General features: G+C 51.2%; 40 protein-coding genes. 14 read left to right on the top strand and 26 right to left on the bottom strand.

Annotated elements, in window-relative coordinates; all coding sequences use genetic code 11:
* Window positions 1-660: 660 nt before the first annotated feature.
* The 13 genes from folE to acnA form a co-directional block, all read right to left on the bottom strand.
* Window positions 661-1,221, bottom strand: coding sequence for a GTP cyclohydrolase I FolE (gene folE, locus ACTG33_RS03300; protein WP_439133758.1), 561 nt, complete (start codon window positions 1,219-1,221; stop codon window positions 661-663).
* A gap of 92 nt (window positions 1,222-1,313) precedes the next feature.
* Entirely contained in the window at window positions 1,314-2,198 is an 885-nt protein-coding gene (locus ACTG33_RS03295; RefSeq protein ID WP_439133757.1) for an enoyl-CoA hydratase/isomerase family protein, read from the bottom strand.
* Entirely contained in the window at window positions 2,199-3,704 is a 1,506-nt protein-coding gene (locus ACTG33_RS03290; RefSeq protein WP_439133756.1) for an amidohydrolase, read from the bottom strand.
* Window positions 3,701-5,095 (bottom strand): CoA transferase, encoded by a 1,395-nt coding sequence (locus ACTG33_RS03285; RefSeq protein WP_439133755.1) that lies wholly within the window; start codon window positions 5,093-5,095, stop codon window positions 3,701-3,703. Before ACTG33_RS03285 ends, ACTG33_RS03290 begins: the two co-directional genes overlap by 4 nt.
* 96 nt (window positions 5,096-5,191) lie before the next feature.
* On the bottom strand, window positions 5,192-5,512 hold the full coding sequence (locus tag ACTG33_RS03280; protein ID WP_439133754.1) for a 2Fe-2S iron-sulfur cluster-binding protein: 321 nt from the start codon (window positions 5,510-5,512) through the stop codon (window positions 5,192-5,194).
* A gap of 230 nt (window positions 5,513-5,742) precedes the next feature.
* Complete coding sequence (locus tag ACTG33_RS03275; protein WP_439133753.1) at window positions 5,743-6,423, bottom strand: SDR family NAD(P)-dependent oxidoreductase; 681 nt, start codon at window positions 6,421-6,423, stop codon at window positions 5,743-5,745.
* Window positions 6,424-6,436: 13 nt separating this feature from the next.
* Entirely contained in the window at window positions 6,437-7,837 is a 1,401-nt protein-coding gene (locus tag ACTG33_RS03270; protein ID WP_439133752.1) for an aromatic ring-hydroxylating oxygenase subunit alpha, read from the bottom strand.
* A gap of 189 nt (window positions 7,838-8,026) precedes the next feature.
* Window positions 8,027-8,257 (bottom strand): biotin/lipoyl-containing protein, encoded by a 231-nt coding sequence (locus ACTG33_RS03265; protein WP_439133751.1) that lies wholly within the window; start codon window positions 8,255-8,257, stop codon window positions 8,027-8,029.
* A 15-nt stretch (window positions 8,258-8,272) separates the two neighbouring features.
* Entirely contained in the window at window positions 8,273-10,294 is a 2,022-nt protein-coding gene (locus ACTG33_RS03260) for an alpha-ketoacid dehydrogenase subunit alpha/beta (protein ID WP_439133750.1), read from the bottom strand.
* A gap of 398 nt (window positions 10,295-10,692) precedes the next feature.
* Window positions 10,693-12,261: an AMP-binding protein gene (locus ACTG33_RS03255; RefSeq protein ID WP_439133749.1), complete on the bottom strand. Its 1,569-nt coding sequence runs from the start codon at window positions 12,259-12,261 to the stop codon at window positions 10,693-10,695.
* A 69-nt stretch (window positions 12,262-12,330) separates the two neighbouring features.
* On the bottom strand, window positions 12,331-13,335 hold the full coding sequence (locus ACTG33_RS03250; RefSeq protein ID WP_439133748.1) for a zinc-dependent alcohol dehydrogenase family protein: 1,005 nt from the start codon (window positions 13,333-13,335) through the stop codon (window positions 12,331-12,333).
* A 55-nt stretch (window positions 13,336-13,390) separates the two neighbouring features.
* Window positions 13,391-14,197, bottom strand: coding sequence for an alpha/beta fold hydrolase (locus tag ACTG33_RS03245; RefSeq protein ID WP_439133747.1), 807 nt, complete (start codon window positions 14,195-14,197; stop codon window positions 13,391-13,393).
* Between the two features lie 126 nt (window positions 14,198-14,323).
* A complete protein-coding gene (gene acnA, locus ACTG33_RS03240; RefSeq protein WP_439133746.1) occupies window positions 14,324-17,059 on the bottom strand; it encodes an aconitate hydratase AcnA in 2,736 nt (911 codons plus the stop codon).
* A 263-nt stretch (window positions 17,060-17,322) separates the two neighbouring features.
* Here acnA and ACTG33_RS03235 point away from each other — a divergent pair, with 263 nt between their 5' ends.
* The 3 genes from ACTG33_RS03235 to ACTG33_RS03225 are packed head-to-tail and all read left to right on the top strand — an operon-like array spanning window position 17,323 to window position 20,938.
* A complete protein-coding gene (locus tag ACTG33_RS03235; RefSeq protein WP_439133745.1) occupies window positions 17,323-18,660 on the top strand; it encodes a hypothetical protein in 1,338 nt (445 codons plus the stop codon).
* Complete coding sequence (locus ACTG33_RS03230) at window positions 18,657-20,066, top strand: acyl-CoA reductase (protein WP_439133744.1); 1,410 nt, start codon at window positions 18,657-18,659, stop codon at window positions 20,064-20,066. Before ACTG33_RS03235 ends, ACTG33_RS03230 begins: the two co-directional genes overlap by 4 nt.
* Complete coding sequence (locus ACTG33_RS03225) at window positions 20,066-20,938, top strand: SDR family NAD(P)-dependent oxidoreductase (protein ID WP_439133743.1); 873 nt, start codon at window positions 20,066-20,068, stop codon at window positions 20,936-20,938. Before ACTG33_RS03230 ends, ACTG33_RS03225 begins: the two co-directional genes overlap by 1 nt.
* A gap of 186 nt (window positions 20,939-21,124) precedes the next feature.
* On the opposite strand, the gene ACTG33_RS03220 is transcribed toward ACTG33_RS03225, so the two are convergent.
* Window positions 21,125-22,372, bottom strand: coding sequence for an MFS transporter (locus ACTG33_RS03220; RefSeq protein ID WP_439133742.1), 1,248 nt, complete (start codon window positions 22,370-22,372; stop codon window positions 21,125-21,127).
* A gap of 319 nt (window positions 22,373-22,691) precedes the next feature.
* Here ACTG33_RS03220 and ACTG33_RS03215 point away from each other — a divergent pair, with 319 nt between their 5' ends.
* Window positions 22,692-23,408, top strand: a complete 717-nt coding sequence (locus tag ACTG33_RS03215; protein ID WP_439133741.1) for a TetR/AcrR family transcriptional regulator — start codon at window positions 22,692-22,694, stop codon at window positions 23,406-23,408.
* A gap of 103 nt (window positions 23,409-23,511) precedes the next feature.
* On the opposite strand, the gene ACTG33_RS03210 is transcribed toward ACTG33_RS03215, so the two are convergent.
* A complete protein-coding gene (locus tag ACTG33_RS03210; protein WP_439133740.1) occupies window positions 23,512-23,730 on the bottom strand; it encodes a hypothetical protein in 219 nt (72 codons plus the stop codon).
* Window positions 23,731-24,076: 346 nt separating this feature from the next.
* Here ACTG33_RS03210 and ACTG33_RS03205 point away from each other — a divergent pair, with 346 nt between their 5' ends.
* Window positions 24,077-24,889: a TauD/TfdA dioxygenase family protein gene (locus ACTG33_RS03205; RefSeq protein ID WP_439133739.1), complete on the top strand. Its 813-nt coding sequence runs from the start codon at window positions 24,077-24,079 to the stop codon at window positions 24,887-24,889.
* Window positions 24,890-24,986: 97 nt separating this feature from the next.
* Here the strand turns inward: ACTG33_RS03205 and ACTG33_RS03200 are convergent, their stop codons facing one another.
* The 7 genes from ACTG33_RS03200 to ACTG33_RS03170 all read right to left on the bottom strand — a co-directional run bounded on the left by ACTG33_RS03200 (window position 24,987) and on the right by ACTG33_RS03170 (window position 33,443).
* Entirely contained in the window at window positions 24,987-26,036 is a 1,050-nt protein-coding gene (locus ACTG33_RS03200; RefSeq protein WP_439133738.1) for an NAD(P)H-dependent amine dehydrogenase family protein, read from the bottom strand.
* 59 nt (window positions 26,037-26,095) lie between these two features.
* Window positions 26,096-27,481: an MFS transporter gene (locus tag ACTG33_RS03195; protein ID WP_439133737.1), complete on the bottom strand. Its 1,386-nt coding sequence runs from the start codon at window positions 27,479-27,481 to the stop codon at window positions 26,096-26,098.
* 103 nt (window positions 27,482-27,584) lie between these two features.
* Entirely contained in the window at window positions 27,585-28,568 is a 984-nt protein-coding gene (gene acuI, locus ACTG33_RS03190) for an acrylyl-CoA reductase (NADPH) (RefSeq protein ID WP_439133736.1), read from the bottom strand.
* Window positions 28,569-28,812: 244 nt separating this feature from the next.
* Window positions 28,813-29,280, bottom strand: a complete 468-nt coding sequence (locus ACTG33_RS03185; protein ID WP_439133735.1) for a PaaI family thioesterase — start codon at window positions 29,278-29,280, stop codon at window positions 28,813-28,815.
* Window positions 29,281-30,090 carry an enoyl-CoA hydratase/isomerase family protein gene (locus ACTG33_RS03180; protein ID WP_439133734.1) on the bottom strand — a complete coding sequence of 270 codons (810 nt, stop codon included), beginning with the start codon at window positions 30,088-30,090 and terminating at the stop codon, window positions 29,281-29,283.
* A gap of 16 nt (window positions 30,091-30,106) precedes the next feature.
* Window positions 30,107-32,317 carry an acyl-CoA dehydrogenase gene (locus tag ACTG33_RS03175; RefSeq protein WP_439133733.1) on the bottom strand — a complete coding sequence of 737 codons (2,211 nt, stop codon included), beginning with the start codon at window positions 32,315-32,317 and terminating at the stop codon, window positions 30,107-30,109.
* Window positions 32,318-32,702: 385 nt separating this feature from the next.
* Window positions 32,703-33,443: a TetR/AcrR family transcriptional regulator gene (locus tag ACTG33_RS03170; protein WP_439133732.1), complete on the bottom strand. Its 741-nt coding sequence runs from the start codon at window positions 33,441-33,443 to the stop codon at window positions 32,703-32,705.
* A 246-nt stretch (window positions 33,444-33,689) separates the two neighbouring features.
* On the opposite strand from ACTG33_RS03170, the gene ACTG33_RS03165 reads away from it, so the two are divergent.
* A complete protein-coding gene (locus ACTG33_RS03165) occupies window positions 33,690-34,199 on the top strand; it encodes a 6-pyruvoyl trahydropterin synthase family protein (protein WP_439133731.1) in 510 nt (169 codons plus the stop codon).
* An 86-nt stretch (window positions 34,200-34,285) separates the two neighbouring features.
* Entirely contained in the window at window positions 34,286-35,062 is a 777-nt protein-coding gene (locus tag ACTG33_RS03160) for a queuosine precursor transporter (protein ID WP_439133730.1), read from the top strand.
* Between the two features lie 120 nt (window positions 35,063-35,182).
* Here the strand turns inward: ACTG33_RS03160 and ACTG33_RS03155 are convergent, their stop codons facing one another.
* On the bottom strand, window positions 35,183-35,887 hold the full coding sequence (locus ACTG33_RS03155) for an SDR family NAD(P)-dependent oxidoreductase (RefSeq protein WP_439133729.1): 705 nt from the start codon (window positions 35,885-35,887) through the stop codon (window positions 35,183-35,185).
* 106 nt (window positions 35,888-35,993) lie between these two features.
* Complete coding sequence (locus ACTG33_RS03150; protein WP_439133728.1) at window positions 35,994-36,971, bottom strand: ParB/RepB/Spo0J family partition protein; 978 nt, start codon at window positions 36,969-36,971, stop codon at window positions 35,994-35,996.
* Window positions 36,972-37,364: 393 nt separating this feature from the next.
* On the opposite strand from ACTG33_RS03150, the gene ACTG33_RS03145 reads away from it, so the two are divergent.
* From ACTG33_RS03145 to ACTG33_RS03115, 7 genes are all read left to right on the top strand, one after another.
* A complete protein-coding gene (locus tag ACTG33_RS03145; protein ID WP_439133727.1) occupies window positions 37,365-38,273 on the top strand; it encodes a ParA family protein in 909 nt (302 codons plus the stop codon).
* Between the two features lie 152 nt (window positions 38,274-38,425).
* Window positions 38,426-39,448: a ParB/RepB/Spo0J family partition protein gene (locus tag ACTG33_RS03140; protein WP_439133726.1), complete on the top strand. Its 1,023-nt coding sequence runs from the start codon at window positions 38,426-38,428 to the stop codon at window positions 39,446-39,448.
* 2 nt (window positions 39,449-39,450) lie between these two features.
* Window positions 39,451-39,849, top strand: coding sequence for a hypothetical protein (locus ACTG33_RS03135; protein ID WP_439133725.1), 399 nt, complete (start codon window positions 39,451-39,453; stop codon window positions 39,847-39,849).
* Window positions 39,850-39,891: 42 nt separating this feature from the next.
* The gene (locus ACTG33_RS03130; protein WP_439133724.1) at window positions 39,892-40,842 is read left to right on the top strand and encodes a replication initiator protein A; all 951 of its coding nucleotides are present in this window, start codon (window positions 39,892-39,894) and stop codon (window positions 40,840-40,842) included.
* Between the two features lie 1,013 nt (window positions 40,843-41,855).
* A complete protein-coding gene (locus tag ACTG33_RS03125) occupies window positions 41,856-42,992 on the top strand; it encodes an acyl-CoA dehydrogenase family protein (RefSeq protein ID WP_439133723.1) in 1,137 nt (378 codons plus the stop codon).
* A complete protein-coding gene (locus ACTG33_RS03120; RefSeq protein ID WP_439133722.1) occupies window positions 42,992-43,909 on the top strand; it encodes an acyl-CoA dehydrogenase family protein in 918 nt (305 codons plus the stop codon). The genes ACTG33_RS03125 and ACTG33_RS03120 overlap by 1 nt, the downstream gene beginning before the upstream one ends.
* Window positions 43,910-44,153: 244 nt before the next feature.
* Window positions 44,154-44,816 (top strand): carbonic anhydrase, encoded by a 663-nt coding sequence (locus tag ACTG33_RS03115; protein WP_439133721.1) that lies wholly within the window; start codon window positions 44,154-44,156, stop codon window positions 44,814-44,816.
* Between the two features lie 167 nt (window positions 44,817-44,983).
* Here ACTG33_RS03115 and ACTG33_RS03110 read toward each other — a convergent pair whose 3' ends face one another.
* On the bottom strand, window positions 44,984-45,211 hold the full coding sequence (locus ACTG33_RS03110; protein ID WP_439133720.1) for a phage integrase N-terminal SAM-like domain-containing protein: 228 nt from the start codon (window positions 45,209-45,211) through the stop codon (window positions 44,984-44,986).
* Between the two features lie 174 nt (window positions 45,212-45,385).
* On the bottom strand, window positions 45,386-45,768 hold a 383-nt coding region (locus ACTG33_RS03105), incomplete at its 5' end, for a hypothetical protein (protein WP_439133719.1).

Raw genomic sequence — 45,768 nt, 5'->3', positions numbered from 1 at the left:
TAATAATACCACCATAAGCATCATTGGCAGTCATAACACCTCCCGAATTACATACCGCCCCTTTATGTACCATATGTTTAAAAGAAGTATATTTAGCTAAAACCCAACCATTATGCCCAGAGTGAGAGATGGACAGGCACTCATATTAACCCCTTATTCAAAACTTTAGCATGGCATTTTTGACCAGTTTTTTTGGGGGGTAAGTTTACCGCCTATCTAAGTTTGAAAACCAATCGACCTCACATAGTCTCATTATTACCACCTTGATATACCAACATCGGATCCGTGATGACTCAACCGCGAAGATAACTGATTTCACCGTCAGATACCGCCCTCTAACCCTGTGTAAAACACGCGTTTCTCTCTGGCACCGTCTCCGTTGTAGGTCAGAGATACGAGCATCGCCGACAGTGGGTAGGAAATTGTATACGAGTATTTAGTTAGATATGTGCCATCGATATTTGCGCCTATGCCGTGTAGCCTCTGGAGCTAAGGCTATTGCCATCGGAGCAGCTATCTCCAAGAGAACTTGATATAGGAAGGGGATGCTGCCAAAAATCAATTTGGCTATGATATTTCGAAAAACTATCGCAGGTCTAATTCAGAACATCACCTGTAGCAGCTTCGAACGAGCCACAAACAGGTGAAGGCAAAACAAATTTAAGACTTAATCGCCAACAAAGACAAAAACTCATTTCGAGTAGCCAGATTTTCTCTAAACGCACCGAGCATGGCTGAGGTTTGCATCATGGAGTTTTGTTTTTCCACACCGCGCATCATCATGCACAAGTGTTTGGCTTCAATGATAACGGCTACGCCTTCGGCATCGGTTAATTCCTGAATGGCGTTGGCAATTTGAGTGGTGAGGTTTTCCTGAATTTGAAGGCGGCGGGCAAAGACGTCCACAATCCGGGCAATTTTGGATAGGCCAATCACCTTGCCTGAGGGCAAGTATGCAACGTGACATTTGCCAATAAACGGCAGCAAGTGATGCTCGCACATGGAGTAGAGTTCGACATCGCGGACAACGACCATTTCGCTGTTGTCGGATGGAAACAGAGCTCCGTTGACCACTTCTTCCGGGGTTTTCTGATAACCGTTAGTCAGAAACTCAAACGCTTTGGCTGCACGTTTCGGGGTATCAAGCAGACCGGGACGATCGGGCTCGTCAACTTTGGCAATAATTTTTAAAAAGGCACTCTCTAATTCATTAGCAGACATGCGCAGGGCTTCCTCTGTCACTTGTTGTAAACACTTCTCAATTATACATCAGTGTTGAATAATAGTGAACAACGTGGGTTAACACCCCAATTCTAGTCGAGAATATCGTCGACAAGGCCCCATTCCAGTGCTTTTTGTGCAGTGATTCTGCGGCCACTTAACACAAGCCATGCCGTTCTTTGTCGGCCTATTCGATTCGCAATACTGACGGTGCCCCCGGCTCCCGGAATCAGCCCAAGACTCAGTTCCGGTAGCTGAAAGTAGGTTTTTCGATGCGCCACCACCCGTGAGGCGAATGCAGGAAGCTCTATGCCGGATCCGATACAGGCACCATGCACATGGCATGTAATTCGATCTCTGAGTTTTTGCATCATTCGCGCCGGACTTCTGATCGAACGGACCCAATGAGCCGTCGCAGGATCAGGAGCAGAACCAAATTCAGCCAGCTCACCACCGGTACTAAAACAGGGCCCCTGACCACGAATCGTCAAGCGTGTAATGCTTTGATCCAATTCCAGAAGCTCTAACATTTCTACCCAGGCATCTCGCATTTCTACGGTGATGGAATTGCGTAACTCCGAGCGATTCAAGAGCGCTTCGATCTCAGAGCCTTTTCTTTCCAATAAAATAACAGGACCACTCTGTTCAGCCAGAGTTATTGATTCATGCGTTTTTAACCAGGAGGAGAATTCATTACCTGCTTGAAGAGTGGAGTAAGCGAGGGATTCGACATCCAACCCAAGCTCTGGAGGTAGTTGTTCTGTGCTACGAAGCACCTGCACCAGTGTCATGGCTGTGAGAGGGGCCGTTTGAATTCTTTTCGCTAACACCTCCGCGGCTTTCCGGTCATCAACAATCACATCAGCATTGGCCATTGCATCGTTTTCACCATAAACAATCACAGGGCAAGACTGTTGTCGTAACCACTCAGACTCTTTGGGCACGTCTGCCGCTGGCAGAATCATAAATTGCTGCATTTACGCATTACCTTGTGATGCCGTAGAAACTACGTCTGGCGAGGCTTGAAAAATAATTTTCCCATCACTGATCGTCAAGATAACCGGATTATCTGGCACCGCTTCACTGAACTGCGCTTTGGTGACATTGAGCAGACAAACATCCGCCGGCGAACCCACTTCCAGTGTTTGAAACCCATTACCCGGTTGGCTAGCCGTCCCTCCGAATAACGCCAGCGCCTGTAACGGTGAGAGTCTTTCTTCAGCGCCCATCACTTTGCCATTACCTGTCGTTCTGGAAACTGCCGCTTGCATGGAAGCCCAGGGATTAATGGATCCATAGGGCGCATCGCTGCCTGCCGCCAAACGCACACCCTGATTCAAAAAACCCTGACCACGATAGAGCCAGGGTAAATCGTCCGGATCGACATCTTTGAGGTACTGATCACCACGTTCGGCGATAAAGTGAGGCTGAGTCACCGCGATAATGCCCAACTTCGCCATTCGTTCGGCGATATCATCATCCGCTATGGAAGCGTGTTCAATACGGTCTCCGGTCAGAACTCCCGCCTGAGTGAATGCTTCCAACAGGAAAATCATTTCTACTCGTGTCACACAATGCACCGCCACCGCTCTGCCCAGTTGATGAGATGCACGGATGCGTTGGGTAAACACGTCGAGATCCGGAAGGTCGGCTTCGCGGAGATACAACTTCAGCGGGCCGATACTCATCCGCGTCGAATCAGACTCTTCAATGAGATTCATCGCTTCACTGCCCATGACCAGGGTGCGTTGCATTAACACGCCGCGGTCACTGGCCGCACACAATGCCGCCCAGACGTTCGCGTCATTATTCACGCCGGTATCGGTCAGGCCGGTAATACCAAAAGCTGCGAGGTCTTTCGAGAGTGTTTCTAATGAAGGCCATGCACGCGGCAGGTGTTCACTTAACCAGGTATCCAGATCGAAAAAACGCCCGGTTAAACGGCCTTCGCTATCGGCCTCGCTACCACCCTGCCCTTCACGCTCGACGCCCTTGGGCAGGTTATCTTCCGATTCGAGTCGCAACTGATTCAGTGCACAGGAGTTAAGTACCCACATCATGCCACTGCGGTGTTGAATACGGATTGGTCTGTCAGGACAGGCCTTATCCAGCCAATCCCGATTCAACCGATCACACACGCTGTCGTGAAAACCAACCCCACGCAACCAACCGGATCCGGGGGCTGCTTGTAGTGCTTGCCTGAGCTCTGTTTCATTCGTTACGGTTGGCGGTCCACACTGGACTGACGCACGGGCAGATGCAGTGGCAAACAGATGAAGATGATGATCTTGTAATCCCGGTAACAATAAACAGCCATCTGCGTTGATAATCAGATCGTCTGCCTGAGGCGTTAGACGAGAGGATTTTTCCACAATCCGGCCATCGGCCAAGCGTAAATCCCAAATGCCGCCCTCTAACAATTCTGCACGGCGAATCAACAGTCCACGTTCATGAGATGTATCGTCTATACGCTGGTTGTTCATGAAAACTCTTTCATTATACGAGCGGTGTCCCGTCCAAGCTCTGCCGCTAAAGACTGAGGTGTCCTTGCTACGGGCCTGGCGACGGAGTTGTCGGGCGACTCATTAATACCCACAACGACATTCCCGATACAATGAGACACCACATCGACTAACGAAATATCCAACAACTGCCCTCCTCCACTCCGCCAGCTTGATAAGGCTAACAGTGCAGCGTGTAATCCTGTGAGTGGATCCGCAATCGCATCACCACAAAACACCGGTTGGTGCTTTTCTGCTGGTTGCCCCGCCTGCTGCATTAAATAGCCCAGACCCGCAGCCATACCGGCATCGTCACCGTAAGCGATCCAGTCTCGCATCGGGGATCCTCGTCCGTAACCGGTGATACTCAACCATGTCATGCCGGGGCGGGCGGCTATACATTCCTTTGCCATAATACCCATTTGCTCGAGCCCTCTTGGTCGAGCGGCTTCCAACACAATGTCCGCATGTGACATCAAAGTACGCAGAGCAGCTTGCCCTTCTGAACAACTCAAGTCCAGTGCGACGCTTTCCTTATCACTGTTCATCAAATGATAGAAATCCGCTGGCCCCTGACGGGCACCGTCAGGCCTTTTGGTGCTTTCTACTTTAATGACTCGTGCGCCAGCCATAGCCAACAGACTTCCGCATAAAGGCCCAGCCCACAGAGAGGTCAGGTCAATGACCAAAGGTGAACGCAGCGTGGTACGAACTGGATAATTGGCGTCACTAGAGGTGTTGGTATGCGTTGAGGGGTTAACACTTTCGGAACGAAACCAATGATCAGTGGCTTCAGGCTTGGCAACGGGTGCGGCAGCCAATCCCATCATCCGGGCGCGCTCGACCAGATGATCGGTAGAATTAGACGCAATGGCAGCTTTCAACGCTTGGTCATCTTCAGCCGGTTGTTCCAACCAGGCATGCAGAAGATCGTGGTCATCTTCGCGCGCGAGATTTAACGCCAGATACCCGTCGAGAGTTTTAAACAGGTGGCAGGCACCACCCGCCGACGTCGTCCCTTGACGGGACAAACCAGCAATAGCAGCCCGCTCACCCAGTAAACGATGCGCGTCAAAGTCGGGATCAAACTGATGGGGAAATAATGAAGCCAGCGCCAACCAGGCACCTTGGGCAGACGCCGCTAAAGGTGCCGGACAGGCACGCGGCTCGTCATCGGCAAGCCCGGTAAGCCACATGGCGCCTGAATCAGCCCAAAGACGACTCGCGGAACGGGTGTCTTCAACCGCCAGCGCAACAGAATTCAGGCCCAGTGAATCCAGTAGAATCCTCGCGTAGGCTGCGGGGGTTACGGCTTTCGATTCACTCTTACCGCAGGATTGATCCCCTGCTGAGCTGACTCCCACGAATGACATCAGACCGCCTCCATTTATTAAGTAAGTACTCACACCATAAAGTTGTGAGTACTGATGACCTATGGAGCCACTGGGTTACGGGTCACTTAAAGTAAGTTAGTACTGACTTTCAGGAAGGCGAAGTACGATACCGTCCAGTTTGTCTTCCATAATGATCTGACAGCTTAAACGGCTGTTGGGCTGAGGTTCAATCAAGCCGTCCAGCAAATCTTCTTCCAATTCACTGGGTGCAGCCACCTTGTCTTGCCATTCTGGATCAACAAAGACGTGACAGGTTGCACACGCACAATCGCCACCGCAATCACCAAGGATTCCAGATACCATATTATCCAATGCAGCTTGCATTAGATTGGCGCCATTTTCTACTTCAACTTCTGATGAGATATCGGTGTGGTCGATATAAATTACTTTTGGCATCGCTGCTGTAAACTCCGGCTAAATCACTTATTTATGTATTGTAGGTTAACGGACGCACGGGGGCACCGAACCCTATTAGACAACGCTGTTGAATATGGTATCTCGTAACCGGAATCTTGTAAACAACGAAGGGAAGGGAGCGAAGCTACAGAAAAGAGCAGAAAGCAGGAAGAGAGGAACTCACAAATAAACCGAACAGAAGCAGGCCGGGTTCACCGGCCTGCACTGAATCAAACGCGACCTGTCACAGGAATCAAAGCACCTGTTACGGCTTCAGCCTGACTGCTCAACAGGAACAGGATCACATCGGCCAACGCCTCAGGTGATACCCAGGCAGAAACGTCTGCATCTGGCATGGCGTCACGGTTTGGCTGAGTATCAATGATGCTCGGCAAGACCGCATTCACCGTGATATTCCGGGCTTTCACTTCTTCGGCCAGCGCTTCAGTAAAGCGGGCAACTCCGGATTTGGATGCCGCATAGGCACTCAGGCCCATATCCGCTTTGACCGCGCCCGCAGCACCAATGCTAACGATACGGCCGCCGCCTGCAGGGATGTGCGCCAACGCCGCTTTGCTGGCATTAACCGCTGTGCGAACGTTCATTTGATACAGGCGATCCCAGGTTTCAATAGTGCCGTCATCAACAGTTTCCCAAGCGAAACCGCCGGCCACATTCACCAGACCATCAATGCGCCCGTACTGCTTGGCGATGTCGGCAAACGCCGCGTTGGTTGCTTCGGCATCGCCCAGATCAAGTGCCGGAGATGCGTTGACACCTTCAGCAGGCTGACCATCAACCACGTCCACACAAACAACCGTAGCACCTGCGGCCACTGCGGCAGATGACACTGCACGCCCCAGGGTACCCAGAGCGCCAGTTACGATAATTACTTTATCTTTTAAGCTCATAAACTTTTTTACCTTACACAGAGTCGGCGTCTGGTGCGCCGAGATATTTATCCAGCCATTGATGCATATTGAGGATCATAGCTTCGTGGTTTTTCGCCAACCACACTTGCTTCAAACCTTTTGAATGCAACCCTTTCTGGATGCGATCTACATTACTGAAATCCTGCCGCGGTATCAGCAACAGCTGATCCGGATCCGTGGCATCCGTTACGATCATCGGCTCAGCACGCGGAACATCAACGTCAGGCCCATAGGTCGTAGTGGAGAAAATTTCAAAAATACACTTATTGGGATCATCGCCATTGGGGCGAATACGATAGATCATCACATTGCCCAGGTTCGGCAGAAGCAACAAGTTGGGGAAGACAAACACTTCACCGCCCCACATGCCCGCATTTTCAGCCGTCGGTGCTGGCATCGGACGCTGCTCTTCAGCCGCCTGTGCATAAATTGCCTTGATGAACTCAGCACCATAGTTGGAGCCCTTCGGTACAGGTTTACCACGCAACGTTTTGGCAATATCCACATCACGCTGCAACACCATGGCATCCATTTCTTCCACCAGATGCTGCATGTGCTCGATCATGTAATCGAGGCGCTCTTCACCGGCGTTTTCATCGGAGGTGCTCATGGGTTTTTCACCGGCGTAGAAACGCCCGTGCCCCTGATCCATGGCTTCAGTCAACACATGCTCGTGCTGTAGTGGCTTACCCGGTACGTGTACATCATCGTAGATCACCGTCTTGCCGACAGGATCCAACTGAGGGTGTGTACAGGGAACATGGTAGGTTTCAAAAAAGGCTTCCTGAGCGACTTTCCAGTTACAATCGCCTTCAATACGACGCCACCAGTAATGACGCATATCACCAACGGCCAGACCATCCAGATATTGTTTAACTGGGGCAATGTATTCGTCAAAAGGCTGAGGGTTTTCCGAGAAGCTAATGAAGACAAAACCGGCGTAGACTTCGCAATTCACTTCTTTCAATGGCACATCTTCAGAGGTCAGCTGGCCATTTTTAAATTCTTGCGGCTCCATGATGAAGAAGTTTTTGCCATGCAAATCCCACTTCCAACCATGAAACGGACACATGATACGCTCACCTTCAAAATGGCCACAACCATCTGAAAGCGCTGTGCCGCGGTGTGGGCAGGCATTGTGGTATGCCTTAACGGTGTTTTCATCAACACGGACAACGGTAGCCGATAATCGGCCTATATCATAAGTGGTGTAATCACCGGGCTCGGGGATTTCATCCAGTCTGGCAGCAGACTGCCAGGTCTCTCCCCACAGCTTTTCATATTCAAGCTTGGCAAATTCGGGATCAGTATAACGACCAGTTCGTACGCCGTGTTTCAGGGTACGCCAACTATCAGGCCAGGCAGTACTGGCTATCGTGTTTTCGGTGGGCATATCTATACCTCTCCAAAATCCTCAAACAACCAACGGTGTTGGCACTGTTTAATATTTTTATAGTTTTAGCTATCAGGCGGCAGGGGATTATAGACTCGCCACAACAACGAAAGCTTTAATAATCATCAGGCAAAAACATTACTGGCCCCAGTGGGGCCAGTAATGTTTCAGAGCAGAGGAATCAAAGAATTAAACAATTTCCCCAATCTCGGTACCCACATCGTAGGTTTCACCGGCAGCTTTCTTCTGCACCAATTTGCCTGCCGCAGGAGCTTCAATTTCCTGCACAGATTTATCAGTTTCCAGAGAATAGATAGGCTGACCTTCTTCAACAGAAGCGCCATCTTCTACCAGCCATTCAGCCAGAGTTCCTTCAGTGGTGGACATCTGAAGCTTTGGTATAGTCAATGGAGTCGACATTAATATCCCCTTACCTTATTTAAGCATTTCGCGAACCCGCGCCATGATGCTGTTTACGTTAGGCACCTGTGCAGTTTCAATGGTTTTAGAATATGCGATGGGGGCATAAGCCGCACCAAAGCGTGAAGCAGGTGCTTTCAGTTTAGTGAACAGCTCCTCGTTAATGGTACTGGCAATTTCAGAGCCCAGACCACAAAACTCAACAGCTGCGTGTACAACCAGAGCACGACCGGTTTTCTCAACAGATGTCAGAATACGGTCATAATCCAGCGGCAACAGAGTACGCAGATCCAGCACTTCGACATTGATGCCTTCCTCTGCCAGCTTTTCAGCCGCTTGCAGACACATCATGACCTGCCAGCCGTAAGTCACCAGCGTAATATCCGTACCTTCACGCTTAACTTTAGCCACACCCAGAGGAATGCGGTAGTCACCGACAGGCACTTCTTCTTTCATTGAATAAGTCAGCATCATCGATTCCATCTGAACACATGGATCTTCGTCGAAGATACAGCTCATCAACAAGCCTTTGGCTTCTGCAGGCGAGCTTGGGTAAACAATTTTCAAACCAGGCTGATGCAACAAGGCAGCTTCAGTAGACTGAGAGTGCTGTGCACCAAAGCCACCAATACCACCGCCAGTGACCATGCGAATGGTTAGAGGTACATTGGTTTTGGCGCCGGACATATAACGCTGTTTGGCCGCATGGTTAGTGATCTGATCCATACAAACGCCAACAAAGTCGGCAAACATGATCTCAGCAACCGGACGCATACCCACCAGTGCAGAACCTGTAGCACAACCAATAATCGCTTGCTCAGCAATCGGAGTAGGACGAATACGCTCCCCCCACTTGGTTTGCATGCCTTTGAAACACTTAAAGACGCCACCTGGATCATCACCAATGTCTTCACCCAGACAGTAAACGCCTTCGTCCTGCTGCATGGACAAGTCCAGTGCATCCTGAACGGCTTCGAACATGGCCATGGTCTTGGTTTCGCCAGTGAACTCAGGCTCAGCATCGCGCTTGGTGCGCTGACCACGACGTGGCACAGTATCTGGATCACCGTAGACATCCAGCAACATTTCGTCTTCGCCGGTCACTTCGCTGGCCACGGCCCATTCAATGGCCTCAGCCACTTCTTGTGCTGCCGCTTTATCCATCTCTTCCAGCTCAGCCTCGGTGCAGATGCCTTCGTCCAGCAAACGCTGACGTGTGGCAGGTACAGGCCATTCAGCTTTAGCGGCTTCCAGCTCTTCACCTTTCAGCAGGTGGCTCCAGCCAACACCGGCGTGAGGACCCAGACGGTTGGTCATGGCTTCAACGAATACAGGACCTTTGCCACTGCGAACGCTGTCGATAATTTCTTTCATGCCATTGTGGAACTCAACCGCATCATTACCGTTCAGTTTTACACCACGGAAACCCAGAGCTTCAGCGCGGGCAGTGAAACCTTCACTGGCGGTGTAATCAGGAATAGCGGTGTACTCACCGATCAGGTTGTTCTGACACATAAAGATAACAGGCAGATCCCAAACACCGGCCATGTTCATGGCTTCGTGAACGGCACCAATACTGGTCGCGCCGTCACCAAAGTTCACGATGGTGACTTTGTCAGTACCGCGCAATTTTTCAGCCAGAGCCAGACCGTTGGCGATTGGCGCACCGGCACCCACAATAGCAGTGGTCAGCATGGAACCTGAATCGGGATCAGAAATATGGGGCGAACCACCCTTACCCTTGTTCACACCACCTTCACGGCCCAGAGCTTCTGCAAACAGGCCTTTCAGAGGCACACCTTTGGCAACCTGATCGTGGATACCACGGTAAATGGTGACCATGTGATCTTCGTTAGTGATCAGAGGAGCGATAGAAGCAGGAATAGCCTCCTGTCCGGTCATTGGCCAGTAAGTAAACATAAACTTACCACTGGACAGACCTGCCTGGATGCCTTTATCCACTTCGCGGATACGGGACATCTGGCGGTAAATTTCCTTGAGCGTACCTGGATCTATAGACTTGATGTCGGTTGACATTGATTTATTCCTCTCGATTCAAACTTTTCAACAGCATTCGTTATTGTTAACGCATCCCCCGAATACAGCTTTATGCAGCTCTACCAGGCTGGATGATCAAAGAATCATCTACAGCGATCCTCGACCGGACTGAGGAATGAATTCTGTTTGTTTTTACGTGAAAGTTATTATACAACACCGGTGTACATTATCAATAAAAGTCGGCTTAGACAAACCCCTTAGCCGCTGCAGGGAGAAACCCGTTCAGCCCTGCAAAGCCCATGGAACAAGGGGGGCACACCGGAGGAAGCCCACACCTGCGATTCCATCAACAGCGCTTGCCTCAGGGGACAACTTCTTGACTTCCTCATCTCTCTCGGCCACTTTCGACCTGACTTATGAGTTGCCTCTAATCGCTTTTATTCAGTGTAGATGGCTCGCAGGACTTTTTTATCCGGTTTGCCCACCGGGGTCTGAGGGATAGCATCGATCCACTCAATGGATTTAGGCGCCTGAAATGCCCCTTTGCGCTCCGTCACCCTATCCACCAATACCTGCTCATCAACCGATTGCCCCGGACGCAAGACCACCAGCGCCTTGACGGCCTCGCCCCACTTTTCGTGCGGCACACCGATCACCGCCACCTGCGACACTGCCGGATGCTCGCTGAGAATGTCTTCAATTTCCCTCGGATAGACATTAAAACCTCCGGTAACGATCATATCTTTGGTGCGGTCGATAATGCGTAAATATCCGCCGGGATCACTGACTGCCACGTCTCCACTGTGTAACCAGCCGCCGGAGAAGGCTTCTGCGGTCAGCTCCGGATTGTCCCGATAACCGTTCATAATCAGCGGCCCCCGCACGCAAATCTCACCGGGTTCGCCGTCTGCAACCGGTTGATTATCCGCATCCAGTAAGGCCACGTGCAGCCAAGGCACTGGGCGACCACAACTGGCGAGACGGCGCAGATCATTGACATCATGTTCGTGCTTGCGCAGCACCGTAACGCACATGGGCGCTTCCGCCTGACCGTAGAACTGCATAAACACCGGTCCGATGCGTTCGATGGCTTCTTTCAACCGCGCCGGAGAGATCGCAGAGGCACCGTAAAACACAGTTTCCAAACTGGAGAGATCGAACTCGTCAAAACGGGGGTGATCCAGCAGCGCGTAAATCATGGTCGGCACCAGCATGACACAGTTGATCTTGTGCTCCTGAATGGTTTCCATTACGGCGACAGGATCAAAATTGGGCAACACCAGCATGGTGCCGCCCTTCAGCAAAGTCGGTAAAAACATCGCCGCTCCGGCGTGGCTGAGGGGCGTACACGAGAGAAAACGCAATGAGGCAGGCCACTCCCACTCGGACATCATCAGCTGTACGGTCATCAAACCGGTACGCTGCACACTCGCCAGCGCTTTGGGTTTTCCGGTGGTGCCACCAGAATAGCCCAGACGCATCACATCGTCCGCCTCGACCCGAGGTGCCATCAGGGGTCGTGGAGAAAAGCTCGCTGCCAGAGCGGTCAGATTTTCCGCCTGGCTGTGTTCACCAAAAGCCAATAAGCGCAAACCAGACACCTGCTGCGCCAATTCCAGCGCGCGATCACCATAGCGTTCGACATCAAAAATCAGCACGTCAATTTGTGCGTCTGTCACCACATGCAGGTGATCCTGCAATCCACCCAGCGGATGCATGGGCACATAGATTGCCGCGGTGAGCTGTACCGCATTGGCGAGATGTAACACTTCCGGACGATTAGCGGACAACAAACCAACCCGCTTGGCCCGTGCAATCCCCAAGCTGTCGAGAGCTTGGGCAAACTGACTGGCGGCATCCCGCACTTCACCCACCGTCAGTGTCGGACCGTCCAGTAAATTTAACATCGGCCGATCCGTGTCCTGATTTAACGCATTGACCAATAACTCGGGCACGTAGAGCGGTCGGTGTAAATGATCCGATGACGTCGGTAATTCATGCTTCATGAGTAATCACTTGTCCTGAATTCAGCGAATGAGTGCAGTTATTATTCTTTGTGCGCAGCTCTTCAGCTCTTAAAAACTGATCACAATCTTGCCGAAGTGTTTGCCACTTTCCAGATGCCGTAACGCCTGTGGCAACTCTTCAAAAGAGTATTGGCTGTCGATCACTGGTTTTACCTGATGCAGAGCAATGGCACGGTTCATCATTTCAAAATCGTCGCGACTGCCGACTCGTATTGGTGTGATGTCCACACTGGATGCAAACAACGACGAGACCGTGTTGGGCCAGCCACTGATCAAGCCCACAGGTGCCACACGTCCGCCGATACGAGTCGACGCAATGGAACGATCAATCGTGTCTGCACCACCGATATCAATGGCAAGATCGACGCCTTTCCCGTCGGTTAACTCTCTGACCGACTGATTCCATTCTGGCACTTCACGATAGTTAATGACCTCATCGGCTCCCAATTGCTTCAGACGCTGACAGCGATCGTCACTGGACGATATGGCGATCACACGAGCGCCAAAAAGTTTAGCGAACTGTAAGGCCAGCGTTGAGACACCGCCACCACCCTGTAACAGTACGGACATGCCGGGAATTAAAGGGGCTGGTCCGCACAGGGCATGCCAGGCGGTCACACCCGCACAAGGTAAGGTGGCGCCTTCTTCAAAACTCAGATGCGTCGGCAAGTGCACCACCTCGCTGTGATGCACCACCATTTCTTCTTGCATCACACCCTGTAAAGGACAACACCGGGTCATCATGCTAGTGGTGTCCCGCCAGGGGCCTCCCAACCAGCCGGCGTTATAAGTTATGGCAACGGCATCGCCCACTTTAACGCCCGCAACATCCTCGGCAACCTCAACCACTTCTCCGGTGCCGTCGGAGCATGCAATCAAGCTTCCTTCCGGCGAGCGAAGCTGGCCACTCAACGCCATAAAGTCGCGATAGTTAACCGACGCGGCACGCATCGCAACGCGCACCTGACCAGACGCCAGTGGCCCAGGGGGATCCACATGTGCTACTTGAAGAGAGTCAATGCCTTCATAAGTTTTTGTGTGAAAAATTTTCATAGATGTATAAGTTCTTGCATGGTTTTATAGATTATTTCAGTGACGGTTTCTGAAGTTATATTTCTGCCAAGAAAGTCTGTATCGACTTCGCGCATTCATCCGGCTTTTCCAATTGGAGAAGATGCCCTTGCTCAGGAAAGTCGATGCGCTCTATATTTTTGACACACCCTTCCAGTAAATTGGCGATCAGCTGGAAGTCATCCAGATCTCGGCCACCGGTTAACAATAACGTCGGAACATTTAATTCAACCAATCGATCCACATCCGGCAACTCTGGCTGTTCATTATTTTGCAGCCACTCTCGACCAGAGAATCTCATAATACTGTCGTACAATTCTTGCGCCGCATTACTGTTGCGAGTGCTGGCAAACAAAGGATGCTGGTAAAACAGTTGCCTGGCTCTTGCCATCTCACCACCACGGGCAACATCCACAATCGCTTTCCACCGTTGTCGCCAGGAATCTGACCATTCCCACGCCATCAAACCGGGACTGATCAAGATCAGCTTGCGGACCTTTTCTGGATAGTTCAGAGCAAAATTCAGGGCCACACTGGCGCCCATGGATACGCCAACCAGATCGCAGGGTGATAAATTCAGCGCGTTTAGCAAAGCCAACAAATCATCACTGTGCCGGAAGGGGTTATCATGGGAACTGGCCGTTTTGCCAAAGCCTCGCAAATCGTAACGCAGCGCAGAGAACTTAGGGTCTAGTTGTGCAAACAGCCTGTCCCATGTGTGAAGGTCACCACCGAAGCCATGAAGAAATACCGTGCGAGGCGAGTCCCCCCGCTGTAGAGCTGAAAAATCGATGCCGGCCGCCGATACGATCACCGGTTTCTCTTCAACGGTGCTTGAGTTCATGCGCAGCGACACTGCAGCGTCCTCTCTGATTTGCTAATTTGATCCGTTGTTATCGCAAAACACACTATACAACATTGATGAATCATTAAAGCAAAATCATGACATTCGCTGATCGACTAATGCAAGCTAGGCAGCCAACTGACGCAGCACGTAATGAAGAATACCGCCGTGGCGGTAGTAGTCCCATTCGACTTCAGTGTCGATGCGTACATCCACTTCGAAGCTAATGGTTTCGGTGTCATTACGGGCACTAATGGACAGAGATTTCGGTTCACCGTCTACCGCCTGAAAGTCAAAAACTTCTGTGCCATCCAAACCTAGAGAGGTAGCAGATTCCCCCGCTTTAAACTGTAATGGCAGCACACCAAAGCCCACCAGATTGGAGCGGTGAATCCGTTCAAAGCTCTGGGCAATGACCGCTTTGATACCCAGCAGATTGGTGCCTTTGGCCGCCCAGTCACGACTGGAACCGGTGCCGTACTCTTTGCCCGCCAGCACAATGAGCGGGGTTTTGTCCGACTGATAACGCTGTGAGGCGTCGTAAATACTCATCTGCTCATCGGTGGGAAGATAAGTCGTCCAGCAGCCCTCAGTGCCCGGCGCCATCTGGTTTTTCAGACGAATATTGGCAAAGGTGCCGCGTACCATCACGTCATCATTGCCTCGTCGCGAGCCATAACTGTTGAAGTCCTCAGCCGCCACACCCTGGGAAGTCAGGTATTCACCAGCGGGGCTGTCGGGCTTAATGGCACCAGCTGGGGAGATGTGATCCGTGGTTATGGAATCCCCCACTTTCACCAGACAGCGGGCGCCGGTGATGTCCGGCGCGCCGGGTAGTTCCATGGTCATACCGTCAAAGTACGGGGGCTTTTTCACGTAAGTGGACGCCGGCCAGGAGTAAATTTTATCGGCGGGGACAGGCAGCTCGCGCCAGCTTTGAGTGCCGGCAAACACGTCCGCGTACTTGTCTTTATAGAGACCTTCGGTCATGGCACTGTGGATGGTATCGGCGACCTCTTGAGGCGAAGGCCAGATGTCTTTCAGGTAAACCGGTTTATTGGCTTTGTCTGTGCCCAGCGGCTCATTGAGCAAATCCACATTCATATTCCCGGCCAGAGCATAAGCCACCACCAACGGTGGAGAAGCCAGGTAGTTGGCCCGTACATCCTGATGAATTCGGCCTTCAAAGTTGCGATTACCCGACAGTACGCCGGCCACCAATACGTCTCCGGCGCGCACGGCATTTTGCACTGGCGCAGGCAATGGACCCGAATTGCCAATGCAAGTGGTGCAACCAAAACCGACGATATCAAATCCCATATCCGCCAGCGGCTTCAACAATCCAGCGTTTTCCAGATAGGCGGGCACCACCTGCGATCCAGGAGCCAGTGAGGTTTTTACCCAGGGTTTCACTTTCAATCCCAGGTCGTGGGCCTTTTTCGCCACCAGGCCTGCGGCAATCATCACGGCTGGATTGGAGGTGTTGGTACAGGAGGTAATGGCCGCGATCACCACCGCGCCGTGGTGCAACAGAAACTCCTCGCCGTTCATTTCCACTGGCACGGCACCGCGTTCATGGGTATTGGTGTTGTCGATGGCAGCCTGCCCCCCTTCGGAAGAAAAACGGGCATCGGCGTCACTGGCTACCACCGCAGGAGAATGACTGTTTTCCTCGTTCGCCAGAGCTTCAAACGCCGCTTTGGCATCCGTCAGGGAAATTCTGTCCTGTGGACGCTTTGGCCCGGCAATACTGGGCACCACATCCCCCAGGTTGAGCGATAAGGTGTCACTGTAATCCGCCACTGGATCATCGTCCCGACGCCAAAGGCCCTGTTCTTTGCAGTAAGCCTCCACCAAAGCGATCTGCTCCGCATCGCGTCCGGTCAGTTCCATATAGCGCAGGGTTTCTTCATCGACAGGGAAGATCGCGCAGGTGCCACCAAATTCCGGGGACATATTGCCCAGCGTGGCACGATCCGCCAACGGCAGATTCGACAAGCCCGGCCCGTAAAACTCGACAAACTTACCCACCACACCGCGCTTGCGCAGCATTTCCGTCACCGTCAGTACCAGATCGGTGGCCGTGGCTGCGGCGGGCAGCTCGCCTTTTAATTCAAAGCCGACGACCTCCGGGATCAACATAGTCACCGGCTGCCCCAGCATCGCCGCTTCGGCCTCAATGCCACCTACGCCCCAACCAAGTACGCCCAGACCATTGATCATGGTGGTGTGAGAATCGGTACCCACCAGTGTATCGGGCAGAGCAACCAACTCATCACCCTCTTTATCCGTCATCACCACATGAGCGAGATATTCCAGATTCACCTGATGAACGATACCCGTGCCAGGCGGCACCACGCGGAAGTTGGAAAAGGCCTGCTGTCCCCAGCGCAGAAACTGGTAGCGCTCGTTATTGCGCTCAAACTCTTTTTCGGTGTTTTTGCCCAACGCCTCGGGCGTACCGAAATAATCCACCATCACTGAATGATCAATCACCAGGTCCACAGCGCCCAACGGATTAATTTTGGCGGGATCGCTGTTTAAATCCCGCATCGCCGCACGCATGGCAGCCAAATCAACCACAGCCGGCACGCCGGTAAAATCTTGCAACACCACCCGCGCCGGGGTGAAATTCACCTGTTCAGTCGCCTCATCCGCCCCCTTCCAGCGGCACAGCTTGTGGATATCATCTGCGGTGACGCTCTTTCCATCTTCCTTGCGAAGCAGGTTTTCCAGCAACACTTTCAGGCAGTAGGGCAAACGGGAAAGGTCATACTGGTCGGCCAACGCGTCCAGTCGGTAGATCACATAATCTTTGTCGTTGACGCGAAATGTGCTGCGCGAAGAAAAACTGTTGTTCATCCTGACCTCCTGAAAGAATTGTTCAAACGGGTAGAAATGGTGACTGACTGAGAATGGAATATGAATTGCCGAGTCATTAACTGTGGCTTAGTCACTCAACTATAGCAAACCCCAGAATCTGAGGGTTTCACGGTAAAAGAAACCCTCTCAGAACCATTTTGACGCCACATAACAAAGTAGTGCTTGAAATTTGGTCCGAAAAGATTAATGATACTAACCAGTAGCCATTAAATCGGACAACGGATATTCAGGAGTAGCGCAACGTGACGTCATTAAAAAACATAACAAAACGAGTCAATGCTGAAGATCGCTTTGACACACCTTACGCAGAACGCCTTCACACACAGTTGGAAGCGGCTAACGAGCTCTTTCAAGACAAGCTTCACAAGATCAAATTGCTTTCAAAACGCGCCGAGACTGCCGACATTCGCCAAATTAAAGAGTTGAGCGATATCGTTCCACTTCTGTTTGCCCATACAACCTACAAGAGTTACCCCGAAAACTGGTTGACTGAAGGGCAATGGGATCGCATGGGCAAATGGCTGCAAACTCTGTCTGCGACCCCTGTAGAAGGGATCGACACAGACTCAGTATCCGATCTGGATGGATGGCTGAAAGCCTTGGAAAACACCGAGCATTTTGTCTCTTGCTCCAGCGGCACCACCGGCAAATGCTCGATGATCAATGCCTCTATGGCCGATCGCCATATGTCCAGAGCCAATCATGCCGCTGGCTTTGAATGGGCCACTGGCTGTTCGCAAGACAACAGTTTTAAAATTATGGGTGTTGCCCCCGTTGCTCGTAGTGTTCGCAACGATGACAGTCGCGACGCGATCGCCAATGCCTTCGGCAACGGCAGTGACTTTCAATTCCCTTGCGAACCGATCACCGTCGGCCGTATCAGTCATATGGTCAGCATGCGCCGAGCCATCGCCGACGGCACCGCCAAGCCAGAGGACGTCGCTGAATTCGAAGCCACTTCTGCGCGTCGCGCAAAAGATATGAATGAGGGCGTCATAAAAACAGCTGAAGCACTGATCGAGAGTCGTGGTGAGAAACTGTTGATCTGCGGTATGTTTAGCACCCTCTATCAAGTCGCTGAACTGGTCAGAGAGAAAGGCTACAGTGGTAAGGACTTTTCCGCTGATAACGCCATGCTGGTTGGTGGAGGTCTGAAAGGTGCCAATTTGCCAGACAACTATCGCGAGTACATTCTGGAAACCTTCAACATTCCAGATCACAAAATATACCAGTACTACGGCATGCAAGAACTGAACACCACCATGCCCCGCTGCAGTGCCGGACGTTATCACGTACCGCCCTGGATTATTTTGCTGTTACTGGATCAGGGTGGCGACAACCTCATCACCGAAACCGAAGGCGAAGTGGAGGGCCGTGCAGGCTTCCTGGATCTTTCTGTCGAAGGTCGCTGGGGCGGCGTCATCTCTGGCGACAAAATCAAAGTTAATTACGGACAATGCGAGTGCGGTGCACACGGCCCCAGCATTAACAGTGACATTGTCCGTTATTCCGACCTGCCGGGCGGCGATAAGATCAGTTGCTCGGGCACCATCGATGCTTATGTAAGAGGTGCATCATGACAGATACTCACTCTAATCAAATCCTGGCGGCTCCCCATTTCGTACGCGGTCAATTGGTAGAAGGTAATGACGTTCAGCACCGTTCAAGAGACCTGGGGGCAGACTTTGCCACGCCTGTGCTTAGCCTTGATCAGCTGGTGACTCCTCGCAGTGAAATGCCACCATTACTGGACGTTCCACTCAGTGAAATCATCGACTTTCTGGTGGAAACCGGTGAACGCCTCGATTTGTCTACCAACGTCCACTTACAGGAATGCCTTGAGCGCCTCTCGGCCACCAACCCGTTGCCACGTCGAGTGGTTGAAAACCTGTACCGCAACGCTCGTCATTTTTTAAACAAAGAGCTGTTGATGTCTCAGGTGGAGGTTAACTTTTCCAATCCGGAATACCTCGACCGCTGGATCACCAAAACCGATATGCTGGGCAATGTCAGTTCCGTGCGAGCCTTTCCCAGCCGGATGATTCACATGCTGGCGGGCAACTCTCCTGCGGGTTGTATCTCTTCCATTGCGCAGGGTGCACTGGTCAAAGCCATCAACCTGTTCAAGATGCCGTCTAGCGATCCATTCACCTGTGTTGCTATTTTACGCACCATGGCTGAAGTCGACCCCAATCACCCTGTGGTCAAGTCCATGTCGGCGGTCTATTGGCGTGGTGGCGATGAATCCATCGAGAAGACACTTTATCGGCCACAGTATTTTGACAAAATTGTGGCCTGGGGCGGTGGTGACGCGATTAAAAATGTCATCAGTTATTTAGGCCCAGGTTTGCAAATGGTGTCTTTTGATCCCAAGTCTTCAATTTCCATGATTGGTGCTGAAGCGTTTACCGATGATGACAGTATTGCCGAGACCGCAGAGCGAACCGCCGCCGATGTGTCTGTCTACAATCAAGAAGCTTGTCTGGCCAGTCGCTTTGTATTTGTGGAAGCAAACCAAGACAACAAAGCACAGATCAAAAAGTATTGTGCCAAATTGCTTGAACGTCTGAATGTGGATCGTGAGGTTTCTTCCGCAGTCGCCCAACCGCTGCCTAATGACACTCGCGACGAGATCGAAGTTCTTGAAGCCATGGGCGACTATGAAGTTTGGGGGAAAGGCGACGGTCGGGGCATGGTTATTCTGACCGACAAACCCGTCGATTTTCATCCGAGCAACAAGACTGCCAACATCGTCATGGTTCCCAGCCTCGACGAAGCCATTCGCTACGTCAACGTGGCCACACAAACCATTGGCATCTGGCCGCCAGAGCGCAAGACTGATATTCGCGATCGCATTGCCAGTGGCGGTGGTCAACGAGTGTGCCAACTGGGCGGCGCCAATAAGCACGCCATGGGTGGGCCGCACGATGCCATGTACCCACTGCAACGGTTTGTCCATTGGATGGCTGATGAGGATATTGCCTGATGACCGACAACAATCCCAGGGTCGCAGTGATTACCGGTGCCAGTTCTGGCATCGGTAAAGAAACGGCCATTCTTCTTGCATCACAGGGCTGGCGCGTGATCGGTGTTGGCCGCAACCCTGAAAGGACAGCTGCCGCCCAGAAAGATATCGAGTCAGCCGCCCAAGGTACCTCGATCGACATGTATACCGCCGACCTGTCACTGATGAGCGAGGTAGCCAAAGTTGCTAACGGTATCCTTGAGTCCACGACTCGTATTGACCTGTTGATTAATAACGCAGGTGGCATGAACGCCGATTTTAAGTTAACCAGCGAAGGCAATGAAGTCACCTTTGCCAGTAATCACCTGGCTCCGTTTCTGTTGACTCTGAGGTTATTGCCAAGGTTGCAACAAACCGCAGCCGAGGTATCGCCCGGACATTGTCGTATTCTCAGCGTGTCGTCGTCAGCTCATCTTTCTTCTGAAGGATTTGACTGGACTGATGTGCAATTGTTAAAGCATTTCGACCCGGCAGCGGCTTATTGTCAGGCAAAATTGGCCAATCTGTTATTCAATCGGGAATTGACCAACAAAGTGGCTGCCGACGGTATTGTGGTTCATGCCATGCATCCTGGGGTTGTCGACAGTAACTTTGCCAGTCATACCGCCCCAGAAGTACAAGCGTACCTTCGCACACAAGAATCCTTTACGCCTGTGCAGGCAGCTGAAGCATTGGTTTGGGTCGCAACCTCAGATGAGGCGGGCAAAAGCAGCAACGGGTATTACTACCAACGGCAACCGGAAGACCCCAGCACCGCTGCTCAGAATGACGAGTTTGCCAAAAAGATCTGGGAAGTCAGCACGGCCTTAATAAAAGACTATCTCCCTGCTTAACCTGTAACAGCTTTCCCCTCTCTTAATCTGTTACAGGTTATCCGAAAACCTTGGCAGTTTGCATTTTCCCTAACACCCCTCGGTGGTTTGAGTATGGATAAACAAGCAAATAACTTGCTTAACCATACTCTTTTTTTAACTACGCCTGACGTTTTAACTAAGTTTCATGGTGAAGTCTTCTAAGCTTCACGATGTAGTCTTTGTTGCTTGATAAGGAGTGTCTGTTACTGGTTCAGTCTTCTTCGCTGGCAGTCCTGATTGGGGTTTCATCATGGAGACCATGACCATGGCTAAAACGACCATCGCTATAAATACATAGAAAGCCGTCTCATAGCTCCCTGTTGCATCGAATACTTCTCCAACAAAACGCACCGTCAGGATTGAACCCAACTTAAAAAAGATCGTCATTAACCCCATAATGGTTCCATAACTTGTGGAACCGAATGTCCAGGCCAGCATGGTTGTCCAAACAGGAAAAACACCACCAATACCCAACCCAAAAATGGTCGCCAAGATCAAAAGTCCCCAGAAAGGTGGCTGTGACAAATAGACTAAAAGTATAGCGATATGGGCGATGGCAACCACATAGAAGACATGTCGCAAATCCACTTTATCGGCCAAAAAGCCCACTAACATTTTTCCGCCGATCGCTGAAGCTGTCATACAAGAAGCAATCAGAGCCGCTTCCGAAAGTCCGATGCCAATATCCTGAAAATAAGGTACGTTCGAAGTCACCATGGCCTGATCACTGCTATAAAGCAAACCTACCCCTAACGTCAGCAACCAAAAGTTGCGGTTTTTTAGCAACTCGGCATAAGACCATAAATGACTTTGCCGGTCATCAGCAGGATCATTATCGCCTACCGGTGTGGAAAGCTCTGCGCAATAGCCCCTTTCTCTTCCCGTTGGCTTATTGCGAATCACCACTGTCGTCATAAAAACAATCACAACAATAGCGAGGATGCCAATCACTTCTAAGGCGCCTCTCCAGCCGTACTGCTCAATTAAAACAGCAGTCAGTGGAGTAAAAATAAAACCACCGGCCGACGTCGAAATAGCCAATACACCCAACGCTTTCCCTCGGTTGCGACCGAACCACCGCACCACTACCGTGTTTGCCGCCAAAGTTCCGCAAGCCGCCATACCAAACGCAACGGGCAACAAAATATAAATAATGATCAATAGCGGATTCTGTGCGTGTGCAATGCCTAACATTCCCAGGCCAAATAATATGCCCCCACAACCCATCACCAGCCTGGAAGAGAACTTATCCAGCAATCGTCCGACGATGGGCGAGAGAACACCAACCCCTAGCAGAAAGGCGATATAACCATTATTGATCTCTGCACGGCTAAGGTTGAACTCTGTCGATACCGGAATGACAAACAGACCGAAAATATAAGACGTACAACCCGCAATCAGCATGGCACACATAAAAGCGCCTGCATGCACTCGCCAACCCGTATATATCCCTGACATTAAACTTTTCACATAAACCTCGTGTCACTTTTCTTGTTTATTGCAGGTTTCCCCCTCCGATAAAAAAGGGTTGCAGTGCAGAACATTGCAACCCCAAGCGAGGGTGATCTAAAAAACCATCACGGTAGATATCATCTGGAAATAACATTGTTTAATGCTGTTATTGAAATATGTATCTACTGACTCACAGGGCCTGAGTCGTTATCTGGCGTTGATGTGGCGAAAAGGTGATATGCTTGCATGAAATGTCTCACTGGTTTTATATAATTATTTAATGACACTCTACAGGTGTTATTATCGGCGCATTCACATAAAAATCAACTATTTTTTAAGAGCTATGACTAAAACAGCGACAAAGAAACCCAGGGCCGGCCGCCCTACAGCCGCACAGGCCAAACAAAGACACCTTGAATTGCTGGATATATCCGTGAAGCTTTTTTTGGAAAATGGCTTTGATGCCACCACCCTGGACGATATCGCTGCCGCAGTTCATATGACCAAACGAACCATTTACGGTCATTACGAGAATAAGGAAGCATTATTCAGAGCCTCTTTACAGAAGGCCTTCCACGACCACGCGACTCCGATAGAAGAAACTCTGGGGGCAGTCGTCGATGATGACCTTGAAACTACTTTGGTCGCCATCGCCCTGCAGCGTGCCAATCACTTTCTCACCCCTCGCGGACTCGCATTACAACGTATTGTGAATACAGAATCCCATCGCTTTCCGGAGTTGCTCGGCCTGCTCTATCAAGAAAGCACAGCCCCCACGGCTAACTTTGTACAACAGGTTTTGCAGCAACACGCTGAACGCGGAGAAATCTTTCTGGAGCGTCCCGAAACAACCGCATCATTATTCCTCAGCATGGCAGTAGGCGCTCCAGCCAGGGGGATGCTGACAGGCATTAAGGTTGAGGGATTTAAAAATCTGGAAGACCACATTCACTTTTGTGTGAAGCTGTTTCTGAATGGCCTAAGAGTTTCTGATTAGAAAAAGGCAGTAGTTTCGCATTATGAATGTTCAAGGCGAACTGACATCGCGAGAGAGGACGATGGTAAGTTACGATCTATTAAAATGATAAGTGGTTTTATAGTTAGTCTTGATAGATAGTAGCTTTAAAGAAAGTGGCTCTGTAGAAAGGCGCTGTGGAGAAAGTGGCTTTATAAAAGCCACTTTTTTTGATCGCTGTTCCAATGACTATCCTGCCAACGTTGACTGTATATTTCTCCCAATATTCCTCCCAAACTTTCACCGCCAGACGACGCGAGGTTGGTGTACTTGGAAACCATGGCGGCATACTGACTTTTTGCATAGTTATAGCTGTGATCTGAGTGACAGCCGAGACTAAATGATACAACGGCAACCTTGCAATTATGGCCTCTCCGAAGTTTCATTTTGTGTGCAGAAAAATCGGTAGTTTTCTCAACTCCTAGAGCGTTAATACTAATGGAGCAGTATCCGCCACCTGTTCACATTCAATACCAAGCACCACAAAAACGTCTACTTCATCAGCCTATGTAAAAGGTGATAAATGGCCTCAACACCCAGAACTTTACACCCATCTAATCAACACCACTGTTGACTATACCTTTGGGGTTTAGTAAATTCTATTGCAATTATACAGAGGCCTGCTGGTAGGCGTTTTGGGAGGAAGATCCATGAGTTTTTCGATTGAAAAAATAAAAGATAATATTGGCGTCGAAATCAAGGCCGATAAAGAGACCTTGCTAAGCGGCAAGCACTCAACTGAAATCCGTGAAGCGCTGGAAGCTAATGGTGTCTTTGTTCTTAAAGAGATCAATTTTACCAGCGAAGAGCAACTGGAATTCACTAAAACCCTCGGCCATGTGATCGATGAAGGTGAAGGCGGTATCTACAAGGTAACCCTCGACACCAAAGAAAATGAACACGCCGACTACCTGAAAGGCGCGTTCTACTGGCACATGGATGGATCCACTCTGGATGTACCCATCCTGGCATCACTGCTGAACGGCTTTAAGCCATCAGAAACGGGTGGTAACACTGAGTTCTGTAGCACCTATGTAGGTTACGAAGACCTGCCAGAAGAAGACAAGGCTGCTTACAAAGACCTTCGTGTTGTTCACAGCCTCGCGGCGGCACAATATTATGTGCACCCAGAGCCTACCCTGGAACAAATATCTACCTGGAACATGATGCCATCAAGAACCCATCCTTTGGTTTGGGCGCACGAGTCAGGTCGTAAATCATTGGTTATTGGTGCTTCTGCCAGTCATATTGAAGGCATGGATTACGAAGAAGGTCGTGCCCTGCTGCACAAGCTTCGTATTCACTGCACCCAGCCTAAATACGTTTACTCACACAAGTGGACCAAAGGTGATCTGGTAGCCTGGGACAACACCGGTACTCTGCACCGCGCGACTCATTACCCTGCAAACAGTGGCCGCATGATGCACCGCACCAAGCTGGAAGGTGAAGAGCCTATTGCTTAATCTGTTCCCAGATAAGTAATTACGCAACATAAAAAGCCCGGAGAATATCCGGGCTTTTTAGTTTAGGAAGATAGCTTCGTGTTTATAAACGAAAACTTTATCCCAGCTTAGCAATGACTTGCGGCATTTCACCCGTGGTACAAATTCCAGGTTTGGCTGCGCACACAACACTCACGGCATTCACAGCACGGTGTGCGGTATAACCCGGCGTGGTTGCCGCCATATCCTCATCGGCAATTGGTGAAAATGCCAAAGAGGCATCTAACGGTGTATCACCCAAGACCTGAACTCGCCAACCGTTGACGCGCAATTCCCAATCGTTATTCAACTCTTTGGTGCAATACCAGTTCAGGCGCATTTGCATCAAGGGTTCACCATTGCGCATACCGGTAATGGTAATCCGCTGCCCACCGACTGTGCCGGCTTTCAAGACGCCTGCTGCAATCTCAACGTCTTTATCCACCGCAGCCACTTCGCCCGTAACGGTGACATCATCCAACGGCAGTCCAAGAGAGTCCGCCAATTGATTTAACGATGCAGCAAAGCCCACCTTCACATGTGCCAGTCGTTCTTCGCCAAAACTCGACGGTGGTTGCCCAAAGCCCATAATATCAAACAGTAACTCCGGTGAATTCCGCGTCGTTAAATTTGCGAATTCATCAATGATCAGGTGATCGAGCCGACGCTGCAAGGAGGTGAGCGCAAGAGGTACGGCTTCGGTAATAAACCCGGGACTTGAACCGGTGCTATAAATAGATGTCCCACCTTTTTCACAGGCAGACTCGATGCTGTTCCGCGTTTCAGCATCCAACGACCCAGGATGATGTAGCTCAACTCTGGTCGTGACGACGTTACACCCAGACTCCAGCAAACGGCACAATTGACTGATATTACAGCCTTCCTGCATGTACAAAACACAATCCGGTTTCAAAGCAAGAACATCTTCAATACTGTTAGTCGCAGAAATTCCTATTGGATCCAGACCACACAACTCGCCGGCATCCCGTCCAACCTTGTTTTCGGAGTGTACAAACAAGCCCACCAATTCCAGATGCGGATGCTCAATCACTGCTCTTAAAGAACGTGTGCCGATATTACCCGTTGCCCACTGAACAACTTTAAGGGGTTGTTTTGATTTCGTATTCATATGTTAAACCTCTTATGTTTATTATCAGTTAATTAATATTTTTTACTTTTTACGATTTCTCAGTACTTGCTCTTTTGCTTAATCCGTTTAGATTCGTTCAGAAAAAAATAACACAGCGTCAAGGGCAAAAAGAACAACATGACCTGCCACTGAAATACATCGAGCCCCGCCTGTTTAGTGACGGTGGGATAGCTCGACATAACGATCGCGGCCAACGCATTACCTGACAGGCCACCCACAGAACGCCAACTGCTGAACAACCCCATGCCCAAAGCCTGAGATTCACCGGCAGTGGCAAACATGGCTGTGCGCTGACTGATTAACAAAGACACCGCAATCGCCAAACCAAGCGAGCAGACAATCAATGCGAAACTGAACAGGGTTAACCAGCTGAGCAACAACGATAGCGCTATACCGAACACGCCCAAACCAAACCATTTAATTTTTCCCATACCCTGCCGATCCAACAATTTACCGACAATTGGACTTAACAGAAAAATTGTCAGAGAAAAGGCCGACAGATATAACCCCAAGGTACCGCTGTTAATTCCCAAAGACACCAAAGTCCAGGCAGGTAACGTAAAGATAATCCCAAACTGAATGCAGGAGGTAAAGTAGGCAATACCGCAGCTCAGATTAAACGAACGGTTGTTGATCGCTTGAAACTGGGCCCGTGAATTTTTTGATTTCATTACACCGAGCATGACGATAGCCAGTGTAACGGTAAGCATCAGCATGCCAGGAAGCATGGGCGTATCCTGGACAAAACTTTGCAGTAAAAAGGCCAGCGGTAAGAACGGAAGACCGATAAAGCTAACACTGGTGAAACGGGTTTTCCTGGGTTCATCTTTGGGAATACAAAATACCGCTAATAAAAACGCGACAATACCCAGAGGAACACTGAGCCAAAATAACATCGGCCAGTCGAAGGCTTCCACTAACACGCCGCCGAGGGGGAAGCCCACCGCCGTTGCGCCAACCATGAAGGAATTGAGAATACCCAGATAACGACCGGTCATTGCAGAGGGCACCACTTGCCCCACTAGACCCAGTGCGTTGGATAAAATCACACCGGAAAAAACCGCCTGAGCAATTCGCCAGATCAACAAGCTGGAAAACGTAATCGATATGGCGGCGAGATAACTGGCAACCGTGAACCCGGCAATACCAATCAGAAATAACTTTTTACGGCCTATGCTGTCGCCAATACCACCCGCTAAGGGTTGGGTCGCCGCCGTCGCCGCCATAAAATACATGACCAATGCCGACATGTGCGCGTAGGGCACATCAAACACTTCAGCCATGTGTGGATAAGCTGTAATCACCAGTGAACCGTTGATCGGGTTGATGATAAAGCCAATTGCGATCGCAACAATTGCAAGATGAGACTTAATCCCCAGCTTGTCAGGTTCAACAGAAATAGTCTGTTCAGACATGCTAGTCATAGAAAGTCATCGGGAAAAGGATAACGGGAGAAATGCATCCAGGGCAGAGAAACTGCCCTGGATAGAAAGCTCACCAAAGAACTCACTTATTGAGAACTAAAGCTTACTTATTAACATCGACGATCAGACGACCGCGGATTTTACCTTCCAGCAAATCTTTCGCTGCAGGAATCGCTTCCGACAGACTGATTTCATCCGCAATGGTATCCAGCTGAGCAGGATCCAGATATTTCGCCAGACGCTTCCACGCTGCTTGACGCAACTCGATAGGAGCCATAACACTGTCAACGCCCAACAGAGACACACCGCGCAGAATAAACGGCATAACAGTCGCAGGGAAATCAGGACCTTGTGCCAGACCACACGCAGCAACTACACCGCCGTATTGAGTTTGTGCACAGGCATTAACCAGAGTGAAGCTACCGACAGAATCAACGACACCAGCCCAACGCTCTTTCTGCAGAGGCTTACCTTTTTCAGACAGCTCAGAGCGCAGAATAATATCGGAAGCACCCAGGCTTTTCAGGTAGTCGGCTTCGGACTCTTTGCCCGTCGCAGCAACAACTGTGAAACCTGCTTTGGCCAGCAAGGCTACCGCAAAGCTACCAACACCACCGGTAGCACCGGTTACCAAAATTTCGCCCTGATCGGCGCGTACACCGTGAGCCATCAGAGTGTCTACACACAAAGCAGCAGTATAGCCAGCGGTACCAATCGCCATGGCCTGACGGCTGGTGAACGCTTCTGGCAGAGCAACTAACCAGTCGCCGTTCAAACGAGCTTTTTGAGACAAGCCACCCCAGTGACCTTCACCTACACCCCAACCGTTCAGTACAACACGGTCACCGGCTTTCCAGTTTGCATGGCTGCTTTCAGAGACAACACCTGCCAGATCAATACCAGGCACCATTGGGAATTTACGCACAACCGGTGAGCTGCCGGTGATGGCCAGACCATCTTTGTAGTTCAGTGTTGAATAGTCAACGTCAATTGTGACGTTACCTTCGGGCAGTTGAGACTCGTCAATCTGGGTAACTTCTACGGATTGGCCCGCTTCATCTTTATTAATGGAAATTGCAGAGAACATATACACCTTCTACAGTATTTTAGAATCGAATTTGAGCTAACCGGATGTCAGTCAGCCCTTCCAACAGTTAACCCTGACAGGCTTAAGCTTAACCACGACAGGCGACTAGACTATTAGTTAGTAGAAACCAGTAGTTAGTAGAAACTAGTAAGTAGTTAGTAAAAACCAGCTTAAAAACAACAGTGTTGTCTAACAGGTAATTTAAGCACATCCTCCCGGCAGATACCAGCCACCGGGAAGTTAGCTAAGACTGACTTTTTGCCGAATCAAGCAGTTTCCAGATGCCTTCGCAGCTGGCTATGGTTTTATCGCCAGCCTTTATCAGCCCGCGCAGAAACACCAAAGATTTGCTGGCACGTACCAGCTCCGGATGGCAGGTTATAAACTCCCCCACCCGAGCCACTGACACAAATTGGGTTTGCAGGGACACGGTGACGCATCCCATACGTTTTTCGCCCATAACAGCAGACATGCCCGCGCCCAGCCCAATATCGGCAAACGTCATTACCAGCCCACCGTGCACAGTCCCTAAATGATAGTTGCAATGCTTGGGTTCCAACAGCAAACCCATGATGTGCTGGTCACCCTCTACCTTTCTCCAGATAGGGCCGGCCAGGCCGGTAAAACCATCAGCGTCCAGTCGCTCCCACCCCTCTGCTTCCAGGGTTTGAGCATCAATCGCTTTCTTTTCAGATACTTGCTCTTCTGGCACCTACGACTTCCCTTTGGAGCCGATATTGGAGACATACTTCTCCATCATGGCCAGATAATCCGGGTTCAGCATCAGTGCGCTGTTAGCCATACGCTCAACATGACGAGCCTGATCGCGTCCCAGCTCGTGAGCCATTTCGATGGCCACTTTGGCAGCGCCCATCTGCTCGGAATTTTGCTTCGCCAGATGCTCGCAGAACTCCATCGCATCGGCATCAAAGGTTTCGTCCGGATAAACTTCATGAACCAGACCCATGGTGTAAGCGCGGTCGGCATCAGCAGGTTTGTTCGCCATGATCAGGTAGCGTGCCCAATGAGGACCAACGTAACGGGTCAGGCGGCTGACACCGTTGGACGCCGGCAATACACCAAACTTACCTTCCGGGAACGCGTAACTGGCACTTTTCGCCGCCAGGCGGAAATCACAGGACAGGGACAACTCCAGTCCTCCGCCGACGCAAGTGCCTTGATGAGCCACGACGATGGGCTTTTCGATATGTTCCATTTCGTCATAGATACGATGCATGCCGTGCAGACGCAGACGGTGTTTTTCACGAATCGCTGTCGCCGTATTAGCGGGCGCTTCCGGCTCGCCGGTTTTGTCACGCAGATCGGCACCGGCGCAGAAAAAGCGGCCAGTGGCGCGGATCAACATCACTTTCAGTTCCGCCGTATCGCGGAACTTGTGCAGCGCCTCTTCGAACAGACGCATGGTTTGTCCGGTCAGAGCATTCAATTTTTCTGGGCGATTCAAGGTGCAGACAATCACTGCACCGTTTTCTTCGACCAATAAATGTGGGGCTTCGCTCATTCTCTACTCTCCAGATTTAACCGCGGGTGCGTGGCAAGCCAAGTGCACGCTCGGCAATCATACTGCGATGAACTTCACTGGTACCACCATAGATCGTGGTGCCATGTGCATGGCGATACGCCAGATTCACTTCACCCGCTGCGCCTTCGCGCTTGGACAGAGAATAAGGTGCGGTCAGGTCCAGCAGATCACGGGAATCCGACTGGAACTTCTCGGAAGAGAACATTTTGATCATCGGGCCGTAAGCTTTGTTTTCCCGACCAGTCACACCCACCCACAGAGCGCGGTTGGCCAGCATTTCAGAAATGTAGAAGTGCATGCGTGAACGAGCCAGACGCTTCTGGGCATCGATGTCCTTAATCAACGGCTGGCCTTTGTATTGAATTTCACCACACAATTCTTCGGCGGAACGGGACAGTTTGCGCTGACTTTTGTTAAAGCCGCCGCCGTGTTCCAGTTCCAGTGCTGTGGCCATGGTACGAAGACCTCCGTCAATTTCACCCAGACGGTATTCGTCCTTCACGATGACACCATCGTAGAAAGTGGCGTTAGTGCGCTCGTCCTGGAAGGTGTACACCGGTTGAACTTCGATCCCCGGAGTATCCAGCGGCACGATGAACATGGTCAGGCCTTTGTGCTTGGGCACATCGGGATTGGTGCGCGTCAGCAGAATTACATACTGGGCAATGTTGGCGCCACTGGTCCACATCTTGGCACCGTCAATACGCCATGAGCCATCTTCCAGCTGAGTCGCGTTGGTTTTGGCGGCAAACACGTCGGAACCACAACCCGGCTCGGAATAACCCAAGCTACACACCGCATCACCGTTGATGATTTTGGTCAGCACTTCGTCTTTCAAGACATCGCTGCCCACTTTACGGATCATGGTGCCCACCAAATCTGTGGTACTGACTGGGTGTGTGGTCCAGTTGTACTCTTCCCATACCTGACGCAGCGCGTTCATAACGTAAGGTTCGGCTTCGCGACCGTTGTACTCTTTCGGCCAGGCCGGGAACAAGAACTTAGCTTCCGCCAGCTTTTTATGCATTCCGGCGTCATAACCGTCGAAAGAATAGTGAGCCTTGGCTTTCAGTTCCGGAGTAAGATTATCTTCGAAGAACTGCTTCAACTCTTCAGCCATGGCGTTAGCTTCCGGCCCCAGATCAAAGTCGATCGAAACCTCTCCGACATCAGGCAAAGCAGTTTCTTCACCTGCGTACAGTCGACGACCGGCTTCTTCTAACAGAAGATTAATATCGCCGTACACCAGCGGCCAGGCTTTGGCGCGCAAGTTATATAAATGAATATCGTACTCGGTAGCCAGACCGTAACCACCAAATGTGTGCAGAGACTGAGTCACCGCGCGAGCGGCAGTATCGGCATTCCAGTAAAGAGCCATAGAGACCTGAGCGTCACCGGCATCCAGACCTTTGGCAATATCGTGAATCGCCTTCCAGGTCAGGTATTTGCCGCCATCTACATCGGTAATCAAATCGGCCAGAGGGTGGGACATGCCCTGATAGGTACCAATTTGTTTACCGAAAGCTTCACGTTCACAGGCGTATTCAGCCGCCATTTCTACCGCGCGACGAGACAAGCCCGCCAGAGCCGCCGCCATCAGCAACTTCCACTCTTCCAGTCCTTCCGCGAAGACCTTCACCGCTTCAGCACCTTCTCCCAGAACGATAGCGTCAGCCACGTCCAGCTTTAATTCCGCGATCGGCGTAGACGCCAGATTCTCTTCAAAGCGCTCGCCTTCGGGTAAGTTAACCAGAATCACTTGATCGCCTTTACGGGCAATAACGGCAGAAGCAACGGCACCACCGGCAACCCACTGCAAAGGCTGTTCAGCCACATCGTGCAGGGCAACGGTCGCGACTTGAGAACCCATAATGACCTGTTCCAGCAGCTCAGCCTGACTCTCAGCAGCGAGTCGAGCCAGAATGCGGGATGCCACCAGAGTTTCGGCAACCGGGCCAGAAGCCAGAGTACGACCAGCCTCTTCCATCAGGACCACAGCGTCCATCAGCCCCAGACCAAGACCACCCAGTTCTTCGGGTACGCGCAAAGTAAAAGCGCCCAACTCACCAAGGCCTGCCCACATCTCTGCGTCAAAACCGTCTTTTTCGGCGGCAGCACGCACGCGTTCACTGCTACTTTGCTCGTCCAGGAAGCGGGCAAAGGATTCTTGCATCATGCGCTGGTCATCAGAAAGCTCAAAATTCATGATTGGTCATACTCCGAGATAAATCAGGTTAACAATAGCACCGCCACGCAGAATGGCCGTCAATTGAACCGGGTAAGGCTTGGAAGGCTGTGTCGTCCGATCCACCCATTATTAGCCGTTGTAGGGATAAAGGATCGAAGAAACCATTCGTTCAGCCTGTGTTGTGTACTCACCAGATTACAACGTCACATCGCACTTAGTCAACATTGATGTACAGTAAGATAGGCGCGAAGCCAGTATTAAGGATGCGTGACAGGCCGCTGAGAATGCAGAATACCGGCGCACAATGGTGCGAACTTCATTTTTTGGTGATAAAAAAGAAAGGCTATGTAAGGAAGAAAGAATCAGGACACCAAAGATCGGTGTCCTGATTGCACATGGGCGCTTATTTGGATGACTTGGACTTGGCTTTCGTCGCTGCCTTCTTGGCTTTAGGTTTGCTGTGGGCCTCTTTATTCGCCGCCACCAGCTCAGGGAATTGTTCTGCGTTGAGGGCGCCGTACAGAGACAGACGCATGGATTCATCCGTGAAACGCTGAGACATTTTGCGGCGACCGGCGGCAGAGTTGCTGTGCGCACGAGCCCATACCGGCCACAAAAAGACGGAGGCCAGTGTCGACACTGCATGCACTTCGGTATCAATACCTGGCATCGCCTTTTCCGAATCCGCAAATTCATCGATATTGGATTTATACAGCGTCCAGAATGGGTCGCTGATCGGACCTGTCGAGCTCAAAATATCAAACAGCCAAGCGCGCCCAAGTTCCGGGTTCTCCATGGCAAAGTTGGCAAGATTCGCCGAGACCGTTCTGGAATCGGGCTTCTCTTTTTGCTCTTCTCCGGGCAGGTGACCAAACACTTCCCGGCACAGCTTTTCACTGACCCAAACCTTGGTTTCATCCAAGAGCTGTTCCCGAGTCTGGAAATGGTGGTAGGCCGTACCGCGATTGACCCCAGCCTGCTTGGCCACCTGGGAAACACTAAGCCCCTCAGGGCCGTCTTTGGCCATCAGTTTACCGGCATACTCCAAAATCAACTCACGGGTCAGTTCAGGGTTGCGTCTGGTTCGAGGCTTGCTCGCTCCGGCGATGCTTTTTGATTTGGTGATAGAAGCGGCGCTACTCAAGAGTGTCTCCATTATCCTTAAGGGTTCAAAAACTGGCCAATTATGCCTGATGGAGCACACTTATGCACTACAGCGTTGACTATTTGGGTAACCTTGTAAGTTATGAGTAAGCTCGGACTGGACACCATTTCGCTCGGCGATTAAAAACCTTGCGGGCTTGCTGGATTCACATCCCCCATATGATGATAGACTTCAGCTTTTCGGGCTCACCAGAAGCATCAGAAGCAACCAAGGCGAGGAACAGGCGTGGAAAAGCTGACCACCATTGATATCACCAAAGAGTCTCTGCACTTTTCTGCAGCTCATTTCACCATCTTTTCCGCCACCGAGCGCGAGCGCCTGCACGGCCACAACTTTTTTGTATCCGCTGCTGTCACCGCCGTCGTACAGCCTGACGGTATGTGTTTTAACTACAGCCAATTGAAAGACTCTCTGCGTGAACTGAGCGTCGGGCTTGATGAGTACCTGTTGCTGGCCGGGGACTCCCCCTATCAGCAAATTGATGAAGACGGTGGCAATTACAAAGTCACTTTTGCCGATGAAGAGATGACCTTTCTAAAAGCGGATACGCTGGTACTGCCGGTCACCAACATCACCATTGAAGAACTGTCGCACTATCTGCTCAATCAGTTACTGGAAGATTCTCGTTACAGTGAGAACAAGGACATCAAAGAGATTACCTTGCGGGTTGCCTCGGGTCCCGGTCAGTGGGGAGCCGCCGTGTGGCGCAATCCGCTCGCGACTTCGGGCGCCTGATCTTTTAGATGCATAACGAAGACGATACTGCCCGTTTCACGTTGACTGCCGCCCTTTAACCTTGACTGCCGAAATTGCGACCGCCTATGGATACTTCTGCAGAGATTGACCCCCAGAATATTGAATCCGCCAGCCCCGAAGCCCTGCTGTATGAACGGCGCGAACGGGTCTTTCTCATATTGGCCGGCGTGTTCCTCAGCTCCATGACGCTGCTGAATGTCATCGGCATTACCCGCTTCGTGCAACTCGGCCCCATGTCACTGGCCATCGGTGTACTGCCCTACCCCATCACGTTTCTGTGTACCGACCTGGTGTGTGAACTCTACGGTAAACGGCGAGCCAACTTTCTGGTGACGGTGGGTTTGGGTCTGAATATTTTCATCATTGCCTGCCTGTACCTGGCTCAGGCCGTACCACCTGTCAGTCCTGATGCTATGCCACCCTGGCAACTACTGACTCTGGCAGAGCCCGTGGGCATGCCCAGCGGCGACACAGTCTCCGGCTCCGTTGAGCTGTTTGACTTTATCTACGCCCTCACCAGCGGTGCGATGTTTGCGTCGATGATGGCCTATGTGGCTGCCCAGTATTGCGATGTTCAGTTGTTCCATTTCTGGAAAAAGCTCACCAACGGCAAACACCTCTGGCTGCGTAACAATTTCAGCACGCTGATCAGTCAGGGTGTGGATTCGTTTATGGTGATCAGCGTCACCTTCGGTGCAGTCTGGTTGGCGGGAGGCATCAGCACCCAACAGATGTTTGTACTCATGGGCAGTAACTACCTGTTCAAAATGTGTTGCGCGCTGGCGGACACCGGACCGTGTTATTACCTGACGTTTAAGCTGAAACGTTATTTGCAGCTTTAACAGACGAGATTTCGGCTCTACGCTTTCTCACCTAAAAAGCCCCGTCACAAAAGATCCGCCCACTAAAAAGCCCGGTAAATACCGGGCTTTTTTATTTCCAAACAGACGATTGCTAAACCATCAATTTTCAACCTGTCCCAGATTTGCGTGCAACACGGCACCATTAATGACGGGGTTCGTCGCACAGAAATAAATGGTGTCAGCGATTTCTTTCGGCTCGATCAGGCGATTGTAGGTACACACGGTTGCGATGCTTTTCAGTACCTCTTCCGAGCCACCCACGTGTTCGCGCAGCATATCCGTGTCGGTAAAACCGGGACACACACAGGCGGTGTGGATTTCACGTCCCACCAGATCCTGACAGGTGGATCGCATCATCCCCACCACCGCGTGTTTTGCCGTCACATAGGAGGTGCAACCCGGCACCGCCTTCTCGCTCAACGTAGAACCTATATAAATGATAGAAGAACCCGGCAACAGATAAGGAGACAGCAATCGGTTGAGGATAGCCGGTGCCACCACGTTCACTTCCAGCGAACGCCGCAAACCCAAAGGATCGATTTCCAGTGCGTGGTCGTTCACATGCACGCCGGCGTTGTGTACCACCGCCAGCTGCTCACAACCTTCCAGGTGTTCCACCAGCGGCTGCTTTATTGCCAAATCCCAATCTGGCTGGGAGAAATCCACAATCAGACTGATGCAACCTTCCATCGCCACCGGCTTGCGCGACAGGTTAATCACCTGAAACCCCTCGTTCTGAAAACGCTCAATGGTCGCCCTGCCGATACCGGTGCGGCCGCCAGTGATGATCGCAATCTTCTTCATGTACTACCCCTTCTGTACTGTTTTGTCTGCAGCGCCCGAGATTGTCTGCCTTGAATGTTGAGCGAGGTTATACCGCCCTGTCCCCACCGATTCAACCGTTGGTGCTTCAGAAATCCTCTTCGGGCGGAAACAGTTTGGCCAAAATAGCGTCCAGCTCATCAAAGGAATCATAATCCAGCACCATCCTCGCCCTGCGGCGGAAGACCTCGTCCGGAATCTGCTGAGCAACGTGCGCCGCCCCGGCTTCGTTAAACGGTGAAAACACCAACTGTCCGCGACCACCCTGCCCTTCCACAATCTCGGCCGGATAACCCATGGCTTCGGAAATCATCTGTTCATAACGCAGCGTATCGTTGCTCTTCGGTTTCGACACAACTGTGGTCGGTGCAACGGTAGCCGGATTGACCGGTGACTCGTCCGCCGTTGCGGCGGACTCTTCCTGCAGCACACCGCGACCATGAATCCGGGCCATCATTTGCTGAGTCGAGAGCGGCTTCACCCCGAACTCCTTGGCCAGCTCTATCTGTTTTTTTGCCGGCAGGGACAGCAGTTCACGAGCGATAGTGTAGGAGATTCTGCCCTGCTGAGCAGCCTCCAGCACTTCCGGTTCCAGCTTCAGCAAACGTCGGGCATTGGCAATGGCCGAACGGCTGCTGTCGGTAAAATTCGCCAATTGCTGATCGCTGAGCGCAAAAAACTGCCTCAACCCTTCTATCGTTCTCGCCCGGAAGCCCACGTCGCTCTCCGGGTATGCGTGACTGGGATGCAACATCAGGCGGGCAATCTCCTCGGTGGTAAACTGCTCACGCTCGGCAACCCTCACCGGAATCGTCAACTGTGGGTTCCGACTTTTCAGATAGGACAATTGATAGGCACCCAGAAAAATCTGCGCCAGGCCGTTATGGGCAATCCCCCAAAACGGGGCAATGCCTTCATCCGAATTAAGCAGCTGATCTTTAATCAACGATGCTGTTGCCTGAGAAAATTCCGGCTCAGGGTAGAAAGGCGCCCGCTCACACTCCGAAAGATCCAGCCGGACCACCCTAAAACTCGGTAACTTACTGATTTTATTAACTTTTGGCATTTTTTATTTGCGCCAACCTGAATGAATTCAGAAGCTATACTACCCTACCCTCAGCCACCAAGGAACACAAAGGAACATTTATTTCGGTGGTCTGAGCAGACTGTTGTGGCTCGATTCTGGTGCTTCTTTCTGTTGCCTCTTTTAGCCGTACCTGTCTACGCCAAACGCGATCGTGGATTGCATATCAGGCTCAGTCCAACACCCCACCGGTTTTTCGGCCTATTGATGTTGTCACTCTGCTTTCCACTTCGTCACTAATTTTCCAGCGAAACCCCAGAGTAATCAGCCTTACAGCCCTCTGCCGCCTTGCACCGCACAATAATACCTGTATATTTACAGCTGTATATCTTTTACCTATTGAGTTTCGGTTTGAGCTCCTGCAGAGAGAGTCGTATGTTCGAGTATTCGGGAAAAATTTTGGCCGTGTTAAACCAGAAGGGTGGGGTGGGGAAAACCACCGTCGCCAGCGTAATTGCTGAGTACGCCGCCATTTATGAGAAAAAGGATGTTCTGGTTGTCGACCTGGACATGCAGTGTAACTCCTCAGATTATTGGGTGGGAATGGAAACAGCACCCCAGGCTACTGGTGGTCAGTTACCGCCGCCTCATCCGGACTACGATGGCGACACCGATCTGGAAGAACGTTCCAGCATTGCCGATATCTTCTTCGGCAAAGCCGTGTTGCCTCACAACACCTTTATCAACAAGAACAACGGCTTCGACGCCGATGTCGATATCATGGTCGGGCACCCGGCACTGCTGGAGCGCATCAACAGTGAATTCGACAACGCCAGTGGCAAGATCGCCACCGAGATCATCAACAGGTTAGGGGACTTCCTGCACATGCAGGAAGTGGTCGACGCCTACGACCTGATCATTCTCGATACTGGCCCCAGCCGTAACCCTATATTTCGTGCAGCGGTGCGAGCTGCCACTCACGCCATCATCCCGTTTGAACCGGAAGAGAAGAGTCTGCAGGGTATCAACGCCATGCTGCAGGTGATCCAGTCCGAAAACTTCTCCCGCGATGATGACGACCAGCTGGTACTGACCGGGCTCTGTCCCAACAAGGTCCGCGCCAACACCAATATTCACCGTGGCACGCTGTCCATGCTGCAAGAAGAGCTGGGCAACATTATGTTCCCGGAAGACATCTTCCTGCCGCAATCCACAGCCTTTCCCGAGCGGGACCTGAAGGGCATTACGCCACGCAGTATCTTTCAGATCAGCGCCAGTCACGCAGCCAAGCAAAAAAGCATTGAAGTAGGCCGTCACACTCTGTCAAAAGTCTATGCAGGGTAGGGCTATCCACTCACGTACAAACAACGACAGAACAGCAGGATGAGGTGTCTCCTTGTTTAGAGTGTCTCCTGAGGAGACACCTGCTTTTCAAGCAGACAGACCCATACCAAGCCAGTGTCTCCTGAGGAGACACCCAGAGAAAGGAAAGCATCATGGCCAAGAAATTTGGCGGTAAGCGCGCCGGAACCGGCAGCATTATCAGCGAGAGCAGCACTGACAACGCCGAGAAATGGGCGGGTGCCGCCAAGGCGCAGGTAGAAACCGCCCAGAATGTAAAAGGCGTTCTCACCAAAACCATTCCCCTGGATTACATCAGCACCGACCCGGACAACCCTCGAAAACTGGCGGTATCTCAACAGCAGGTCAAAGAGCTGTCCCTCAAGTTTCCAATGAATCTGGAAGCCTTGTCCTCTGAAGATCCCAGCGACTGGCTGGAGGACTACACCGATCTGCTGACCCAAGAGAGCGGTCTTAACGGCAAAGCACTGGGGGATACCCTGTCGATTGTGCAATTTGCTGCAGCTTTGAAAAGCCCTGAGCGGATGATTAACCCCATCACAGTGTGGCAGGACGAGAGCCAGTTTCACCTGATTGCCGGTGAGCGTCGCTTCCTTGCCCACATCATGCTCGGCGCGAGACACATTGCCGCCAGAATCCAGCAAAGCAACATTGCCCGCACAGAGATCGATACCCTGCAGTGGGAAGAAAACGTCCACCGCGAGAACATGAGTCTGTGGGAAAAGCTCGACAGAGTGCGCAAGCTATTGGAAGCCGGGGAGGGGATACAGAAAACCTCCGTCACCAAGCTCAGCAAAATTATTGGTCGCAGCCGTGCCGAAGCCCAGCGCTACCTTTCCGTACTGCGCTACCCGAACAAGGCGCTGGTCGATGCGATCGAAAAAGAGAAGGTCACGGATCTGAAGCGGGCTGCGCAACTGGCACAGCTGCCTCTGGATCAACTGTTGCCGATCATTCAGGGTGATAAAAAAGCCGTTCAGGAAACCAAACCCTCCATCAAACTGGCCCGACACGCCAACACTCGAGGGCTCGCGAAAGTGATTCAGGCAGCGGCCGTTCATCTTGATGTGCAAGAAATCCTCGACGGGTACGATCTGAACAAACAAGCTCAGCTGGCGGCCGCACTGGAAGCCCTCGTCGACAAGGCAGAAGTCTGATCATGGCAAAATTTACCCCCCCTCAAAAAAGCAAAGGTCCGGTACGGACGACTTTGAGAATCCCCACGGGCATGCTCACCAAAATGGATCAGGTGATGCTGACGGAAGGCTACAACAAAAAGCAGCGTTCCCTGTGGATCGGCGAAGCCATTGAAAACCTCATCGGTCGCGGCGATTTCCCGGGGCTGGTGGCCGAAGAATTTATTGTTCCCGGCTCCACCAAGTCCATTCCGATTGCCCTGAGTGAAGAGCTGGTTCGGGACATCAACGACAGTCTCAATCGCATCGAGGAAGAAGAAGATACCCGCAAGGATCGCAGCGCACTGATTCGTACCGCCATCATACAACGCATCATGTCTCAACAAGGGATGCAGCTGTCTCCTCAGGAGACAGCTTCCTGAGCCGCCGAGCAAGAGCCGCACAGGACAAATAGAGAGACCGTTATGAGCACACGAGCACCCACACAGTCGACGACGCAAGAGCTGCTGTCACTAGAGGAATCATCCGCACCACCGGCGATGACTTCCACCACCGTTTTACCCGCCACCGATCAACTTGATCTGTTCGTGGCCGATATTATTGATGTGGCCCCCAAGAGCGACATCAGTTCTATGGAGTACCCGATCTTTGCCATCAGCTCAAAACCTGATCGCGAAAAGTTTCGCTATGAGAACGAACAGACGGGCAACTGGCTGGAAGTGATCCCGTCAGCGGACGGTCGAGCGACCATCCACGACAAAGACCTGCTGATCTATTCCTTTGGTCAGATAGCGGAAGCCGCCAATCGCGGTCGCCCCACCAGCCGTCGGGTCAAGATCACGGCGTTCGATTACCTCATGACCACCAAGCGCGGCACCGATGGAAAATCCTACAAAGCCATTGGTGATACCCTGGCTCGTTTGCGCGGTACCGTGTTCAGAACCAATATCAATGACTCACCAGGTAGCCGCAAGTCGAAAGGGGAGGTCTTTGGTCTGATTGATTACGGCGCGGCCGTCACCGACAAAAACGGTCGCCTGGAATATTTTGAAGTGGTGATCTCAGAGCAGCTTTACAACGCCGTCGCCAACAACCAGATTCTGACTTACAACCGGGAATACTTTGGCCTGCGCTCACCCTACGATCGTCGACTGTATGAAATCTGTCGCAAGCACTGTGGCAACCAACCCATGTGGGATATCGGTCTGGAGAAGCTCTGGCGCAAGTTCGGCGTCAAATCCCCACTGCGGGAGTTTCGTCGCAAGATCAAAGATGTGATTAAAAAACAGAGCGTGCCCGACTACTTCCTGCAACACGAGAGCGCGAAAGAAAGTGGCACCATTGAAAAGCTGATTGTCATGAAAGATCTGGATGGCAGCCTGAGGGCCTCTGTCCGGGACGGTAATGCCCCCTGAACAATCTGGTTGAATTCTGGCGGTGCCCGTCACCGCTTAGTTCTTCACGATTTAGTCCTTCTCGACTTAATCCTTCTCGACTTAATCCTTCACAACATTGTTCTAACAGCCAATCCTTGCCGGCTTGACCGGCAAGAGGTACAAGCCTCAGCGCACAGCAGCAACCCCCTTCCAGCTCTGCCCCACGTTATTGTCCCTAAAGACCATTTCAGTGTGATCAAAAGCCGGGTTTACCGGCTAAATTGAGTATTAAACCGCTTTACGCGATAAAACCTCCTAAAAACAGCTTAGAATCGCAGCGAAAAGCCCTTTTAAAAAGCGCATTTGGATAAAAGCCTCGGGAGTTTAACCACACACTACCATTAGCTTCGGGGGTTTAAACACGTTTAACCTATACCAAAGGAGGCTGCCTGATCGAATAACAGACAAATATCGAGCTCAACTAAGAAAGCCTACCGTATGCTTTTAAACACACCCCGTATGCTTTTAGCAAACCGGTGCTTCGAGGTTTTAACCACACACAGATGGCGCCTATATAATTCTCGCCTGTGGATAAAACAACCCTAAACGGTGCATATCACTGTGGAAAATGCCGTGGTTTTAATCACGTAAAAAACGGGGGTTTGAACACAGGCATTGCGGGATTTGAACCACAAACATTCGTGGGATTAAACACGGTATATCGTGCTTTGAATCACGCTAGATCGGGATATTGACCACACATATCTTCTACAAGCTATGTCCTGCGGGGCCTGTGGTTTTCTTAACTGTTTAACTATATTTAACTCTTACTAACTATAAACATATTAACTTCAAATTAACGTATTACCTGATTTGTAATCTCTGAATATGTCTAAATTTCAGGAAGTAAAACGTTCAAGAAAGCCAGAACCGGCTAAAGTGTATAAAACTAATTACCTGACAGGTAAAAACAGGGTGCTCACAGCGACAACGGTTGCCCTTCATCAGACGCGTATAATCGTGCCGACATTAACCAACCGGATTCACCCCTAATGAATTTCGACTGGACTACAGAACAACAAGCGTACCGTGAATCGATACGCACCATCATCAGAGAGAATCTGCCGGAAGACTGGGAGCACATCGCTCACGGACCCGCATCCAAAGAGCAGACCGCATTTGCGAAGAAATTTTGCGCCGCACTGGCGGAAGCCGGTTTGCTGGTGCCGCACTGGCCCTCCGCATGGGGTGGTCGGGACGCAGATCCCTGGGAAGCCTTTATCCTCGCTGAAGAGATGTGGATGGCTGGCGAACCCCGTGGTGGCCAGTACATGAACGTTAACTGGATCGGACCGATCCTGATGATGTTTGGCTCAGAAGAGCAGAAGCAAACCCATATTATGCCTATGGCTCGCGGTGAGACACTCTGGTGTCAGGGTTTTTCCGAGCCCGAGTCAGGTTCAGATCTGGCGTCATTGCGCACCCGTGCAGTGAAAGAAGGCGACACCTACAAGATCAACGGCCAGAAAATCTGGACGTCGTACGCTGGCGATGCCGATACCTGCTTCCTGCTGGCTCGTACCTCTGACGGCAAAAACGGAATTTCCATCTTCCTGGTGCCTATGGATACCCCGGGAATTACCGTTCGCGATATCCCTTCCATCATCGGTGAAGGCGATATTCACGAAGTCTTCTTTGACGATGTGGAAGTCCATGAGAAATGGCGTCTGGGCGAAGAAGGTCAGGCGTGGGAAATCATCGGTCAGGTTCTGTCGCTGGAGCGAGTGGGTATCCCCCGTTTCTCGCTGGCCTCCAAAACCTTGCGCGATGCCGTTAGCCTGCTGAAACAGGAAGGCCGGTTTACCGGTGGAGCCATTGATCAGGCCGCGAAAGCCCATGCAGCCTGCGAAGCCGCACGCTGGTACAGTTATTTCATCATCGACAAACGTGCCAAGAAAATTCAGGCTGGCCCTGAAGCCAGTGTGGGTCGTTTCTCTACCGTGATCTGTGAGCGTTTAGTGAGCGAGTTTGTTGTTGAGCATATACCCGAAGCCATCAGTGGCGTTCATCCTATGCTGCTCGCGCATCACCAGCGCGGCATTGTGGCGGGTGTTGCCTCCGGTGCAGCGGAAATTCAGCTTAATATTATCGCGACACAATTCCTGGAATTGCCAAGGGAGCCACGCTGATGGATTTACAACTGAACGAAGATCAGCTTGCGGTTGAAGGTGCCATCGACAAGCTGGCTGAAGACTTTGCGACCTCGCCAGTGGATTTCCACGGCTTCGCTCTGGTCAGTGATGAGCTGGACAAAGAGCTGGAAGAGGGCGGTTATTTTGACATCGCCGCGGTGCCTGAAATGGGCCCGCTGTCCGCTGCTGTATCCACGGCCCGTCTGGCACAACTCCCGTATACCGCGGAAGTAGCGCTGTCCATGCTGGTACGCCCGCATCTGGACATCGAACTGCCGCGGCCTTTTGGTGTGATCGAACACGGCCGCCCCGGTCGTTTTGTCGCGCAAGCCAAAACCCTGATTATCATCGACGGACCTGTCGGTAACGAGACAGTGGGTATTGCTCATCCACAGGAAGGGGATGTGGAAGCCCTGCCTGACTCATTGTATGCCTACCCGATGGCCAAGCTGGTGGGTACGCCAGAGGTTAAACAGCTGGATGCGGAAACTGCCGAAACGGTGAAAACCTGGTTGCGTGTTGCTCTGGCTGCAGAAGTAGCCGGACTGATGCAGGCGGCTCTGGATTCCACCGTTGAGCACGTCAGCGTGCGTAAACAGTTCGGTCGCCCTATTGGTACTTTCCAGGCACTGCGTCACCGTTTGGCTGAGTGTGCCGTGTTGACTGGTGGCGTACGCTGGTTGGCACTGCGTGCCGCTGACAGTGGTGATGCCGGTGATGCGGCTCTCGCGGCTCTGCACGCGCAGGACAGCGCCACCCGACTGATCTATGACATGCACCAGATGAGTGGTGCCATGGGCATGACTCTGGAAATGGATCTGCACCTGTGGACCTACCGTATGAAAGCCCTGCTGTCTGAGCTGGGTGGTCGTGGTGGTCAGGCTCAAGTGGTGGCTGATAACTGCTTTGCCTGATTTTTCGGCTCAAAAAGTCTAGCCAGTAACCTGTCCCCGATTTGGTCAAATCTGATGAAATCCGGGACAGGCCGGTGATCCTTTGGTTAGCGCCAGCCTACTTGTTCTCCCCCTCGATCACAGCTACCACCAACCCAAGCCGTTCGCATATAATGGCACCCTGTGCTGAAGTTGTGACTTAACTTAATCCAGCCATCGATCAATAATCGCCAATCGCAGTGACAGTTTTTCAGGAGGTGTTGTCATGGATCATGTAATTTCAGGTGTGGCCCGGTTTCAGAACGAAGTGTATCCGGAGAAGCGTGAAACCTTCGCCAAGCTGGCGAACGGACAGAACCCGGAAGTGTTGTTTATTACCTGTGCGGATTCCCGCATCGATCCTAATCTGGTGACCCAGACCGAACCCGGTGAGCTGTTTATTTGTCGCAATGCGGGCAACATTGTCCCACCGCACAGTAACGAAACCGGCGGCATGACGGCCTCCATCGAATTTGCCGTGGCGGCTCTGGGCATTACCGATATTGTGGTCTGCGGTCACACCGACTGTGGTGCCATGAAAGGCGCCATTGCACCGGATCAGCTCGATAACTTGCCACACGTCAAAGAGTGGTTGGGACACTGTCGTTCTGCCACCGAGGTGGTTCGTCATCGTCACGGTGATCTGTGCAAGGATCATCTGGATGAAGTGACCTGCGAAAACGTTCTGCAGCAAATTCAGCACTTGCGTACACACCCCGCTGTTGCCGTGGGTCTGGCGAGTGGCAATCTCAACATCCACGGTTGGGTTTACAACATCGCCTCCGGTGAAGTGCTCTATCACAACGAAACATCCGGCGAGTTTGAACCTATGGACGAAGCCTACCGTCAGCGTCTGTTGCGTCAGGCTAAAGAGGCGGATAAGTCTTAACGTCAAATTCTTCTGTTCCAATGGCTGTCAACGGGCGGTCAGTGCACTTCGGTGTTACTGATCGCCCGTTTTTATATGAGTTAAGGGCGCAGCTGCGAAAATTATGATGCAACGTCAGAGATTTAACCTGCTCGGGGGCGAGTGTTGGGATGCGGGACTTTCTGCCTTTACCCTCCCTGAGCAGCATCGTTAAGATGATTGAAAAGTCGTTTGACCTCATCCAGAGTGAATATTGCCAAATGCACTAGAAACTGGCGAATGTGTTGTTCACCAAGGGTTTGGGGATGTTGATATCGATGGTATCGAATAAAAGCAATAATCCAGTGGATGATAGCTGGTTGAATGGCTCGCTTTGTTCTGGTATTAATTGGTAAATAGTGCAAAATCAATAACATACAGGTTCAGGGAAGTAGATATGGGGAAACCCCATATCCTCAATTAACGAGCCGGCTCGCTTCTAGCTGAAGGGAATACGCAGCAATTTCTATTTTCTCTTTAATTTCAAAGTGATACCTCTCCCTGGCGGCTGGATGCTTTTTTGCAAAGCGAGCCGGCTCTATATACAAATGTTATGTGTACTCATTGATACTCGGCGTATTACGAGCTACTTGATTTTTTTCTAAAAAAGAATAAGAATCTTCAAGTAAGTTTGTTGGCATATTCATACTTTTATTGAAATCAATCCTAGCTTCAAGTACATCAAACATATTGAATTTGGCATTCATTTTGGCTTCACCTTCAGGCGTTCCTCTCATGTCACTTACACTTCCATCGCTATTAACTTTTAAAAGTGGTGGCGGTAAAAATGCTGAGCTTAAATCACCTTCTCCAGCTTTCATTAAAGCATTGGCAAGATCCATAGATTCATTGTAGCTCATGTTTTTAGGGTCAAAATATTCAGAAAGTTCACGAATAAATGGTTTTTCCGACGGCATATTGCCGATAACGGGTG

This window comes from Pseudomaricurvus sp. (assembly GCF_965662505.1).
Classification (GTDB): domain Bacteria; phylum Pseudomonadota; class Gammaproteobacteria; order Pseudomonadales; family Cellvibrionaceae; genus Pseudomaricurvus.
This window is presented reverse-complemented; position numbering and strand designations above follow the sequence as displayed.

What these genes read in the sequence shown, in the direction of transcription:
- ACTG33_RS03295 (WP_439133757.1), bottom strand. Translation starts at nt 2,198, where the DNA reads ATGCAGCAATTTATGATTCTGCCAGCGGCAGACGTGCCCAAAGAGTCT.
- ACTG33_RS03150 (WP_439133728.1), bottom strand. Translation starts at nt 36,971, where the DNA reads ATGCCAAAAGTTAATAAAATCAGTAAGTTACCGAGTTTTAGGGTGGTC.
- ACTG33_RS03215 (WP_439133741.1), top strand. Translation starts at nt 22,692, where the DNA reads ATGACACTCTACAGGTGTTATTATCGGCGCATTCACATAAAAATCAAC.
- folE (WP_439133758.1), bottom strand. Translation starts at nt 1,221, where the DNA reads ATGTCTGCTAATGAATTAGAGAGTGCCTTTTTAAAAATTATTGCCAAA.
- ACTG33_RS03250 (WP_439133748.1), bottom strand. Translation starts at nt 13,335, where the DNA reads ATGAAAATTTTTCACACAAAAACTTATGAAGGCATTGACTCTCTTCAA.
- acnA (WP_439133746.1), bottom strand. Translation starts at nt 17,059, where the DNA reads ATGAACAACAGTTTTTCTTCGCGCAGCACATTTCGCGTCAACGACAAA.
- ACTG33_RS03120 (WP_439133722.1), top strand. Translation starts at nt 42,992, where the DNA reads ATGGATTTACAACTGAACGAAGATCAGCTTGCGGTTGAAGGTGCCATC.
- ACTG33_RS03290 (WP_439133756.1), bottom strand. Translation starts at nt 3,704, where the DNA reads ATGAACAACCAGCGTATAGACGATACATCTCATGAACGTGGACTGTTG.
- ACTG33_RS03275 (WP_439133753.1), bottom strand. Translation starts at nt 6,423, where the DNA reads ATGAGCTTAAAAGATAAAGTAATTATCGTAACTGGCGCTCTGGGTACC.
- ACTG33_RS03225 (WP_439133743.1), top strand. Translation starts at nt 20,066, where the DNA reads ATGACCGACAACAATCCCAGGGTCGCAGTGATTACCGGTGCCAGTTCT.
- ACTG33_RS03255 (WP_439133749.1), bottom strand. Translation starts at nt 12,261, where the DNA reads ATGAAGCATGAATTACCGACGTCATCGGATCATTTACACCGACCGCTC.
- ACTG33_RS03245 (WP_439133747.1), bottom strand. Translation starts at nt 14,197, where the DNA reads ATGAACTCAAGCACCGTTGAAGAGAAACCGGTGATCGTATCGGCGGCC.
- ACTG33_RS03265 (WP_439133751.1), bottom strand. Translation starts at nt 8,257, where the DNA reads ATGTCGACTCCATTGACTATACCAAAGCTTCAGATGTCCACCACTGAA.
- ACTG33_RS03260 (WP_439133750.1), bottom strand. Translation starts at nt 10,294, where the DNA reads ATGTCAACCGACATCAAGTCTATAGATCCAGGTACGCTCAAGGAAATT.
- ACTG33_RS03285 (WP_439133755.1), bottom strand. Translation starts at nt 5,095, where the DNA reads ATGTCATTCGTGGGAGTCAGCTCAGCAGGGGATCAATCCTGCGGTAAG.
- ACTG33_RS03140 (WP_439133726.1), top strand. Translation starts at nt 38,426, where the DNA reads ATGGCCAAGAAATTTGGCGGTAAGCGCGCCGGAACCGGCAGCATTATC.
- ACTG33_RS03230 (WP_439133744.1), top strand. Translation starts at nt 18,657, where the DNA reads ATGACAGATACTCACTCTAATCAAATCCTGGCGGCTCCCCATTTCGTA.
- ACTG33_RS03210 (WP_439133740.1), bottom strand. Translation starts at nt 23,730, where the DNA reads ATGCAAAAAGTCAGTATGCCGCCATGGTTTCCAAGTACACCAACCTCG.
- ACTG33_RS03195 (WP_439133737.1), bottom strand. Translation starts at nt 27,481, where the DNA reads ATGACTAGCATGTCTGAACAGACTATTTCTGTTGAACCTGACAAGCTG.
- ACTG33_RS03130 (WP_439133724.1), top strand. Translation starts at nt 39,892, where the DNA reads ATGAGCACACGAGCACCCACACAGTCGACGACGCAAGAGCTGCTGTCA.
- ACTG33_RS03125 (WP_439133723.1), top strand. Translation starts at nt 41,856, where the DNA reads ATGAATTTCGACTGGACTACAGAACAACAAGCGTACCGTGAATCGATA.
- ACTG33_RS03160 (WP_439133730.1), top strand. Translation starts at nt 34,286, where the DNA reads ATGGATACTTCTGCAGAGATTGACCCCCAGAATATTGAATCCGCCAGC.
- ACTG33_RS03200 (WP_439133738.1), bottom strand. Translation starts at nt 26,036, where the DNA reads ATGAATACGAAATCAAAACAACCCCTTAAAGTTGTTCAGTGGGCAACG.
- ACTG33_RS03280 (WP_439133754.1), bottom strand. Translation starts at nt 5,512, where the DNA reads ATGCCAAAAGTAATTTATATCGACCACACCGATATCTCATCAGAAGTT.
- acuI (WP_439133736.1), bottom strand. Translation starts at nt 28,568, where the DNA reads ATGTTCTCTGCAATTTCCATTAATAAAGATGAAGCGGGCCAATCCGTA.
- ACTG33_RS03155 (WP_439133729.1), bottom strand. Translation starts at nt 35,887, where the DNA reads ATGAAGAAGATTGCGATCATCACTGGCGGCCGCACCGGTATCGGCAGG.
- ACTG33_RS03115 (WP_439133721.1), top strand. Translation starts at nt 44,154, where the DNA reads ATGGATCATGTAATTTCAGGTGTGGCCCGGTTTCAGAACGAAGTGTAT.
- ACTG33_RS03175 (WP_439133733.1), bottom strand. Translation starts at nt 32,317, where the DNA reads ATGAATTTTGAGCTTTCTGATGACCAGCGCATGATGCAAGAATCCTTT.
- ACTG33_RS03205 (WP_439133739.1), top strand. Translation starts at nt 24,077, where the DNA reads ATGAGTTTTTCGATTGAAAAAATAAAAGATAATATTGGCGTCGAAATC.
- ACTG33_RS03270 (WP_439133752.1), bottom strand. Translation starts at nt 7,837, where the DNA reads ATGCCCACCGAAAACACGATAGCCAGTACTGCCTGGCCTGATAGTTGG.
- ACTG33_RS03180 (WP_439133734.1), bottom strand. Translation starts at nt 30,090, where the DNA reads ATGAGCGAAGCCCCACATTTATTGGTCGAAGAAAACGGTGCAGTGATT.
- ACTG33_RS03220 (WP_439133742.1), bottom strand. Translation starts at nt 22,372, where the DNA reads ATGTGTGCCATGCTGATTGCGGGTTGTACGTCTTATATTTTCGGTCTG.
- ACTG33_RS03145 (WP_439133727.1), top strand. Translation starts at nt 37,365, where the DNA reads ATGTTCGAGTATTCGGGAAAAATTTTGGCCGTGTTAAACCAGAAGGGT.
- ACTG33_RS03135 (WP_439133725.1), top strand. Translation starts at nt 39,451, where the DNA reads ATGGCAAAATTTACCCCCCCTCAAAAAAGCAAAGGTCCGGTACGGACG.
- ACTG33_RS03110 (WP_439133720.1), bottom strand. Translation starts at nt 45,211, where the DNA reads ATGTTATTGATTTTGCACTATTTACCAATTAATACCAGAACAAAGCGA.